Origin of the sequence: Brevibacillus centrosporus (assembly GCF_003710815.1) — a bacterium.
Classification (GTDB): Bacteria; Bacillota; Bacilli; order Brevibacillales; family Brevibacillaceae; genus Brevibacillus; species Brevibacillus centrosporus.
This window is the reverse complement of sequence record NZ_RHHP01000001.1, coordinates 574,490-632,160: the sequence shown is the minus strand read 5'-3', so window position 1 is coordinate 632,160 and position 57,671 is coordinate 574,490. Positions and strand designations below refer to the sequence as shown.

General features: G+C 50.8%; 58 protein-coding genes and 1 other annotated feature (2 of these 59 running past the window's edge). Of the genes, 46 read left to right on the top strand and 12 right to left on the bottom strand.

Translation table 11 applies throughout. From position 1 onward, the window contains the following. A protein-coding gene (gene bshC / locus EDM55_RS03165) for a bacillithiol biosynthesis cysteine-adding enzyme BshC (protein ID WP_092267747.1) crosses the window boundary here: on the top strand, positions 1-218 show its end. It extends 1,405 nt beyond the left edge of the window; 218 of the gene's 1,623 nt are visible here — the last part of the coding sequence; its start codon lies off the left edge, out of view; the stop codon is at positions 216-218. Positions 219-406: 188 nt separating this feature from the next. Next, positions 407-1,465 (top strand): S-layer homology domain-containing protein, encoded by a 1,059-nt coding sequence (locus tag EDM55_RS03160; protein ID WP_122959561.1) that lies wholly within the window; start codon positions 407-409, stop codon positions 1,463-1,465. Positions 1,466-1,512: 47 nt separating this feature from the next. On the opposite strand, the gene EDM55_RS03155 is transcribed toward EDM55_RS03160, so the two are convergent. The 3 genes from EDM55_RS03155 to EDM55_RS03145 all read right to left on the bottom strand — a co-directional run bounded on the left by EDM55_RS03155 (position 1,513) and on the right by EDM55_RS03145 (position 4,867). Beyond that, complete coding sequence (locus EDM55_RS03155; RefSeq protein WP_122959560.1) at positions 1,513-2,724, bottom strand: CynX/NimT family MFS transporter; 1,212 nt, start codon at positions 2,722-2,724, stop codon at positions 1,513-1,515. Beyond that, positions 2,721-3,422 carry a FadR/GntR family transcriptional regulator gene (locus tag EDM55_RS03150; protein WP_092267750.1) on the bottom strand — a complete coding sequence of 234 codons (702 nt, stop codon included), beginning with the start codon at positions 3,420-3,422 and terminating at the stop codon, positions 2,721-2,723. Before EDM55_RS03150 ends, EDM55_RS03155 begins: the two co-directional genes overlap by 4 nt. 164 nt (positions 3,423-3,586) lie before the next feature. Then, positions 3,587-4,867 carry an APC family permease gene (locus EDM55_RS03145; protein ID WP_122959559.1) on the bottom strand — a complete coding sequence of 427 codons (1,281 nt, stop codon included), beginning with the start codon at positions 4,865-4,867 and terminating at the stop codon, positions 3,587-3,589. 127 nt (positions 4,868-4,994) lie between these two features. Here EDM55_RS03145 and EDM55_RS03140 point away from each other — a divergent pair, with 127 nt between their 5' ends. The 34 genes from EDM55_RS03140 to EDM55_RS02975 all read left to right on the top strand — a co-directional run bounded on the left by EDM55_RS03140 (position 4,995) and on the right by EDM55_RS02975 (position 41,707). Continuing rightward, positions 4,995-5,909 (top strand): LysR family transcriptional regulator, encoded by a 915-nt coding sequence (locus EDM55_RS03140; protein ID WP_092267752.1) that lies wholly within the window; start codon positions 4,995-4,997, stop codon positions 5,907-5,909. A gap of 138 nt (positions 5,910-6,047) precedes the next feature. Beyond that, entirely contained in the window at positions 6,048-7,307 is a 1,260-nt protein-coding gene (locus EDM55_RS03135) for an adenosylhomocysteinase (protein WP_092267753.1), read from the top strand. Positions 7,308-7,455: 148 nt separating this feature from the next. After that, on the top strand, positions 7,456-7,887 hold the full coding sequence (gene mraZ / locus EDM55_RS03130) for a division/cell wall cluster transcriptional repressor MraZ (RefSeq protein ID WP_092267754.1): 432 nt from the start codon (positions 7,456-7,458) through the stop codon (positions 7,885-7,887). Between the two features lie 17 nt (positions 7,888-7,904). Continuing rightward, positions 7,905-8,849, top strand: coding sequence for a 16S rRNA (cytosine(1402)-N(4))-methyltransferase RsmH (gene rsmH / locus EDM55_RS03125; RefSeq protein WP_092267755.1), 945 nt, complete (start codon positions 7,905-7,907; stop codon positions 8,847-8,849). Between the two features lie 42 nt (positions 8,850-8,891). Further along, positions 8,892-9,311: a cell division protein FtsL gene (locus EDM55_RS03120; RefSeq protein ID WP_092267756.1), complete on the top strand. Its 420-nt coding sequence runs from the start codon at positions 8,892-8,894 to the stop codon at positions 9,309-9,311. Between the two features lie 189 nt (positions 9,312-9,500). Next, entirely contained in the window at positions 9,501-11,939 is a 2,439-nt protein-coding gene (locus tag EDM55_RS03115; RefSeq protein ID WP_122959558.1) for a penicillin-binding protein, read from the top strand. A gap of 62 nt (positions 11,940-12,001) precedes the next feature. Further along, complete coding sequence (locus EDM55_RS03110) at positions 12,002-13,921, top strand: stage V sporulation protein D (RefSeq protein ID WP_092267758.1); 1,920 nt, start codon at positions 12,002-12,004, stop codon at positions 13,919-13,921. Positions 13,922-14,048: 127 nt separating this feature from the next. Next, the gene (locus EDM55_RS03105) at positions 14,049-15,527 is read left to right on the top strand and encodes a UDP-N-acetylmuramoyl-L-alanyl-D-glutamate--2,6-diaminopimelate ligase (RefSeq protein ID WP_092267759.1); all 1,479 of its coding nucleotides are present in this window, start codon (positions 14,049-14,051) and stop codon (positions 15,525-15,527) included. A gap of 41 nt (positions 15,528-15,568) precedes the next feature. Continuing rightward, positions 15,569-16,540 carry a phospho-N-acetylmuramoyl-pentapeptide-transferase gene (gene mraY, locus EDM55_RS03100; protein ID WP_122921818.1) on the top strand — a complete coding sequence of 324 codons (972 nt, stop codon included), beginning with the start codon at positions 15,569-15,571 and terminating at the stop codon, positions 16,538-16,540. Beyond that, positions 16,537-17,886 (top strand): UDP-N-acetylmuramoyl-L-alanine--D-glutamate ligase, encoded by a 1,350-nt coding sequence (gene murD / locus EDM55_RS03095; protein WP_092267761.1) that lies wholly within the window; start codon positions 16,537-16,539, stop codon positions 17,884-17,886. The genes mraY and murD overlap by 4 nt, the downstream gene beginning before the upstream one ends. Before the next feature lie 79 nt (positions 17,887-17,965). Then, complete coding sequence (gene spoVE, locus EDM55_RS03090; protein ID WP_092267762.1) at positions 17,966-19,060, top strand: stage V sporulation protein E; 1,095 nt, start codon at positions 17,966-17,968, stop codon at positions 19,058-19,060. A 12-nt stretch (positions 19,061-19,072) separates the two neighbouring features. Then, positions 19,073-20,176 (top strand): undecaprenyldiphospho-muramoylpentapeptide beta-N-acetylglucosaminyltransferase, encoded by a 1,104-nt coding sequence (gene murG / locus EDM55_RS03085; RefSeq protein ID WP_092267763.1) that lies wholly within the window; start codon positions 19,073-19,075, stop codon positions 20,174-20,176. 103 nt (positions 20,177-20,279) lie between these two features. Further along, complete coding sequence (gene murB, locus EDM55_RS03080; RefSeq protein ID WP_122959557.1) at positions 20,280-21,185, top strand: UDP-N-acetylmuramate dehydrogenase; 906 nt, start codon at positions 20,280-20,282, stop codon at positions 21,183-21,185. A gap of 15 nt (positions 21,186-21,200) precedes the next feature. After that, on the top strand, positions 21,201-22,457 hold the full coding sequence (gene murA / locus EDM55_RS03075) for a UDP-N-acetylglucosamine 1-carboxyvinyltransferase (protein WP_092267765.1): 1,257 nt from the start codon (positions 21,201-21,203) through the stop codon (positions 22,455-22,457). Positions 22,458-22,604: 147 nt separating this feature from the next. Beyond that, positions 22,605-23,390 (top strand): cell division protein FtsQ/DivIB, encoded by a 786-nt coding sequence (locus EDM55_RS03070; protein ID WP_092267766.1) that lies wholly within the window; start codon positions 22,605-22,607, stop codon positions 23,388-23,390. A 31-nt stretch (positions 23,391-23,421) separates the two neighbouring features. Continuing rightward, positions 23,422-24,132, top strand: a complete 711-nt coding sequence (locus EDM55_RS03065) for a DUF881 domain-containing protein (RefSeq protein ID WP_092267767.1) — start codon at positions 23,422-23,424, stop codon at positions 24,130-24,132. Positions 24,133-24,151: 19 nt separating this feature from the next. Further along, positions 24,152-24,898 (top strand): DUF881 domain-containing protein, encoded by a 747-nt coding sequence (locus EDM55_RS03060; RefSeq protein ID WP_092267768.1) that lies wholly within the window; start codon positions 24,152-24,154, stop codon positions 24,896-24,898. Positions 24,899-24,900: 2 nt separating this feature from the next. Beyond that, the gene (locus EDM55_RS03055) at positions 24,901-25,248 is read left to right on the top strand and encodes a small basic family protein (protein ID WP_092267769.1); all 348 of its coding nucleotides are present in this window, start codon (positions 24,901-24,903) and stop codon (positions 25,246-25,248) included. A 139-nt stretch (positions 25,249-25,387) separates the two neighbouring features. Continuing rightward, complete coding sequence (ftsA, locus tag EDM55_RS03050) at positions 25,388-26,638, top strand: cell division protein FtsA (protein WP_122959556.1); 1,251 nt, start codon at positions 25,388-25,390, stop codon at positions 26,636-26,638. A gap of 156 nt (positions 26,639-26,794) precedes the next feature. Continuing rightward, a complete protein-coding gene (gene ftsZ, locus EDM55_RS03045; protein ID WP_092267771.1) occupies positions 26,795-27,940 on the top strand; it encodes a cell division protein FtsZ in 1,146 nt (381 codons plus the stop codon). A 321-nt stretch (positions 27,941-28,261) separates the two neighbouring features. Beyond that, a complete protein-coding gene (spoIIGA, locus tag EDM55_RS03040; RefSeq protein ID WP_122921809.1) occupies positions 28,262-29,224 on the top strand; it encodes a sigma-E processing peptidase SpoIIGA in 963 nt (320 codons plus the stop codon). Between the two features lie 2 nt (positions 29,225-29,226). After that, a complete protein-coding gene (gene sigE, locus EDM55_RS03035) occupies positions 29,227-29,949 on the top strand; it encodes an RNA polymerase sporulation sigma factor SigE (RefSeq protein WP_092267773.1) in 723 nt (240 codons plus the stop codon). 146 nt (positions 29,950-30,095) lie between these two features. Beyond that, a complete protein-coding gene (gene sigG, locus EDM55_RS03030) occupies positions 30,096-30,875 on the top strand; it encodes an RNA polymerase sporulation sigma factor SigG (RefSeq protein ID WP_092267774.1) in 780 nt (259 codons plus the stop codon). A gap of 155 nt (positions 30,876-31,030) precedes the next feature. Then, positions 31,031-31,315: a YlmC/YmxH family sporulation protein gene (locus EDM55_RS03025; RefSeq protein WP_092267775.1), complete on the top strand. Its 285-nt coding sequence runs from the start codon at positions 31,031-31,033 to the stop codon at positions 31,313-31,315. 92 nt (positions 31,316-31,407) lie between these two features. Next, positions 31,408-32,256, top strand: coding sequence for a peptidoglycan editing factor PgeF (pgeF, locus tag EDM55_RS03020; protein WP_092267776.1), 849 nt, complete (start codon positions 31,408-31,410; stop codon positions 32,254-32,256). Then, a complete protein-coding gene (locus EDM55_RS03015; RefSeq protein WP_092267777.1) occupies positions 32,253-32,948 on the top strand; it encodes a YggS family pyridoxal phosphate-dependent enzyme in 696 nt (231 codons plus the stop codon). Before pgeF ends, EDM55_RS03015 begins: the two co-directional genes overlap by 4 nt. Positions 32,949-33,003: 55 nt before the next feature. Then, positions 33,004-33,423 carry a cell division protein SepF gene (locus EDM55_RS03010; protein ID WP_092267778.1) on the top strand — a complete coding sequence of 140 codons (420 nt, stop codon included), beginning with the start codon at positions 33,004-33,006 and terminating at the stop codon, positions 33,421-33,423. Between the two features lie 29 nt (positions 33,424-33,452). Further along, on the top strand, positions 33,453-33,719 hold the full coding sequence (locus EDM55_RS03005; RefSeq protein ID WP_092267779.1) for a YggT family protein: 267 nt from the start codon (positions 33,453-33,455) through the stop codon (positions 33,717-33,719). A gap of 26 nt (positions 33,720-33,745) precedes the next feature. Further along, positions 33,746-34,519: a YlmH family RNA-binding protein gene (locus EDM55_RS03000; RefSeq protein WP_122959555.1), complete on the top strand. Its 774-nt coding sequence runs from the start codon at positions 33,746-33,748 to the stop codon at positions 34,517-34,519. Between the two features lie 99 nt (positions 34,520-34,618). Beyond that, complete coding sequence (locus EDM55_RS02995) at positions 34,619-35,104, top strand: DivIVA domain-containing protein (protein ID WP_055746731.1); 486 nt, start codon at positions 34,619-34,621, stop codon at positions 35,102-35,104. 56 nt (positions 35,105-35,160) lie between these two features. After that, positions 35,161-35,409: a binding site (T-box leader), on the top strand. A gap of 48 nt (positions 35,410-35,457) precedes the next feature. Beyond that, positions 35,458-38,241, top strand: a complete 2,784-nt coding sequence (gene ileS / locus EDM55_RS02990; protein ID WP_092267781.1) for an isoleucine--tRNA ligase — start codon at positions 35,458-35,460, stop codon at positions 38,239-38,241. Between the two features lie 154 nt (positions 38,242-38,395). Further along, complete coding sequence (locus tag EDM55_RS02985) at positions 38,396-39,169, top strand: TraR/DksA C4-type zinc finger protein (RefSeq protein ID WP_122959554.1); 774 nt, start codon at positions 38,396-38,398, stop codon at positions 39,167-39,169. Positions 39,170-39,184: 15 nt separating this feature from the next. After that, positions 39,185-40,303: a mandelate racemase/muconate lactonizing enzyme family protein gene (locus tag EDM55_RS02980; protein WP_122959553.1), complete on the top strand. Its 1,119-nt coding sequence runs from the start codon at positions 39,185-39,187 to the stop codon at positions 40,301-40,303. Between the two features lie 15 nt (positions 40,304-40,318). Further along, positions 40,319-41,707, top strand: coding sequence for an MFS transporter (locus EDM55_RS02975; RefSeq protein ID WP_122959552.1), 1,389 nt, complete (start codon positions 40,319-40,321; stop codon positions 41,705-41,707). Between the two features lie 76 nt (positions 41,708-41,783). On the opposite strand, the gene EDM55_RS02970 is transcribed toward EDM55_RS02975, so the two are convergent. Beyond that, the gene (locus EDM55_RS02970; protein WP_092267785.1) at positions 41,784-42,257 is read right to left on the bottom strand and encodes an NUDIX domain-containing protein; all 474 of its coding nucleotides are present in this window, start codon (positions 42,255-42,257) and stop codon (positions 41,784-41,786) included. Between the two features lie 28 nt (positions 42,258-42,285). Beyond that, positions 42,286-43,203, bottom strand: a complete 918-nt coding sequence (locus EDM55_RS02965) for an NAD(P)/FAD-dependent oxidoreductase (protein ID WP_092267786.1) — start codon at positions 43,201-43,203, stop codon at positions 42,286-42,288. 221 nt (positions 43,204-43,424) lie between these two features. Between EDM55_RS02965 and EDM55_RS02960 the strand changes: the two genes are divergently transcribed. Further along, complete coding sequence (locus EDM55_RS02960) at positions 43,425-44,822, top strand: LCP family protein (protein ID WP_174769273.1); 1,398 nt, start codon at positions 43,425-43,427, stop codon at positions 44,820-44,822. A gap of 95 nt (positions 44,823-44,917) precedes the next feature. Continuing rightward, positions 44,918-45,532, top strand: a complete 615-nt coding sequence (locus EDM55_RS02955; protein ID WP_092267787.1) for an Hsp20/alpha crystallin family protein — start codon at positions 44,918-44,920, stop codon at positions 45,530-45,532. 113 nt (positions 45,533-45,645) lie between these two features. Here EDM55_RS02955 and EDM55_RS02950 read toward each other — a convergent pair whose 3' ends face one another. From EDM55_RS02950 to EDM55_RS02925, 6 genes are all read right to left on the bottom strand, one after another. Then, on the bottom strand, positions 45,646-45,861 hold the full coding sequence (locus EDM55_RS02950) for a spore germination protein (protein WP_092267788.1): 216 nt from the start codon (positions 45,859-45,861) through the stop codon (positions 45,646-45,648). 35 nt (positions 45,862-45,896) lie between these two features. Continuing rightward, the gene (locus tag EDM55_RS02945; protein ID WP_122921798.1) at positions 45,897-46,271 is read right to left on the bottom strand and encodes a spore germination protein GerPE; all 375 of its coding nucleotides are present in this window, start codon (positions 46,269-46,271) and stop codon (positions 45,897-45,899) included. Positions 46,272-46,363: 92 nt separating this feature from the next. Further along, positions 46,364-46,552, bottom strand: a complete 189-nt coding sequence (locus EDM55_RS02940) for a spore germination protein GerPD (RefSeq protein WP_092267790.1) — start codon at positions 46,550-46,552, stop codon at positions 46,364-46,366. Further along, a complete protein-coding gene (gene gerPC / locus EDM55_RS02935) occupies positions 46,542-47,183 on the bottom strand; it encodes a spore germination protein GerPC (RefSeq protein ID WP_246070871.1) in 642 nt (213 codons plus the stop codon). Before gerPC ends, EDM55_RS02940 begins: the two co-directional genes overlap by 11 nt. 32 nt (positions 47,184-47,215) lie before the next feature. After that, complete coding sequence (locus tag EDM55_RS02930; protein WP_092267791.1) at positions 47,216-47,458, bottom strand: spore germination protein GerPB; 243 nt, start codon at positions 47,456-47,458, stop codon at positions 47,216-47,218. Continuing rightward, positions 47,455-47,706, bottom strand: a complete 252-nt coding sequence (locus EDM55_RS02925) for a spore germination protein (protein WP_092267792.1) — start codon at positions 47,704-47,706, stop codon at positions 47,455-47,457. The genes EDM55_RS02930 and EDM55_RS02925 overlap by 4 nt, the downstream gene beginning before the upstream one ends. 160 nt (positions 47,707-47,866) lie before the next feature. On the opposite strand from EDM55_RS02925, the gene EDM55_RS02920 reads away from it, so the two are divergent. Then, entirely contained in the window at positions 47,867-48,055 is a 189-nt protein-coding gene (locus tag EDM55_RS02920; protein WP_373863281.1) for a spore germination protein GerPD, read from the top strand. Here the strand turns inward: EDM55_RS02920 and shc are convergent. Next, positions 48,046-49,956, bottom strand: a complete 1,911-nt coding sequence (gene shc, locus EDM55_RS02915; protein ID WP_174769274.1) for a squalene--hopene cyclase — start codon at positions 49,954-49,956, stop codon at positions 48,046-48,048. The genes EDM55_RS02920 and shc overlap by 10 nt on opposite strands. A 50-nt stretch (positions 49,957-50,006) precedes the next feature. Between shc and EDM55_RS02910 the strand changes: the two genes are divergently transcribed. The 7 genes from EDM55_RS02910 to EDM55_RS02880 form a co-directional block, all read left to right on the top strand. Then, entirely contained in the window at positions 50,007-51,149 is a 1,143-nt protein-coding gene (locus EDM55_RS02910; RefSeq protein ID WP_246070872.1) for a DUF2515 family protein, read from the top strand. Positions 51,150-51,273: 124 nt separating this feature from the next. Beyond that, entirely contained in the window at positions 51,274-53,424 is a 2,151-nt protein-coding gene (locus EDM55_RS02905; RefSeq protein WP_122959551.1) for a DNA topoisomerase III, read from the top strand. Between the two features lie 151 nt (positions 53,425-53,575). Next, positions 53,576-54,241: a PspA/IM30 family protein gene (locus tag EDM55_RS02900; protein ID WP_122959550.1), complete on the top strand. Its 666-nt coding sequence runs from the start codon at positions 53,576-53,578 to the stop codon at positions 54,239-54,241. A 95-nt stretch (positions 54,242-54,336) separates the two neighbouring features. Further along, positions 54,337-54,741 (top strand): DUF350 domain-containing protein, encoded by a 405-nt coding sequence (locus EDM55_RS02895; protein WP_092267795.1) that lies wholly within the window; start codon positions 54,337-54,339, stop codon positions 54,739-54,741. A gap of 24 nt (positions 54,742-54,765) precedes the next feature. Then, on the top strand, positions 54,766-55,272 hold the full coding sequence (locus EDM55_RS02890) for a DUF4178 domain-containing protein (RefSeq protein ID WP_092267796.1): 507 nt from the start codon (positions 54,766-54,768) through the stop codon (positions 55,270-55,272). 12 nt (positions 55,273-55,284) lie between these two features. Then, positions 55,285-56,079 (top strand): DUF4247 domain-containing protein, encoded by a 795-nt coding sequence (locus EDM55_RS02885; protein WP_092267797.1) that lies wholly within the window; start codon positions 55,285-55,287, stop codon positions 56,077-56,079. A gap of 148 nt (positions 56,080-56,227) precedes the next feature. Next, positions 56,228-57,671 carry the 5' portion of a long-chain-fatty-acid--CoA ligase gene (locus EDM55_RS02880; RefSeq protein ID WP_092267798.1) on the top strand. 149 nt of this gene lie beyond the right edge of the window, so the window shows 1,444 of its 1,593 coding nt (coding positions 1-1,444); it begins with the start codon at positions 56,228-56,230; the stop codon falls past the right edge of the window.

The window sequence follows — 57,671 nt, the reverse complement described above, 5'->3', positions numbered from 1 at the left end:
TTTTGGAGGAGCGGCTCGTGCGTTCCTTGCAGCAGCGAGATGATGTTGCCTATAGACGTATTGCGCGGATCGAGGCATCTCTGTTACCTGAGGGGGGCTTGCAGGAGAGGAAGCTGTCTTTCTTCCCATTTGCCAACAAATATGGTTTGAGCCTTGTGGATCGTCTAGTGGAAGCGCCTTTTGCTCACGACGGAACTCATCAAATCTTTTACGTGTAACAGGAAAAGCGAAATTTATGTCGAAAGCCAAATGATCGGGAAAACAGCCGGTTGTTTGGCTTTTTGTCTGTTTCCTCCATCCGTTGTACAAGCTGGAAATCTTTACTTGCCTATATGACGAAACATTTCCGACAAATTTTGCGTCAAACGAGTAAGTCATGGCTTCTGTAGAAAGGTGGTTACGAAGGATGCAGAACTTTCTGCGACAAATGGGGAAAAAGGCGACGGCGATGACGCTGTTGCTGTCCTTTGCCGTAACAGGCGTTGCCACCTGTGGTGTCGGCGTCGAGAAGGCTTTCGCTCGTGAAGATGTGGTCACTCGAGCAGGCATGTTTACGGATAGTACAGGGCACTGGGCGGCCAAGGATATAGAAGCAGCTGCAAAAAACGGATGGATACAAGGCTTCCCGGATGGAACCTTTCAACCGGAGCAAACGGTCACACAAGAGCAATTTCTCTCTCTGATCGAGCGGGTTCTCCCTAGTTTCACCGGACACGAACCGGATGCCTTCATACGCGATACGTATCTGAAGCAGGCAGAGGGACGTTGGTCTGAAAAAACATACACCCATCTGGCAGCAGCGGGAATATTGCCGACAGGTAAGCCAACGGACCCGATGAATCGTCTGGAAGCGACGCGAATCTTGCTCGCGGCATTGGGGCATCAGTCAGAAGGGGAAAAGTATCGAGGGACCAAAGCGAAGTTTTTCTCGGATCTTTCAACGGATGACGAAGCGCAAGTGATGATTGCCTATCCTGCCTACAAGATGGGAATTATGGCGGGCTATCCGGACGGAACCTTTCGCCCAGCTGAAAAAATCAGCCGAGCGCAGGCAGTCGTATTAGTAAACCGCTTGGAGCGTCAAATCCATGAGCTTTATCCAGGCACGGTTACAGATGTGGAAAAGCAAGGGATAACGAAAGCTGTTTCGGCTTTTGTCGGGATAGTAATGGATCAGGAACAGATTCGTCGCTACGATGATCTCGTCTCTTACGTCAAGAAGAATAAGCTGCCGGTTACCGAGTCATTTTTGCGGGAGCATTTTTCGTTTATGCAATACGAAGTCTACGACTACATTCGTTTTCCGCGCTTTAACGAGTTGACCTACTATGCGAAAATCGGGTTGGGCAAATATCGGATGACCGTACAGTATTACTCTGGGGAACTGGGAGGCAGCGTAGACAAGACGTTCTACCTGTCCTCGATGGATGGCAAAACATTTCGTTTGATCGGAAAAGACGAATAGAGCATAGAAAAGGCGCGCCGGTATGTGGCACGCTTTTTTATTTTGCATCAAACTGTTTTGTTACGTCCGGCACCTATGCCGAAAAAGAGCAGCACAAAACTTACAAAGACCAGCGTCCACAACGGATAGGTCCAGGAGTGGGTCAAATCAAACAAAAAGCCAATGAACATGGGGCCGATAGCCGAAAGCAGATACCCGACGGACTGAGCCATCCCCGACAATTTTGCCGCCTCCTGTACGCTGGACGAGCGTATGACAATCATCGTGAGAGCGAGGCTGATGAGTGCCCCTTGTGCGATTCCGAGCAGGATCAGACTGGTGAACAAGATAAACAGGTTTCCGTCAACCAGCAGTCCTGCAAAGCCGAACAAAGATAAGATGCTGACGATGACAGCCATCAGACGCTGATCTTTGATGCGCCCGGCGAGAACAGGAGTCAAAAAGCTCGCAGGCAAGCTGACGACCTGCACCAGAGACAGCAGCCAGCCAGCCGTACCAGGCTCCATGCCGTGATGCGCTAAAATAGCAGGCAGCCAAGAGATGGTGCTGTAGAAGAGAAACGACTGCAAGCCCATGAACAAAGTCACATGCCAAGCGAGCGTGGAGCTCCACACCTTGCGAGGAGCAGAGGGTGTCTGCTTGGCTGAAAAGGAAACGTCTTTTGCCCGAACCTGCGGCAACCAGCAGAGGAAGGCCACTACTGCGATAACTGTCCAAAAGGCGAGCGAGCCCTTCCAGCCAAGCTGTGCGCCATGAGCCAAGGGGATGCTGACCCCGGAAGCTAAAGCCGCCATCGTAGACATGGACGTCGTATACACACTGGTCATTAATCCTGCCTTTGAAGGAAAACGCTGTTTCACCAGACTCGGCAGAAGGACGTTAAATACCGCAATGGCTGCTCCGATCAAGGCAGTTCCTGCGAACAGAGAAAAGATAAAGCCAGTAGAACGAAGCGGGATCCCGATCAGAAGGACCAGCAGTCCAAACAAGAGCGTTCTCTCTACTCCGAAGCGTTGGCCGATCGAAGGAACGATCGGAGAGAAGAGTCCAAAAGCGAGTAAAGGAACGGTGGTCAGCATGCCGGATATTCCATTGGATAGCCCGAGCTCGCTGCGAATGTCTCCGACCAGTGGACCTACTGAGGTCAAGGGAGACCGCATCGTGAAAGACAGTAAAATGATACCCGCCACGATCAGGAAAGGGTTGGGCGTGACAGGCTGCGCCTTTTCCTCTGTTGCGGCAAGTGCTTGGTTGCTCATAGCGGCAAATCTCCTTCCTGAATGAAAGAAGCCAAGGCAGCTTTGCTGGCTTCGATCACATTGCGTACAGCTGCTTCAGCCGCATCTGGGTCTTGAATGGAGATGGCTTCCACCAATTCCGCATGCGTTTTGAACTGGGTTTGTATATGGCCGGTTAGATCCACGGTGCTATTGACGGATAGGTGAAGCGACTCTGCCATATGCTTGTACAGATCGATCATCACACTGTTTTTCGTAGCTTCCGCGATGGCGATGTGAAAAGCGACGTCAGCACGTACATAGGCGTCAACATCCTGAAATACATGGTAGGCTTGCTCAAGCTTCTCGCGTATGTTCGCCAAATCACTGGTGGAGCGGCGCATGGCTGCCAGTCGGGCGATTTCTCGCTCAAGGCCATACCGGACCTCCAAAATTTCAAACACGGCCGAGCGCTGCAGTCTGCGCTGCATCGCTGCTCCAAACACACTGGAGGAGCGTACGTAAGTGCCATCCCCTTGACGGGCTTCCAGCATTCCTGTATGAATGAGTGCTTGAACCGCTTCTCGCAGCGTATTTCGGCTGACACCAAGCTGCTCTACAAGCTCAGGTTCTGGTGGGATGCGCTCCCCAACCTTCCAGTCCCCGGCTTCTACGCGCTTGGCCAATTGCTCGACGATCTGCTTGACCAACGAGGAGCGAACCGTTTTTTGTAAAGACATTCTCCATACCTCCAAACATCCGATGATTGGTCGTGTGCGTATTGTAGCAGATGTTTTTTCGTCCTGGCAAGGGGAAAAGCTCCCAGCGGAGTTGGATGTGCAACTGCTTCCTACAAAAAACAGGCAGGACCCTTTCCCCTTAATGGGGGGTCACTGCCTGTTTTCTATGATTCTAGTGTCATCCTTTTTTTGCGGCGTTCCCAGAAAAGAGAGACAGCGACGATCGCAATCGGATACAGAGCGGACCATCCGAGGAACGGATACAGGCCAACTGTAAACAGGAGCGATACCCAGGAAGCGATCCGTCCAATACGGCTCTCGCGTAAAAGTCGTACACCCGCCAGACAACCACCGATATAGGTAGCGATAAAGGAGGCGTTCGGCAGTTCGATGAGGCGACTCAGATCAATCCATCCAAAATAGAGTACAGAGAGTACGATGGCAAAGCAGAGGGCCAGAAAAGCAAGGCCGCCAACCGGAGTGCCATACTTGGGATGCAAAGCGCCAAACCATTTCGGTGCAACCTGTTCCTTGGCAAGCGAATAGGCGATTCTGGATGCAGCTCCTACATAGGCGTTTGCTGCCGCGATACAGATGAACAAAGCCGTAATCGCAACGATCCAGCCGCCAACCGGTCCGAGCGATAGCTGGATCATAATACTCAGGGAGGCAGCAGATAGGCCATCGCCATAGCTATGTGTGGCAACTGTCATGAAAGCGACGGCAAAGTACAGCAAAGCTACGAGTCCTGCGCTCCAAAGAACGCCTCGGATCGCGTTTTTAGCAGGATCTACAAACTCCTCGGATAAATGAGTCACAGCCTCCCAGCCAATGAAGCACCAGAACAGCAAGCCGGCTGCCTGGATGACGCTGACCCAACCGCTCGGCGCAAACGGCACGAAGTTGGCGGCAGAGGCGTGCGGCAAGGAGGCGACGACGGCAAGAATCAAGATCGTAATAATCAAAGATACGACAATCGTCTGTACGCGGGCTGCGACGTTCATGCCGAGTACATTCATGGCCAGAACGGAGACGAGGATTAGTACGGCGGCTGCATACAGCTGTCCGTCACCCCAGTTTAACAGGACAGCGAGATAATTGGCCCCGGTTACACTGAGTATCGGAGCGCCCATTGGAACCGACAGGAGGAAAAACCAGCCGACCATATTGCCGAAGCGGTCCCCATAAGCTTTTCGTACAAAAGTAGACACACCGCCTGCACTTGGATATTTCGCGGAAAGAAGACCCATTGTGATCGCCATCGGAACCACTAGGATGGACATGACTAGCCAAGCCAGGATGGAGGCTGGGCCCGCTTTTTCAGCAGCTAAGCCGGGTATGAGCAAAATCCCTGAACCGATGACGGCACCCACATACAACGCCACGATTTGTGGCAGGCCCAAAGTTTTTGCCAGTCCAGACGCATTGGAGGACGTTTTCCCCATGATGAAATCCCTCACTCTTCACGATCAAAGATTTTTATGGTCGTAGTGTAGCATAGACTTTGGAATCGGAGTTATCTATAATATTAGATAGAGTAAATCGGAAAAACCGATCGAATGGGGGAGAGGAATGGATACGCGCTATTTGCAGACGTTCCGAGAGGTAGCCAAGTGCCAGAGCTTTACTCGTGCCGCAGAGGTATTGGGCTACGCGCAGTCGAGCGTTACCATGCAGATTCAGAACCTGGAAAACGAGTTTGGGATCACGCTGTTCGAGCGATGGGGGAGAAAAATCAGGCTCACCCACGCAGGAGAGGCGCTGCTCGCCTATAGTGATCAGGTCATGGCCATTCTGGATGAAGCCCGGGGAAATCTGTCTGAGCAGGCACAAATAGCCGGGACGCTCAGTATAGGTACAGTAGAGTCACTCGCTGCTTTTTTCCTGCCCCCTTATTTGCAAAAATTTCGTCAGGAGCATTCGCGGATGCGACTCCTTTTGCACCCAGGCATCTGCCACGATTTGCGTCAGGGTGTAAAGGAAGGCAAGTACGATTTCGTCGTTGTTTTGGATTGGCTGCAGGAGCATCCCGAGCTGAACAATGTAAATCTCGGCGAGGAAAAGCTTGTTGTGATTGCGGCTCCAGGACACCGCCTCAGCGAAAAGAAGCAGATTGAAGCAAAGGATTTCGCTGGAGAAAACTGGATTTTCACCGAAGCAGGCTGCAGCTATCGCTCGATCATGGAAGCTGTCCTGAGGGATGCGGAGGCGCCCATCGACATGACGATGGAGTTTGGCAGTCTGGAGGCGATCAAGCAATGCGTCGCTTACGATTTGGGCATCGCGCTGGTTCCCTATATTGCAGTAGCAGAGGAAGCGGAAAAAGGCACGCTCATCATTCTGCCTTTCTCTCATCCCGAGGTGCGTGTATACCGTCAGCTTGTTTATCATAAAAAGAAGTGGATGTCCCAGCCTATGCGTCATTTTCTGGAGTTACTTGCGAACGCTGAGGAGTCGCAGGAGCCGAAGTCAGCGAAAATGGGTTGATCAGGAAAAACAGATGATGATTGCATGTACTTGCGTATGATATGATTAGGGCTGAGTTGGTATCATTGTACTTTTCATACTACCGAGGCCATAGCTCAGGTAGAGGTTTTCTTAATGATGAAGGAGGTCCATCCGTACATGAACATGGTTTCTGAAAGCATTGTAAAGGACATGGCGTTGGCTCACAATGGCCATCTGAAAATTGACTGGGTAAAAGAGCATATGCCCGTACTGAACCGCATCCGGGAGCGCTTTGAAAAAGAGCAGCCGTTTGCCGGTCTGAAAGTAGCGATCTCCCTTCACCTGGAAGCAAAGACAGCTTACCTCGCAAAAGTCGTGCAAGCTGGCGGCGCTGAGGTAACCATCACAGGCTCCAATCCTTTGTCTACACAAGATGACGTGTGCGCTGCTCTCGTGGAAGACGGCATTCGCGTTTTTGCCAAATACAATCCAGATCCAGCAGAATACAAAGAGCACCTGATCAAAACATTGGAAACACGCCCTGACCTGATCATCGATGACGGTGGCGATCTGGTAACCATCCTCCACAGCGAGCGTCGCGACCTGCTCTCCCAAGTGCGTGGTGGCGCAGAAGAAACGACAACAGGTATTCTTCGCCTGAAAGCATTGGAAAAAGAAGGCAAGCTGGAATTCCCAATGGTTGCCGTTAACGACGCATTCTGCAAATACTTGTTTGACAACCGCTACGGTACAGGCCAATCCGTTTGGGATGGGATCAACCGCACAACAAACCTCGTTGTAGCTGGAAAAACCGTTGTTGTAGTTGGTTACGGCTGGTGCGGAAAAGGTGTGGCGATGCGTGCAAAAGGTCTGGGTGCGAAAGTCATCGTAACCGAGATCGACGCGATCAAAGCAGTAGAAGCCTACATGGATGGCTTCGAAGTGATGCCGATGAGCGAAGCAGCAAAATACGGCGATTATTTCGTGACTGTTACGGGAAACCGCGATGTCATCCGCAAAGAACACTTCGAAGTGATGAAAGATGGCGCGATCCTCTCCAATGCAGGGCACTTTGATGTCGAAGTAAACAAAGTGGAGCTGGATGCTTTGTCGACTTCCCGCCGCATCGTTCGCAAGGATATCGAAGAATTTGTCATGGCAGATGGTCGAAAAGTGTATCTGCTCGCAGAAGGTCGTCTGGTAAACCTGGCAGCAGGTGACGGTCACCCCGCCGAAATCATGGATATGACTTTCGCGCTGCAAGCTGTTTCCCTGGCTTACGTAAACGAGCAGTACAAAGCGATCGGCAAACAAGTACTGAATGTACCTTATGAGCTGGACGCGATGGTCGCTCAATACAAATTGGAAGCACTCGGAATCGGTATCGACAAATTGACCGACGAGCAAAAATCCTATTTGGATAGCTGGGTCGAATAGACTGCGAAAACCGTCCTTTCCCGGCAAAAAAATAAACGAAAAAATCCTGCTTACAAATGCAGGATTTTTTTTTATAATAACAAGTAGGCAAAGTGGGGAAAAGTGGGGGAAAGTGGAGCCACTCGGTAGGAAAGTGGGGGACTAGGGCGTGTTCATGGGGGAATACCAGCATAGCATTGACGAAAAAGGCCGCCTGACCATCCCAGCCAAGTTCCGAGAAGGGCTAGGTACTACCTTCGTGATTACCCGCGGACTGGACCAGTGTTTATTTGCCTACCCGATGGAAGAATGGAAGCAGCTCGAGGAGCGACTGAAAACACTGCCCTTTACCAAAGCAGATGCGCGTGCTTTTACACGTTTCTTCTTTTCCGGTGCGACCGAATGCGAGTGGGACAAGCAGGGAAGGGTAAACATACCACAGAATCTGCGTGAACATGCTGGCATGCAAAAGGAATGTGTCGTGATCGGTGTATCCAATCGTGTAGAGGTATGGAGCAAGGAGCGCTGGGAGGATTACTTTGCCCAGTCCGAAAGCTCTTTTGGTGATATTGCCGAAAAGCTGGTTGACTTTCAATTGTAGCAGCAAGAAGAACGGGAGTGACGATCTTGTCGTTTCATCATGTAACCGTATTACGGGACGAAGCTGTCGCCGGACTGAACATTCGGCCAGGCGGTATTTATGTGGATTGTACGTTAGGGGGAGCAGGGCACAGCAGCCTGATCGCATCCCAACTGACAGAGGGTGGACGTCTGATTGCCATCGATCAGGACGATTGGGCACTGGATAACGCCAGGGAGCGTTTGTCTGCCTATATGGATCGAGTGACGCTGGTGAAGAGCAATTTTCGCCATATCAAGGATATAGTGAGCGATTTGGGCTTGGATGGAGTGGACGGTGTCCTGTTTGATCTGGGTGTCTCATCTCCACAGCTGGATGAGGGCGAGCGCGGCTTCAGCTACAATGCCGATGCACCGCTGGACATGCGGATGGATCAGCAGGCAGCGCTGACCGCCTACGACATCATCAACGAGTGGGAAGAAGAGGAGATTGCCAAGGTCATCTGGGAGTATGGAGAAGAGAAATTTTCCCGGCGAATTGCCCGGCAAATCGTTCAATACCGCGCCAAACAGCCAGTTCAGACAACCGGTGAGCTCGTGGAGTTGATCAAGGAAGGGATCCCGGCAGCGGCTCGCCGCACAGGACCTCATCCGGCGAAACGCACGTTCCAGGCCATCCGGATCGCTGTAAATGACGAATTGAATGCCTTTAAAGAAGCAGTAGCTGACGCCATCAGTGTTCTTCGCCCAGAAGGCAGGGTGAGTGTCATCACGTTCCACTCCTTGGAGGATCGCATTTGCAAGCAAGTCTATCAGGAGCTGTCAAAAGGATGTACTTGCCCGCCATCCTTTCCGATTTGTGCATGCGGGAACAAAGCGACGGTCAAAGTCATTACTCGAAAGCCGATCCTGCCTTCTGCAGAAGAGCTGGAAGCGAATCCTCGTGCGCGCTCCGCAAAGCTGCGTGTTGCAGAAAAGCTGTAAGCGACTACCACTAACATCTACGGGAAAAGGAGAGAATGAGCAATGAGCTACTACCGCGGTAACCTGGCTGTGGAGCTAGAAAGACAGTCGCGCACAGTAACCAAAACCAAACGAACCATTCGCATTAAGCCAACGATACCGACAGGAGAAAAGCTGTTGTATCTCCTTTTTATCTCGATCACTGTGATCGGGCTGGGGCTGGTCGGTGTACGGTACTCGCAGATTTCGCAATACAATTACGACATTCAAAGCACCAAAAAAGAGAATCGTCTCCTGTCGGAAAAAAATGCCGCTGTCAAACTTCAAATTGAACAGCTGAGCAACCGCGACCGCATCCAAAATGAAGCGGAAAGACAGGGCATGGTGTTTAATCCAGAAGCGGTGCATGTGATCGGCCAGTCAAAAAGCCAAGCGAAAGTACAGGCCAGCTCTCTTCCCGCAGCACAAACAGAGCAAAGGTAATCATAATGTTACTGTCGTTCATCGCAGTAACATTTTTTCTTAAGGATGATTGCTCAGCCGGTACGACTGTTTTCTTCAGGGATGAATAGATAGAGCCGATAAAAGTAGAGGGACGGGAACAAAGCTTGATGAATGGCAGGAAGTCGCCTATGGCAAGCGACGATCATAGTTTTGATGGAGTGAGGTAACGTGGAAGGAAAACGACGCGTAAATTGGCGGATATTAATGCTCGCTCTCTGCATGATCCTGGTATTCTCCGGTTTGAGTTTTCGTATTTGGTGGATCCAGACAGTAGATGCAGCGAAAATTATGGACTATGCGAGTGGTCAATGGGATTGGGAGAAGACCCTAAAGCCGAAGCGGGGCGCCATTATGGACCGGAATGGCGAAATCCTTGCCTACGAAGGGAAAGCCTACACGGTAAACGCCCGATTAAAGCCGCAGAACGAGAAGGACCAGGACTTCGTCAAGGATCCGTACTATACGGCACAGACTTTGGCCAAAATTTTGAATGCTCCGGTAGATCAGCTGTTAAAGCCGTTGACAAAGCCGAATTCCAAGGTCGTTTTGCTGGGGCGCTGGGGTAGCAAGATTACCGAAGAACAGAAAAAGATGATACAGAACGCGCAGTTCCCGAAGCTGCCCAGTGGTGAACAGGTAGAAACGAATCAGCTGCCAGGCATTTATTTGACAGAAACCACACGCCGGTTTTATCCGAACAACAGCTTTGCTGCCCATGTGCTCGGTTATCTTGATTTCGATGATCAGCCTAAAATGGGGATCGAGCTGCAGATGGATGAAGCGCTCCGCGGAGAAAAGGGCGAGATGGAGGTCATGACGGACGGAGCGGGTTACCAGCTTCCGGATGGTGAACGAAAGTACAAGCCTGCCAAAGACGGTGATAACGTCTACCTGACCATCGATCGCCAAATCCAGGATTACGTCGAGCAGGCACTGGACAAGGCAGAACGCGATTTCAAGCCAAAGGGACTCACTGTGGTGGTTTCCGACCCGCAGACCGGTGAAATTTTGGCGATGGGCAACCGCTCTCAGTTCAATCCAAACACGTATTATAACGGAATTACGAACTATACGAATCACGCGGTCACCACGATGTTTGAGCCGGGCTCGACTTTCAAGATTATTACCCTTGCGGCGGCGATCGAGGAAGGCTTGTTTAATCCAAACGATACCTATCAATCAGGTACATATACGATCAAAGGGCAAATTCCTATCCGTGACCATAACAACGGACAAGGGTGGGGGCGCATTAGTTACCTGGAAGGGGTACAGCGCTCCAGTAACGTGGTGTTTGTCATACTCGGCTATGAAAAGCTGAAGCTGGAAAAGCTGAAGGACTACTTTGCCAAGTTCGGGATTGGTTCCATGACGGGAATCGAGCTTCCTTATGAGAAGAAGGGGAACTTGATCAACCTCGAAAAGCCGCAGTCTCCGCGTGACTGGGCCGTTACGACCTTTGGACAAGGGGTAACCGTTACAGCGATTCAGCAGATTGCAGCAGTCGGTGCGATAGCCAATGGCGGAGAGCTGTTAAAACCGCATATTGTAAAAGAGCTGCGTGATCCGCACACAGGTGCAGTATTAAAACGATCGGAGCGCGAGGTAGTGCGCCGCGTCGTGAGTGCAGCGACAGCCAAGCAAACGCGAGATATTTTGGAGACAGTCGTCGAAGGGGATGCCGGGACAGGGAAAGCCTATCAGATTGAAGGCTACCATGTTGCAGGTAAAACCGGTACCGCTCAAAAATACGATCCGAATACAGGGAAGATCATGGAGGGGCATTACATCGCTTCCTTTATCGGATTTGCACCAAAAGACAATCCACGCCTGCTCGTTTACGTTGTGGTCGATGATCCGACTACAGACGAATATTATTCTTCATGGGGAAGACTGATCATTGCCCCGATTTTCAAATCCATCATGGAACGGAGCCTGCAGTACTTGCAGCAGCAACCTGATATTCAGGCAGCTAAAACGGCTTCGTCGAAAACGGGGAAATCAGAAACAGCTCCAGCCGCCCAGCCGCCTGTTCAGGAAGTGACGCTGCCGAAGTTTGTTGGGATGTCCAATACAGCCGCTCAGCTAAGAGCCAAGCAGGATCAGCTGACGGTCTCCGTGATCGGGACAGGTACCAAGGTAGTCGAGCAATATCCGGCGCCTTATGAGAAAGTGGTAACAGGGAGTCAGGTCGTTCTCGTCACCGATCGGGTCAAAGGCTCCAAAATGCCGGATTTCACGGGCAAATCCCTTAGAGATGTCATGGAATTCGGTTCATTGGTTAACATACCGGTAAAGGCGACCGGGGCAGGCTTCGTTGCCTCGCAGAGCATACCTCCGGGCACGGTTCTAGGTGGAACGGAGATGATTCAGGTCACTTTGCGTTCAGAGTCAGAACCGCCACCTGCGAATCCAAATACGCAAACCGGTGCGCCTGAAGGACAGGGAGTCGAAGACCAGTCTGGTACTGCAACCACGCCACCCGTCAACACGCAAGCAGGGACTGAGAGGGGCGCGACTGGAGGCACTCCACCGCCGTCCCATTCACAGGACTCTGCGAATAGCGATACGGGACAAACGGTAACCCCAGATACGAGTACAAGTCCATAGTTCTAAGTCGTCCCCCCGACGAATAGGGTAAATCAGACAACCTATTCGAGGGGGGACTCGCTTTGCGGGTATCCAATGCTACTGTACGCCGTCGCATTTTTGTTGCTTTGATCATCGGCATCGTGATGTATTGTGCGCTCATCACCCGATTAGGGTACGTACAATTGATAGAAGGACCAAAGCTGGCCCAAATGGCTGACGACCTGTTGGATCGTGAAATCAAGTTCAAACCAAATCGAGGGAAAATCTTGGATCGCGATGGTAACGAGCTGGTTACCAATGTGAGTGTACCGACTGTCGTGGCTGTTCCGGCACAGCTGAAGGATTCTCGTGAGACCGCCAAACAGCTCGCTGTCATTTTGGGGCAGCCGGAAGAGGCCGTTTTTCAAGCGATTACGAAAAAAGGGATGAGCAACGACCAAATCCCCGGTGGCAAAAAGCTGTCCCCGGATAAAGCCAAGAAGATTCAGGAGCTGAACCTGCCAGGGATTTATTTGGCGGGAGACACCAAGCGTTTTTATCCGAATGGAACCATGGCGGCACACATCCTCGGCTTTACAGGAATCGATAATCAGGGGCTGACAGGGCTGGAGAGAATCTATGATCCCTTTTTGAAAGGGACAGAAGGACATATCTCGTTTCCCTCTGATGCAAAAGGACGCGTAATGCCCGGGGGATCGGAGGAATACGTGGCACCGGTAGACGGGATGGACATGTACCTGACTCTCGATAGCAGTATTCAGTCGTTTATTGAACGGGAGCTTGATCAGGCTGTGGTAGCCTACCAGCCAGATGATGTCCTGGCGATTGCGATGAATCCGAAGACCGGGGAAATTCTAGGGATGGGCAGCAGACCCACCTTCCAGCCGGATCAGTACAGAGATTACCCGTCAGAAGTATACAACCGCAACCTGCCGATCTGGAAAACCTACGAGCCAGGATCGACCTTCAAGATCGTGACTCTGGCGGCAGCCCTCAATGAAGGGGTAGTCAATTTGAACGAGGGTTTCTATGATCCTGGCTACATTACGGTCGCAGGGAAGCGTCTGCGCTGCTGGAAGCGGCAAGGCCATGGCCAGGAGACCATGCTTGAAGTCGTGGAAAACTCCTGCAACCCCGGATTTGTGACAATGGGACAAAGGTTGCAAAAGGAAAGACTTTTTGACTACATCAAGAAGTTCGGGTTTGGGCAAAGGACAGGGGTTGACCTGATTGGAGAAGAAAATGGACTGCTCTTTAACCTCAATCGGGTAGGGCCAGTTGAACTGGGGACGACCTCTTTTGGGCAGGGTGTTTCCGTGACGCCTATCCAGCAAATGGCGGCTGTCTCTGCCACTATCAATGGCGGGAAGCTGATGAAGCCCTACGTCGCCAAGGAATGGCGGGATAGCGTAACGCACGATGTCATTGGCAGGACCCTGCCGACAGAGGTCAGACAGGTGATCACACCGGAGACATCCGCAAAAGTCCGCTATGCTCTGGAGAGTGTCGTTGCACAAGGGACAGGAAACAAGGCGTACATCGAAGGATACAGAGTAGGCGGTAAGACGGGGACGGCGCAAAAGGTTAAGGACGGTCGGTACATGGATGGCGAGTACATCGTATCCTTTATCGGCTTCGCCCCAGCTGACGACCCGCAGATTGTAGTATACTTTGCCGTCGACAATCCCAAAGCGCTTGCATTCGGTGGTTTGATCGCCGCTCCAAGCGTCAAGAGTATTATTGAATCCTCGCTGCAGCATATGGGAGTCCCGAAACGCAAAGATGGGATATCCAAAGAAATCAACAAGGCCTTGGGGGAGCGGGAACCAATCGAAGTTCCCAATATGGTCGGGCAAACCATGCAAGATGTCGTTACGACTTATGAGACGCTGCCACTGGTCGTCTCGGGCAAAGGAAAGTATGTCATCCAGCAATCTCCGGCACCCGGTGTAAAAATTAATGAGGGCGGAAAAATTCGTATCTATCTTGGTGACAAATGAACCAATTAGCTATAAAATGAGATTTCGAAGGCGGAGGGAGCGAGCTTTTTTCGAGCTCTCTACCTCTCGCCTTTGTAAAAATCGCCAAATTTTTGTCTATAATGTTGGAGAATGGGGTGCCTGTTTCATGTTTCTACGGGATCTGCTCATGCCGCTGCTGCCAGCTACGCTCGCAGGGGATGACAGTATGGAGATTACAGGTTTGACAGCAGACTCACGCCAGGTTCAGCCGGGCTATTTGTTTGTTTGTCTGACTGGATATACCGTGGATGGACATTCGTATGCGGCCCAAGCGGTTCAAAAAGGAGCCGTTGCCGTGCTATCCGAAAAAGATTTGGACGTGCCAGCGACTATTGTCAAAGTGCCGGATACACGGCGGGCAATGGCTATGCTGGCTGACCGTTTTTACGGCTCTCCCACGCGTGAGCTGAAGCTGATCGGTGTGACCGGGACGAACGGAAAGACGACGACGACACATTTGATCGACAAGATTTTACGCGACCAAAGCAAAGAGACCGGTTTGATCGGCACGATTCACATGCGGATCGGAGAGGTCACGGAAGAAGTGAAGAACACCACGCCAGATGCGCTGGACCTGCAGAAGAGCTTCCGCCGTATGCGGGATGTGAACACAGAGTACGCGATCATCGAGGTTTCTTCCCATGCTCTGGAGATGGGACGCGTCCGCGGCTGCAACGTGCATACCGCAGTCTTTACCAATTTGACGCAGGATCACCTGGATTACCACAAGACGATGGAAAACTATCGTTACGCAAAATCCCTGCTGTTTTCTCAATTGGGCAATAGCTATGACCCCGATCGATTGAAAACGGCTGTTTTGAATGCAGACGATGAGGCATCCGAGCTTTACGCTACTGTGACGCCGGCTCGTGTCATCACGTACGGAATCGATCGAGCGGCGGATGTTCATGCGACCGACATCGAAATCACCAGCAAAGGGACCTCCTTCACCGTGCAGACCTTCGCCGGGAGCGTGAGGATGGATCTGAAGCTGATGGGGAAATTCAATGTGTACAACGCTCTGGCTGCAACGGCAGTTGGACTGGCAGAAGGCGTTTCGCTCGAGGCTATCAAAGACAGCCTGGAAGCCGTTGCTGGCGTAAATGGGCGCTTTGAATCGGTGGATGCGGGACAGCCGTTTGCGGTTTTGGTCGATTATTCGCATACCCCAGACAGTCTGGAGAACGCACTGATTACCGTAAAGGAATTTGCCAAGCAGCAAATCTTTTGCATTGTCGGCTGCGGCGGGGACCGCGATCGCACCAAACGCCCGATTATGGCGCAAATTGCAACAAAGTATGCGGATCACACCGTCTTAACGTCTGATAACCCTCGCTCAGAGGAGCCGCAAGCGATCATCGACGACATGCTGGCCGGGCTAAGTGGAGTAGCCCAAGACCGCTACACGGCCGTAGCTGATCGGCGTGAAGCGATTCACTATGCTGTTTCACAGGCGAAGCCGGGCGACGTCATCCTGATTGCAGGAAAAGGACACGAAACGTATCAAATCATCAAAGATCAAGTACTGCCGTTTGACGACCGTGAAGTTGCGCGGGAAGCGATCGCCACGTACACCCAAGAATAGAGACAGATGCATTCGAAGCATCAGAGAAAGGAGGCTCGGGCATGTTCGCTGACAACGTACTTATCGTCACGATCGTCGCCGCGTTTCTCATCGCCGTACTCATCGGTCCACTGTTTATCCCGGTCCTTCGCCGCCTCAAATTCGGGCAGGCGATTCGGGAAGAAGGTCCTGATTCTCATCAAAAGAAGGCTGGAACCCCTACGATGGGCGGAACCATTATTCTTTTGGCACTCATTTTTACCGTGTTAAAGTTTGCCAATGCAAAAATGGAAATTTACTTCCTCTTACTGGTGACGCTTGGATACGGACTAATTGGATTTTTGGACGACTTCATTAAGATTAAAAAGAAACGCAATCTGGGCCTGACGGCGAGACAAAAGTTCGCAGGTCAAATTTTGCTGGCAGTAGGCGCGTATATCCTGCTGATTCTCATGGGGCATGATACATCCTTGCATTTGCCAGGAACTCCATGGAAGCTTGAGCTTGGCTATTTCTACTTCCCGTTCCTTTTGTTCCTGTTGGTGGGCACGACCAATGCCGTCAACCTGACAGATGGTTTGGACGGTCTTTTGGCAGGTACCGGGGCGATTGCGTTTGGCGCGTATGCGATCATCGCATGGTTTGGCCAAGATTACGATACAGCCATTTTCAGTGCAGCTGTCGTCGGGGCCGTTCTTGGATTCCTGGTTTTCAATGCGCATCCGGCACGGGTATTCATGGGGGATACGGGCTCTCTGGGATTGGGCGGCGCTCTTGCGGGTATTGCCATTATGACCAAAACAGAGCTGCTGCTCGCTATCATCGGTGGTGTCTTTGTAGTAGAAACCCTGTCGGTTATCATGCAGGTTGTTTCTTTCAAAACAAGAGGAAAACGCATCTTTCGGATGAGTCCGCTTCACCACCATTTTGAATTGACGGGCTGGTCGGAGTGGCGTGTCGTAGTAACGTTTTGGCTGGTGGGCATGTTCTTTGCCGGCCTGGGTGTATACCTCGAGGTGGTGACAATCCGATGAATCGTTATCAAAATCAAAGCGTTGTCGTGATAGGAATGGCGAAAAGCGGTGTGGCAGTGGCAAAACTGCTCCACCGCTTTGGTGCGAATGTCGTCGTGAACGATAAGAAAGCACGTGAAGAGGCGACAGGAGCAGAAGAGCTGGAGGAGCTCGGGATACCCGTAATTTGCGGCTATCATCCGGATGATCTGATTCATCCCGGCATCTCGTTGGTCGTGAAAAATCCGGGAATTCCTTATGAGGCTCCTCCTGTAGCAAAAGCAATGGAATTGGGTATTCCGGTGATCACCGAAGTCGAGCTGGCTTCTCAGATCGCGAAAGCCCCCATCATCGGCATCACAGGCTCCAACGGGAAAACGACGACTACCACGCTGGTGGGTCTCATTCTCAAGGAAGCTGGGATCGAGGCGATGGTCGGTGGAAACATCGGGACGGTCCTGTGCGGACTGGCAGAGGTGGCAGAGCCGGATCAATGGCTGGTCGCCGAGCTGAGCAGCTTTCAGTTGATGGGGACGAGAGAGTTTCGCCCTCACATCGGCGTCCTGTTAAATCTGTACCCGGCGCATCTGGATTACCACCACACGATGGAAGAATACCTCGCTGCGAAATGCAAGCTGTTTGCGAATCAAACGGCAGACGATGCGGCGATCTTGCCCTTTGACCAGCCTGAGGTGCGGGGAAAATGTGGGGAGCTGTCTGCCCGTACGTACTTCTTCAGCAAAACGCAGGAGGTTCCTCGTGGAGCTTATGTCGATCAGGGGATGATCGTCTTTGTCGACGGTGAGGGTTCTCGGGAAGAAATCATTGCGGTGAAAGACATTACCGTGCCCCATGTGGACAATGCCTTGGCTGCCATTATCGTGACCAGACTGGCAGGTGCGGACAAGCAATCGATTGCCCAGGTTCTCTCTACTTTTCCAGGTGTCGAACACCGGATGGAGTTTGTCGCGACGAAGAATGGGGTAAAGTATTTTAACGATTCCAAGGCAACGAATCCGGAGGCGGCATCAAGGGCGCTGCAGGCGTGCAAGGAACCGATCGTGTGGATCTGCGGGGGACTGGACCGGGGAATCGATTTCCGAGAGCTGGTTCCTGTCATCACGGGCCGTGTCAAAGCGGTCGTTGCACTTGGGCAAACCGCACCTATTTTGCTCGAACGGGCGCGTGAAGCAGGGATTAAGGAAGGAATCCGTGTCGATACTGTGGAGGCAGCCGTTCTTGCTGCTTCCAAGTTTGCAGATGCGGGTGATGTGGTATTGCTCAGCCCGGCGTGTGCGAGCTGGGACATGTTTCCTTCATTTGAAGTGAGGGGCAGCATGTTTAAGGACGGCGTGCATAGACTGTAAACAAGCCTAGCATATCGTCCCATGCACATTTGAAAAACTACCGAAGAGCGGGACGCGTGAGAAAGGATGACCTGGCACTATGAGCAAGGTACGCTCTGCTCCCGACTTCGTAATTATTTTTGCAACACTTTTTTTATTAGGAATTGGCATTGTGATGGTGTATAGTGCAAGTGCCATCGTAGCCCAAAAAGCACCGTTTAACGACCCGTATTTCTTCGCCAAGCGCCAGCTGATTTTTGCCCTGCTGGGCATTACAGCGATGTACGTAACCATGAACGTTGATTACTGGGTGTGGAAGCAGTGGGCAAAGCCTGGCTTCTATGCGAGCATCGGCCTCTTGATCCTCGTGCTGATCGTGGGGATCGAGGTCAATGGATCGAAAAGCTGGCTTGGGTTTGGTGCGTTCGGCATTCAGCCTGGCGAGTTTGCCAAGCTGGGTGTGGTTGCGTTTTTGGCGAGATGGCTCTCTGACAACCAGAAGCAAATCGTTCTTTTCCGAAAAGGCCTTGTACCAGCTCTTGCTATCCCGCTGGTCTGCTTCGCCTTGATTATGCTGCAGCCCGATTTGGGAACAGGTACGGTTTTGATGGGAACGGCAGTCGTCATGATTTTTGCGTCTGGCGCGAGAATCAGTCATTTTGCTGCATTGGGGATGGTTGGGGTAGCAGGCTTCATCGGATTGATCCTGTCGGCACCTTACCGGATCAAACGGATCACTTCCTTTCTCGATCCATGGTCAGACCCATTAAATACAGGTTATCAGATCATCCAGTCGCTGTATGCGATCGGTCCCGGGGGACTTCTGGGACTGGGGCTCGGCCAAAGCCGACAAAAGCATCTGTATTTGCCGGAGCCCTACAATGATTTCATCTTCTCCATCGTGGCAGAAGAATTGGGTTTTATTGGCGGAACACTTATTTTGCTGCTGTTTCTCCTGCTGCTATGGAGGGGAATGCGGACAGCGATTACGGCACCAGATTTGTTCGGGAGCCTTTTGGCACTCGGAATCATCGGTATGATTGCCATTCAGGTCGTCATCAATATCGGCGTTGTGACAGGGATGTTTCCTGTAACGGGTATTACTCTGCCATTTTTAAGCTACGGGGGTTCTTCCCTTACGTTGATGCTGACAGGAGTGGGAGTCCTGTTGAACATTTCCCGTTTTTCTAGATAAGGATGTGATTGTATGCGCGTCGTCCTAACAGGCGGTGGCACAGGTGGACATATTTATCCGGCGCTTGCGGTGGCGAGGGAAGTTTCCCGCCAATATCCGCAGGCTGCCTTTTTGTATATCGGGAGTAAACACGGTTTGGAAGCGCAGCTGGTACCACGAACGGAGATTCCTTTTCAATCCGTTGAAATCAGTGGCTTGAAAAGAAAGCTCAGCTTCGACAATATAAAGACCATTTGGAAATTTATCCGGGCGGTTGCAGATGCCAAACGCATGCTGCGAGAATTCAAGCCGGATGTGGTCATTGGTACGGGTGGCTATGTATGTGGTCCTGTCGTCTATGCGGCAGCCAAGCTGGGAATTCCTACACTCATTCATGAACAAAACGTGGTCCCAGGACTTACGAATAAGTTTCTCTCGCGTTCCGTAAGCAAGATCGCGGTATCGTTTTCCGAGTCGCTGTCCTTTTTCCCGCAAGCCAAAACGGTACTGACAGGGAATCCGCGAGCGACAGAGGTCATGCATGGAAATGCGGAAGCAGGACGCAAATTCATTGGTGTAGACGCCAGCAAAAAGATCGTGCTGATCTTTGGCGGAAGCCGTGGGGCACGGGCGATCAACGAAGCGGTGCTCTCCATGGTAAATCAACTGTCCAAGTTTCCCGATACCCATTTTGTCTATGTAACGGGGGATATTCACTTCGAAAAAATCTCTGCATCCCTCGGGGAAATGGGAAATCTTCCTGGCAACCTTTCCGTGCTTCCATTCGTCCACAATATGCCGGATGTTTTGGCGGCGACGCATGTGCTCGTAGGACGCGCAGGCGCATCGACTTTGGCAGAAGTGACAGCCTTGGGCGTCCCTTCTATTCTCATTCCGTCCCCGTACGTGACCAATAACCACCAGGAAAAGAATGCGCGCGGATTGGAGCGTGCAGGTGCGGCAGAGGTCATTGTCGAACGGGATTTGACGGGAGAAAGCTTGCTGAAATCGTTGGCAGAGCTGTTGAACGATCAGCCAAAATGGGAGCAGATGCGCGAGTGCTCCTTGTCCCTGGGAATGCCAAAGGCAGCCACAGATATCGTTGCACAGCTGCGTGCATTGGCTAGCAAAAAATGATCAGATGGGCGATTGTCACGCCGATCTGGGCGATCGCATAGTATGGAGCAAACACGTGATAAGAACTAGGTCCGACCTAGCATGTGTATCAGGAGGTTCACAGATGAAACAAATCGCAGAAGAGCTATTGCAGGCAGGAATCGAAAAAGTGTGGACCAATGAACCTCTCGCCAATCATACGACTTGGCGGATCGGGGGTCCTGCTGACTTGTTAATCCAGCCGAAGGACAAAGACTCCTTGCAGGCAGCTTTCCAGATTATCCATCGACATGAAATTCCTTGGAGTGTAATCGGGCGCGGCTCCAACCTTCTGGTGAGGGACAGAGGTATACGCGGTGCCGTGCTCAAAGTGGCTGAGGGTTTGAGTCACTGCGAATTCAGGGGCGAAGAGGTGTGTGTGGGTGCCGGATATTCCATGATCCGCCTAGCGATGGAAACGGGTAAGATGGGTTTGACAGGGATGGAGTTTGTAGGAGGAATTCCTGGTACCGTAGGCGGTGCCGTCTACATGAATGCAGGTGCACACGGATCTGATCTTTCACGTATTCTTATTGATGCCGAAATCCTCTTTGAAAACGGTGAAAGAAAAGTGTTGACGAACGAAGAATTGAGCTTCAGCTATCGGACTTCTCTTTTGCAACAGAGAAAAGGGATTGTAGTAGAGGCGCGGTTTCGCTTGCACCCCGGTGATCGCAAAGAGATTGCGGCTACGCTGGCTGCGAACAAGGAGCGGCGTCGATTGACACAGCCTTTGCAAATGCCGTGTGCCGGAAGCGTGTTTCGCAATCCGCCAGGTGATCATGCAGGCCGGTTGATCGAGGCGGCCGGGCTGAAAGGCTACCAAATTGGAGGAGCTCAAGTTTCGGAAAAACACTCGAATTTCATCGTCAATTGTGGAGGGGCCACGGCTACCGACGTCCTCACCTTGATCGATTACATTCGGAGCACGATCCATAGCAAGTATGGGATTGATCTGCATCCGGAAGTCCTGGTGGTGGGCGAGGGGTAACACGGAGGTGAAAGTTTGGAGACTTTTGCGATCGAAGGCGGAAAACCTCTGTCCGGTTCGCTTCGGATCCAAGGTGCTAAGAATGCTGCTCTTCCCATACTTGCTGCGGCCATATTGGCGGAAGGGCAATTTTATATCTATGACGTCCCCTTTTTGAAAGATATCAAAGTGATGCTGGAAATCCTTGACTCGCTGGGGGCCAAAACGAAGTATCAGGATGGATGTGTGGATCTGGATACAACATCTGTCTGTGTTCCGCATATCCCCGACAACTTGATGAGCCAGATGCGATCCTCCATTTTTCTGGCAGGTCCTCTGCTAGCTAGGCTGGGTGAAGTTACGATTTCCAGACCGGGTGGCTGTGATATCGGGGAACGCAGGATTGACTTGCATTTATCCGGGTTAACGGCGCTGGGAGCCAAAATGGAAGAATCCGAGGGCTATATTACGTTTCGCGCGAAGCAATTACGCGGGACCAATATCTTTCTCTCCTTTCCCAGTGTGGGTGCGACCGAAAATATCATGATGGCGGCAGTGTTGGCGAAGGGCACGACACGCATCTGCAATGCAGCGAGAGAACCGGAAATCATTGATTTGCAAAACTTTTTGAATGCGATGGGCGCGCGAATCCGGGGAGCGGGTACGGATACGATCGAAATTACCGGTGTACCGAAATTACGCTCGGTCAGCTATCGCATTATTCCAGACCGGATCGTGACGGGGACATTCCTGCTTGCGGTCGGGGTGGCGCAGGGGCATGTGGAATTGACGAATACCCTGCCGGAGCATCTCACAGCATTGATTGAAGTGGCCCGTAGCTGCGGTGTTGAAATCAAGACCCGCCATGATATAATGGAAATCAAAAGTACATCGCGCCCGCGCGCCTATGACCGGATTATCACCTCGCCTTTTCCGGGATTTCCGACCGATTTACAGGCGCAGTTGATGGTGTTTTTGTCACAGGCTAGAGGTACGAGTGTTATCAAAGAGACGATCTTTGAGGCAAGATTCAAACATGTGAATGAATTGGCGCGGATGGGCGCCTCCATATACGTGGATCTGGGATCGGCGATTATCCGCGGCGTGAATAAGCTGACGGCGACCAGCGTGGAAGCGACAGATCTTCGAGCAGGTGCAGCGCTGGTACTCGCTGGGCTTGCTGCAGAAGGAACGACAACCGTAAACCAGATTCACCATATCGACAGGGGCTATGAGCGGTTAGAGCAACAGCTGAAGCAGCTGGGTGCGAACATATCGCGAGTGTCGGTATAACCGAAGGAGCGAAGCGGCATAGTGCTATGCCGCTTTCCCTGTTTTGTATCATTACATATATTCCAATCTGATCCAATTATTTCTATTGTGATCCAACTATTCCGGCAGGCGAAAAGTCCTGCACATGGATGGAGAAAGGATAGGGTCATGGCGGTATACGAGGAACGCATTCCGCAAGTCAAGCAGCAACGCCCCAAGCGAAGGGGAAACCGCAAACTGGTCTTTCTGCTCGTGCTGTTTTTTCTCATTGTACTCATCATCGTATTCATTCGCTCACCATACAGCAAAGTGCAGGAAATTCAGGTGTTCGGCAACGACATCTATCCCGCGGAACAGATTATCAATCAATCTGGCTTGAAGAAGGATATGCAGTTTCTGAATGTATGGGAGGGCAGTGTACAAAAAAACTTGCAGCCGCTCGAGGGCATTAAGGAAGTCACTGTCAGCCGATCGTTCCCGGGTGTCATCGCCCTGCATGTAACTGAGCAGAAAAGGGTAGCATTTTGGAGCGGACAAGACGGCACGCGCTATCCTTTGCTGGAAAATGGTATGGTGCTAAAGAAGGTCAACTTTGCCAATCGCGTAGTGGACAGGCCTCTGATCAGCTCATGGGCATCACCGGAGCTGCTGCCCAATCTTGCAAAATCTTTGTCCAAGCTAAACCCGTCCGTTTTGGGCGAGATCTCGGACATCACGCTGACACCAACGGTTTATGACAAGCAGCGGGTAACACTGTTTATGCGGGATGGCAACGAAGTGCGCAGCGTTGTGTACAAATTGGACAAGATGCTGAACTGGTACCCGTCGATCGTCAAGGAGCTACCGAAGGATACAAAAGGCGTTCTATCCCTCTTTGAACAGCCGTGGTTTGTGCCTTATGGAGCAGCGAACGAAGCGGTTCCACTTCAAAATACAACCGAACAGTCTCAATAGCCGCAGTAAAGGATAAAGGGGAAGGAAAACCATGAGTCGACGTCGCAAATTTCATCTCTATTTAACCGTCGTGACGTGCTGTACCGGGTTTCTGGTGGCAACCTCGATCGAGACCACGAAGCTGACGCGCAAAGAGCGCTACAACGACCAGCTGTTCCAACAGGAGACGCAGCTCAATGACCGGATCTTATCGGAAAAAGAGCAAAACAGACATTTGGAAGACCAACTGATCGATCTGCAGCGCCAGGTAGGAAAAGTGGAGGAGGCCATGGCAGAGCGCAAATCGGAAGCGGCGGATGCCTTGAGTCAACTGGAAGCGGCACGTATGCTGGCCGGTGTAGTGGCAGTAGAAGGTCCGGGCCTGGTCATCACGATGCAGGACAGCCAAAATGCGGCAAGCAATGCAGATATCGCCAACTACATCGTCCATGAGCAGGATGTCCGGCTGGTTGTAAACGAGCTGCGTGCAGCTGGAGCGGAAGCAATCAGCATTAACGGACAGCGTTTGGTCAGCAACTCATCCATTCGCTGTGTGGGGCCTACGATCATTGTAAACGGAATCAAGTCGGCTGCTCCTTTCGTCGTAACCGCCATCGGAGATCCGTCGATCATGGAGAGTGCATTGAATCTGCCAGGCGGCGTGTTACATTCCCTGCAGGATTTTGTCCAGATCGATGTTGCAAAGAAAGACCGCGTTCAGTTGCCTGCTTTTGTAGGTGACGCGAAAACCAAACACTCCTAGGTGAAGGATGCGTTTACCTATGTTACAAAAAAGCCGTAAAATCACGTTTATTCTTGCCATTATTAGTGCTATCATAGGTGTGATGTTGACAGTGCAGCTCAGAAGCAGTCTGCATCCCGTTCACAAAGAGTCGCGCAGTATTGCTGAGCTGCGTACGACCCTGCAAAAGGAACTGGAAAAGCATAAAAACCTTCTGGCTGACATCTCCAAGTACAATCAGCTGTACTACCAGTACGAAACCTCGTTAAGCGAAGATGAAAGTATCTCCGTCATGAAAGAGGAACTGGCTCGGAACCGCAGAATGGCAGGGATGGTTGCCGTAGAGGGAGAAGGTGTCGTACTGAAAGTAGTCGATGCCCAAATACCGGAGGAACCGATCCTGGATGAAAACATGACAGCACCTGTCGTTGGCGAGTACACGATCGATGACGAAGATTTACGGTGGCTGGTCAATATTTTGTTCGCCAACGGTGCACAGGCCATTTCCATCAACGGTCATCGGCTGATTTCCACGACTGCCATACGCAATGTCGGGGACACCATCCAGATCGATACGCGCACGATTCAGCCCCCATACGAGCTGAAAGCCTTGGGAGACCCGGAAGTTCTTCTGTCCGCCCTGAAGCTGGAGGGAGTCGAAGAAAATTTCCAGCTCGCAAACAAGAAAGTGCTCGCGGAAAAAATGGACAAGCTTATGATTTCTGCCAATAATGAAACCCGCACCATCCAATATATGAAACCTGTAAAAGAAAAAGGAGATTCGTAACCATGTGGCTCCCGCTTATCGGACTGATTGTCGGTCTCGCTGTCGGCTTCTTGCTGGATTGGCGTGTGCCCCAGGAATATAGCAGCTATCTTTCCATTGCCTTATTGGCCGGATTGGATACAATCTTTGGTGGGATTCGTTCGTTTCTGGAGCGTACATTTAATGTTCGGATCTTCTTGTCTGGATTCTTTTTCAATACGCTTTTCGCGGCCGGTCTCGCTTTTATCGGCGGATTTTTGGGGATTGACCTTTATTTGGCAGCGATCGTCGCATTTGGCGTACGCTTGTTCAATAATCTAGCAGTAATTAGGAGGATTGTTCTATCCCGTTGGATAAATCAACAGGACTAGATCAAAAGATGGGAAGATGGTCATATTTTTACAAAAATTAAAGATGAAAAAAAGGGAATGGTTGTCCTGTGTGGAATAATTTATGCAGGTGTTCTCACTTTAGCAAAATAAAAGTCGTAGCAGGGGAGGTGTCACAGGTTTGGTAAGCAACGAACTCATCGTCAGCCTAGATATTGGAACATCCAAAGTACGCGTAATGATCGGCGAAATCAACAATGGTTCCATCAACATCATCGGCGTCGGCCAATCGCACTCAGAGGGCATTAAAAAGGGCGTGATTGTCGACATCGACCAAACCGTGCATGCCATCCGGGAAGCGGTAGACCATGCAGAGCGCATGGTTGGCGTTTCGATCGAAGAAGTGTATGTCGGTATCACTGGGAATCATATTGAGCTGCATGAAACACAAGGGGTTGTCGCTGTATCCAGCGAAGACCGTGAGATACGAGAAGAAGACATCCAACGCGTTATTCAAGCAGCAAAGGTTGTTGCCATCCCGCCGGACCGGGAAATTATTGAGGTCGTTCCCAAAGAGTATATTGTCGATGGACAGGGTAGTATAAAAGACCCACGAGGAATGATTGGTGTACGGTTGGAAATGGAAGGAACCATTGTGACCGGTTTGAAAACGGTTGTACATAACATTGTTCGTTGCGCCCAAAGGACGAATCTGCGAGTTGCTGGAATTTTCTTGCAACCGCTTGCGGCCAGTACTGTCGCTCTTTCCAAGGATGACAAAAACATGGGTGTCGTTTTAGTCGACATCGGTGCGGGTTCTACCACGATCGGTGTATTTGAGCAAGGAAAATTGGCAGCTACCACCGTAATCGGCATCGGTGGCGACCACATCACCAGCGACATCTCGCTGGGACTTCGCACCCATACAGACGTTGCAGATCGCGTGAAAACGAAAAACGGCTGTGCATTGATCGACGAAGCATCGGAAGACGTGAAGTTCAAAGTAAACAGGATTGGCAGCGACGTTGAGAAGCAGTTTACGCAAGTCGATTTGGCAAACATTATTGAGCCGCGGGCTGCTGAGATTTTCCAATTAGTTGAGGATGCTGTCTACAAATTGGGCTTCCGTGACGAAATTGCAGGTGGGTATGTACTGACAGGTGGCACTGTAGCGATGCCAGGCATGCTGGAGCTGGCAAAGGAAGAGCTTGATGCGCCTGTACGTATTGCCATACCGGATTATATTGGAGTTCGGGATCCTGCCTACACCACTGGCGTAGGTTTGATTCAATATGCCTTGCAGTTGATGGAGCGCCGTAGCATCCGTGCGACCCCCTCTTTCAAAGGCACCCAGAAGCAAACCGTGTCTAAGCCGAAAGATGGCAACGGTCTGATGGAAAAAGTGAAAAACTGGTTCAGTGAATTTATTTAATAACGGCTGCTGCTGGTTACCTTGACGATGGCGAATATTGGAATGTTTCGTTTTACGAAAAAAGTGGTAAAAATCAACGGAATGTTACAATGTTTGTCCAGGGCCTTTTAAGCAGACACGGAGCTTTCTTATGTTGAATTGGGGAGGACTAGCAATATGCTGGAATTTGATATGGATTTGGAATCCTTTGCGCGAATTAAGGTCATTGGTTGTGGAGGCGGAGGCAGCAACGCCGTAAACCGCATGATCGCAGGCGGTGTGAGAGGGGTAGAATTCATTACCCTGAATACGGATGCACAAGCACTCCAACTATCTAGTGCTGACATTAAACTGCAAATCGGTGAAAAGCTGACACGTGGTCTCGGTGCAGGGGCTAACCCGGAAATCGGGAAAAAAGCTGCAGAAGAGAGCCGCGATCTGATTGAAAATGCACTGCGTGGAGCAGACATGGTATTCGTAACAGCCGGTATGGGTGGAGGTACGGGTACTGGTGCTGCGCCAGTGGTAGCAGAGATCGCAAAGGAATTGGGTGCTCTGACAGTTGGTGTCGTTACTCGTCCATTTTCGTTTGAGGGTCGCAAGCGTTCCCAGCACGGTGAAGCGGGTATTGCGGCCTTGAAAGAGAAAGTGGATACACTAATCGTCATTCCAAATGATCGCTTGCTGGAAATCGTCGATAAAAACACGCCAATGCTAGAAGCATTCCGTGAAGCAGACAACATCCTGCGTCAAGGTGTACAAGGGATCTCTGACCTGATTGCTGTTCCAGGTCTGATCAACCTCGACTTCGCTGACGTCAAAACCATTATGACAGAGCGTGGCTCTGCCCTGATGGGGATCGGGGTAGGGAGCGGTGAAAACAGAGCGGCAGAAGCGGCGCGTCGTGCCATTTCCAGCCCTCTCTTGGAAACGTCGATTGATGGTGCTCGCGGTGTTCTGATGAACATCACTGGCGGTACCAACCTGAGCCTGTATGAGGTCAACGAAGCGGCGGACATCGTTTCCTCTGCAGCTGACCCTGATGTAAACATGATCTTTGGTGCTGTTATCAACGAAGATCTGAAAAATGAACTCGTTGTTACAGTGATCGCGACAGGCTTTGAACATTCGCAAAGACCCGAAATACCTCGCCGCCCACAGCAGCAGGTAAATCCGGCAAGTAACCGTCCAACCCCTGTATCGAACACGAACACGGCTCGTCCGAAAGAAGAAGAAGATGACAAGTCCTTCTTCTCGATGAGCAATCTGGACAATCTGGATATTCCAGCGTTCCTGCGCAACCGCCGCCGCAATAAAAAGTAGGATCAAATCCGCATAGAGAAGACCTTGTTCCCATGAAAGGAACGAGGTCTTTTTTTGTACAGGACGAATTCATAAGATTCTTAGCAGTATAAGTGCAACTAAGGCTCCGCCACAAAGTTTGGCGGAGCCAAGTTTTTAAGTTTGGTTACATCTGTCTATATTTAAAAATAGTAGAGTCAAACTGAAAAAAATCTTCTACAAAATATCCAAAAATACATCGTCAAGAATTGACAGATTTTACATACACATTGATATATACTGCATTTACTGGCAAGTGAAAGACGCACAGAGAGCGCGACGTGTCGGGGGGTGAGAGAGCAGATGGTTGTGTATCTTGATATCATTCTACTCCTGAACATGGCTATTGATACCTTGTTGCTATGGTTCACCGCTTATTTTCGAAAAGAACGCGTAGTTTGGTGGAGAATACTCGTGGCTTCCTTGTTTGGCTGTACATACCTTGCCTTCTTTTTCTTCCCGGCGTTTTCTTCGATGTATCAGTGGTCGATCAAGCTTCTCTTTTCCATTCTCATGCTCTGGATTGCCTTCGGTAATAGAAGGCTGCTGACCTTCACCCAGAACTTGATCATTTTTTACTTTGTCGCCTTTGTTTTTGGCGGAGGTGTTTTTGGCCTCCAATACTTTCTCGCCCCGCGAAACGAAATAGTGAACGGCCTGATCGTGACACACAACGATGGCTTCGGCGTCGGTTTCAAGCCCACATTGCTGATCCTCCTTGCTGGGTTTGCCATGATGTACTTCATCGGGAGGAAGAGCTATCGGGCGATACAAGAGCCGCGCAAGCTAAATGCCTTTCTCGTCGATGTCGTCGTGACGCTGGCGGGAGAAAAGGTGATCTGTCGAGGTCTCGTAGATACGGGCAACCAGCTGCACGAGCCGATCACTCGTATACCTGTCATGATCATGGAAAGTCGTATGCTGGCACATCTGCTTCCGCCGCCGCTTCTCCGACAAACCGATGATAACGGTGGAGTGTGGGAGAAGCTGGACGGATCCTGGGAGGATCTTCCTGTAGAGTGGCAGTCGCGAGTCAGACTGATTCCGTATCGCAGCGTCTCGCGAGGAATGGACTTTTTACTGGCGGTGAAACCAGACCATGTCATCGTTTTGCAAGGCAGTACCCGTTATGAGACCCACAAGGTGCTGATCGGCCTCAACCCTATTCCGTTGGCCGCAGACGGGCATTATCAGGCCATCGTGCATCCCGCAATGATGGAGACCTATTCTCAAGAATCGACCTTTATTCTCGAACAGGAGGGCTAATCATGTACGTAAAACTTCGCCTGCAACTACAATTGACCTGGTATCGTTTTTTGCTATGGATTGGAGCACGCGCTGAAGAAGTCTATTACATCGGCGGGAGTGAAGCCTTGCCTCCACCATTGACCAGGGAAGAAGAGGAGATCTTGCTAGGACGTCTTCCTTCAGGGGATCCAGCTGTGCGGGGAATGCTGATCGAGAGAAACCTGCGTCTGGTTGTCTACATCGCACGCAAGTTTGAAAACACAGGAATCAATATCGAGGACTTGGTCAGCATCGGTACGATTGGTTTGATTAAAGCGGTGAATACCTTTGATCCAGACAAAAATATCAAGCTGGCGACGTATGCATCACGCTGTATCGAAAACGAAATTTTGATGTATTTGCGCCGGAATAATAAAATCCGTTCCGAGGTGTCGTTTGACGAGCCACTCAACATCGATTGGGATGGCAATGAGCTTTTGCTCTCCGATGTATTGGGGACTGAGAATGACACGATTTATAAAAACATCGAGGACCAGGTCGACCGCAAGCTCCTGAAAAAGGCACTCGATAAGCTATCCGAGCGCGAACGAATTATTATGGAGCTGCGCTTTGGGCTAGCAGGGGAAGAAGAGAAGACGCAGAAGGATGTCGCGGATCTATTGGGGATCTCGCAGTCTTATATTTCCCGGTTGGAAAAGCGAATTATAAAACGGTTGCGAAAAGAATTCAACAAGATGGTCTAACGCATATTTTCCCAGTCGAGGGAGATACTGTTCCTAAACCGAAACAGAGGTAGCTTTTGCTACTGTCTGATCGGCTACGCGTCAGTACGCGGCCTTTCAAGACAACCGGGTTAGGGACTTTTTTCTTGCTTCGAGGAGGGAAAGACGTGACGCGCAATAAGGTAGAGATATGCGGGGTAGATACCTCCAAGCTTCCTGTGCTGACCAACAAAGAGATGAGAGAGCTGTTCGAGCGCCTACAGAGCGGCGAGTTGGCAGCCCGTGAAAAGCTGGTCAATGGCAATCTGCGGCTGGTTCTAAGTGTCATCCAGCGCTTCAACAACCGCGGAGAGTACGTTGACGATCTGTTCCAGGTAGGCTGCATCGGATTGATGAAGGCCATTGACAACTTTGATCTTGGGCAAAACGTGAAGTTTTCTACGTACGCTGTGCCGATGATCATTGGGGAGATCCGGCGCTATTTGCGGGACAACAATCCGATTCGCGTGTCCAGATCCTTGCGCGATATTGCTTACAAGGCACTGCAGGTACGCGACAATCTGACCAACAAACATTCGCGGGAGCCCACCATCACAGAAATCTCTCAGGAATTAAACGTAGCGAAGGAAGATGTCGTGTTCGCTCTCGATGCGATTCAGGATCCTGTTTCCTTGTTCGAACCGATTTATCAGGACGGTGGGGACCCGATCTACGTCATGGATCAAATCAGCGACGAAAAGAACAAGGACGTGACGTGGGTAGAAGAGATCGCTTTGCGGGAAGGCATGCAGCGTTTGGGTGACAGGGAAAAGATGATTTTGTCGATGCGCTTCTACGAGGGAAAAACCCAGATGGAAGTGGCCGAGGAAATCGGGATCTCGCAAGCGCAGGTGTCTCGACTGGAGAAAGCAGCAATCGCCCATATGCAAAAACACGTGCAATCGTAATGCCAATCTTATATAGGAAACCCGGAGGCGCATGTCGTCTGCTCGGGTTTTTTTTCATTTGCACACCGAATCGACAGGATTTCAGAAGAGAGAGGACATATTCCCGTCTCCACTCATATACTACAAGTAACGGAATCAAAAGTGGGTGAGGGAGAATGGTAAAAATCTCTGACTTCCAGACCAAAGAAGTAGTCAATATTTTGGACGGGAAGCGGCTTGGGCAAATTTCCGATCTGGAAATTGACTTGCGCCATGGACGGGTAGAGGCCATTGTCGTACCGGGACCGGGTAAATTTCTAGGCTTTTTTTCATCGGGGAACGATTTCGTGATACCATGGCGAAATATTGTCAAAATCGGTAAAGATGTTGTACTCGTGCGGGTAGAAGAAACGCTCCGAGTAGATACGAGAACCTCAGGTGGAGAGGATTTCAGGGAATAAAGGGAAGCGTGTATAGGCATGACTTTGACTCCGCCAAGCCTTGGCGGAGTCAAGTTTTATGGTATGATAAGCCATATGAGGAAGGTGACAGCATGAGAGAACCGTTTGTCATGGCTGGAGAAAAGCCGTTGTTGCATCTACAGGAATGGGAAAAACGCTTTCCCGGTTTAGTGGCGGGGTTTACGATTCGCACGGGCGGGGTAAGTGAACAACCGTATGGATCTTTTAATATGGGTTTACATGTAGGAGATGAGTCTGCCCATGTGGTAGCAAACCGGCAGATGCTCGCCGAACAGCTTGAGCTTCCTTTCGAGACCTGGACCTGCGCGGATCAAGTACATGGAAATCGTGTTTGCGAAGTAACGGCCGCAGGAGCAGGCAGAGAGAGTCTCGACAATGTGATCCAGGCTACGGATGGACTGTACACGGAAAAGACAGAGGTGCTGTTGGCTTCCTTCTATGCGGATTGCGTGCCGTTGTTTTTCCTTGACCCTGCATCTGGAGCGATTGGGCTGGCTCACGCAGGCTGGAAGGGAACGGTTGGACGTATTGCCGAGGAAATGGTGAAGGCGCTGGAAAAACAGTATCAGACCAAACGTGAGGACCTGCTGGTTGCGATCGGACCATCCATTGGCGGCTGCTGCTATGAGGTGGATGAAAGAATCATGGAGCGTGTCCGTGAAAGCACGTCGCAGTGGGAAGGATCAGTCTCACCGTCTGAAAACGGACGCTATATGCTTGATTTGCGCAAGCTGAATACGGAAATCCTGCTGGAGGCCGGCGTTTCCTCTACGAATATCGCAGCAACGGATTGGTGTACAAGCTGCCGTACTGATCTGTTTTTCTCACACCGCAAGGAAGCGCCAGTAGCGGGAACGACAGGGCGGATGGCCTCGTTTATCGGCTGGAAAAGCATGAAGGGAGAAGGGAGTACGTCATGAGTATGGATATGGAATTGCTAAAACAACGCATGCAGTCAATCGAAGAAAGAATTCAAGCTGCGTGTGAAAGAGCGAACCGGAAGAGGGAAGAAGTGAAGATCATCGCGGTCACCAAATACGTCGATGCCGAAGCTATCCGTGAGTTGCTTGATGCGGGAATCGAGCATATCGGGGAAAATCGCGTTCAGGATGGGGTACCGAAGTACGAGCAGTATGGGGATCGTGGCACCTGGCATTTCATCGGTCATTTGCAAACGAACAAAGCGAAAGAAGTCGTAGGACGTTTTCCGTATATCCACTCTTTGGATCGTCTATCCTTGGCAGAAGAGCTGAATAAACGCGGAGAAGCGTTGAATCAAGTCGTATTTTGCTTTTTACAGCTGAATATTTCGGGTGAAGAGACAAAATTTGGGCTTAGTCCCAATGATGTATTGGCTTTTTTACGCGAAACCAGTAATATGAGACATATAAAGATCATTGGATTAATGACCATGGCGCCTGTTGTCGAAAATACGGAAGACGCACGACCTGTTTTCCGTGGTCTCTATGAGTGGAAAGATCGCATCAATGAATGGGCATTCCCTCACGCACACGTGGAAGAGCTATCCATGGGCATGTCAAGTGATTTTGAAGTGGCAATTGAAGAAGGGGCTACATATATTCGACTGGGTTCCGTACTGGTCAAGCCATAAATCGGAAACCAGCCTTGCGATTTGGGTAACAGCGCAGAGAGGAGGAGTAAAGGGCATGGGTGTAATGAACAAGCTGATGGGGTTCCTGGGATTGGAAAACGAAGAGTACGTCGAAGAAACAATCGAAGAAGAACAGGAGGAACACGATTCTTCCAATAAGCGGCAACTTGCCAGCAGAGCGAACAACGTGGTTCCTTTTCAAGCACGGGAAAAGGAGGGCATTCGTTTGATCCTCTGTGAGCCTCGTCACTACAGTGATGCACAAGACATCGCAGATAATCTTCGGCATCGCAGACCTGTCGTGGTGAATTTGCACCGCGTGGAAAAGGATCAAGCGAAACGGATTATTGACTTTTTAAGTGGAACGGTCTACGCGCTGAACGGCGATATTCAAAAAGTGGGAGATACCATTTTTGTTTGCACGCCTGACCATGTAGACATCCAGGGTACAATTTCCAGCGTAATGGAAGAATAGGAACCAACGACGATAAAAAGGGTGAGGGAATGGGTTACCTTCTGACGATTTTGGATTTTGCTTTCACGGTTTATCAATACATGATTATTGCGTACATCCTGATGTCCTGGGTACCGCAAATGCGCGAGACAGGAATCGGACAGCTTCTGGAGCGATTGGTTGAACCCTATTTGGCTCCATTCCGTCGCTTTATTCCTTCACTGGGATTCATCGACATTTCGCCGATTGTGGCTTTGATCGCCTTGCGATTTGCTTCATACGGACTGTTCTCGATCCTGACAAAACTTGCATACTAACTAAAATAGCTTAGGCGAGTGAATGTATGAGTATATTTGATCACTTTGGAAAAGAAGAACGTCCCTTTGTAGAACGGGCGCTGGAAATGCTGACGCTGGTAGAGCGGAAGCAGGCCATGCGCCTTACTGATTTTCTGGATCCAAGGCAAGTACAAATCTTTCAAAGCCTCTCCTCGCAGGTACAGGATGTCTCTGTGACACCTCATGGCGGCTATGAGGATGCAGAGAGGGTGCGGGTAATCATCCACCCGGATTACATGCCCGTGGAGATGGAAGACTATCGTCTGACCTTGCTGCGAATTGTTGCGGATCAGCGCTTTCACGTCTTTGAGCATCGCGATGTGATGGGTGCGCTGCTCAATGCGGGAATGAAGCGGGAAAAGTTCGGGGACATGCTGACAGATGCAGAAGGCAGCTACGCGATTGTCGCGGAAGAGGTAGCTGACTACGTTTGCGCACAGGTGACACAGATTCACAGGACCTCTGTGCAGTTTGAACGAGTCTCCTGGGAGGACTTCACACCGCCTGCGCCGCGGTTTACCGAGAAAACAATCACGGTTCCATCCCCGCGACTGGATGCGATCATTGGGGAAGTACACCATTTGTCCCGAGCGAAAGCATTGGTTCCCATCCGGGGTGGAAAAGTAAAAGTGAATTGGAAAGTCCTCGAGGACCCATCCTATGCGTTGAAGGCGGGCGATATGGTCTCTATGGCAGGATTTGGGCGATTTAAAATACTGGAAGTAGCTGGCCCGACACGCAGCGGCAGGATTCGCATGATTGTGGGACTGGTCACATAAGCTGTAGGAGACCACAAAAATTTGCAAAATACGGCAGGATATACAGCTGATCCTGTCGAAATGAATGGCTATGATTATCGGGAAAAGTGGGGGGTTCATGTGCCTTTAACGCCGTTGGATATACACAATAAAGAATTCAGTACTGGCTTTCGCGGATACAACATTGACGAAGTAAATGAATTTTTGGATCAGGTCATTAAGGATTTTGAACTCCTGATTAAAGAAAAGAAAGAAATGGAAGAACGCATCGCTATTCTCAACGAGCGTGTGGATCATTATAAGAGCTTGGAAGAAAACTTGAGCAAATCGATTCTGGTGGCCCAAGAAACAGCGGAAGACGTCAAGTCGAATGCTCGTAAGGAAGCACAGTTGATCCTGAAGGAAGCGGAGAAAAATGCGGACAGGATCGTAAATGAAGCCTTGGCGAAGTCTAGAAAAATCGCAATCGAAATCGAAGAATTGAAAAAACGTGCGTCTGTTTACCGCATGCGTTTTCGCACTTTGCTGGAAGCACAGCTGGAAATGCTGGAAAACGGAGCATGGGATGATATCGAGCAAGCTGATTCAGCGGTTGCTGTTGAATAAAACATTGACGTTCTGTTGATGATGGTACTATAATGAAAAACAACTTTGTCATAGTGATAGCGACGATGATCGGGACGAGTATGTGAGCATTGCACTGCCTAGCGAGTCAGGGATAGGTGAGAGCCTGACGAGATGCACCCACAGAAAATCACCCGGGAGTTCAATAGCCGAAATCTTGCCAGGGAAATGACAGGCAGGGGAGTAAGTGCGCGCGTCATTCCCGTTACGAATGATACAAGTGGAACGATTTTTATTACGATCGTTCAATCTGGGTGGTACCACGGGAGCCTTCTCTCGTCCCTTTTTTGGGGATGAGTGAAGGCTTTTTATATTTTTAAGGAGTGAATGTAGCCATGGATTTCAGCAAAACCTTATCGCTGCCAAAAACGGACTTCCCGATGCGAGGCAACTTGCCAAACCGGGAGCCGCAAATGCAGTCTGCCTGGGAAGAGATGGATATTTACAAACTTGTACAGGAACGTACCGCTGGACGTCCTTCTTTTGTTTTGCATGATGGCCCTCCATATGCAAACGGGGATATCCATATTGGACATGCGCTCAATAAAATCCTTAAAGACTTTATCGTTCGCTACAAATCGATGGCGGGCTTTTATGCACCGTATATTCCAGGCTGGGATACACATGGACTCCCAATCGAGCAGGCTATTGTCAATGCACAAGGTCTGGATCGCCGCAGCATTGAAGTAAACGACTTCCGCAAACGCTGTGAAGAGTATGCTTGGTCTTACATCAACAAGCAGCGCGATCAGTTCAAACGTCTGGGAATTCGCGGCGATTGGGAAAATCCTTATGTAACGCTGCTGCCTGAATACGAAGCAAACCAAATCCGCGTGTTTGGGGAAATGGCGAAAAAAGGCTACATTTACAAAGGTCTGCGCTGTGTGTACTGGTCTCCTTCTTCCGAGACCGCTTTGGCAGATGCAGAGATTGAATACAAAGACAAACGCTCTCCTTCCATCTACGTCAGCTTCCAGGTAGTGGATGGCAAAGGTCATCTGGATTCAGATACAGGCGTTGTCATCTGGACGACTACACCTTGGACCATTCCGGCAAACCTGGCGATCACGCTGCACCCTGAGCTGGAGTACAGCGTAGTGAAAGCAGATGGCCGCAAATTCCTGGTGGCGAGCGGGCTGATTGAAAACGCGAGCAAGGAAATCGGGTGGGAGAGTGTGGAAGTGCTCTCCACCCACAAAGGCCAAGACCTCGAAGGTGTCGTGACACAGCATCCGATCTATGACCGTACGTCCCCACTCATCTTGGGCGAGCACGTAACGCTCGATGCGGGTACCGGTTGCGTTCATACCGCTCCAGGACACGGGGAAGACGACTTTAACGTCGGTCAAAAATACAACCTCGGCGTGCTTTGCCCGGTTGACCATGAAGGAAAAATGACCAGCGAAGCTCCGGGCTTTGAAGGTCTCTTCTACGAAGATGCGAACAAAGTGATCACCGAAAAGCTGAAAGAAAACAATGCTCTGCTCAAGCTCAGCTTCTTTACTCACTCTTATCCGCATGACTGGCGCACGAAAAAGCCGGTGATCTACCGTGCGACTGAGCAATGGTTCGCGTCCATCGACGGTTTCCGCGAGCAAATGCTGGAAGCGATCAAGCAAGTGAAGTGGATTCCGCATTGGGGTGAAACCCGCCTGGCTAACATGATCGCTGATCGTGGAGACTGGTGCATCTCCCGTCAACGCGTATGGGGAGTTCCTATCCCGATCTTCTATTGCAAATCCTGCAACGAGCCGATCATCAACGATACGACGATCAATCATATTGCAGACCTGTTCCGCAAAGAAGGCTCTTCCGTTTGGTTTGCTCGTGAAGCCAATGAGCTCGTACCAGAAGGTCTGTCTTGCACAAAATGCGATTGCAAAGACTTCCGCAAAGAAACAGACATCATGGACGTGTGGTTCGACTCCGGTTCCAGCCACGTATCTGTCCTGAAAGAGCGCGGCATTAGCTGGCCTGCTGATCTGTATCTGGAAGGCTCCGACCAATACCGGGGATGGTTCAACTCTTCGCTTTCCACGAGTGTTGCGGTATTTGGCACTGCACCGTATAAAGGCGTGCTGAGCCACGGATTTACCCTGGATGGAGAAGGACGCAAAATGTCCAAGTCCCTGGGGAACACCATCGTTCCACAAGAAGTCATCAACAGTCTGGGTGCCGATATTTTGCGCCTGTGGGTCGCATCTGTAGACTATCAAGCTGACCAACGTATTTCCGATGCGATTTTGAGCCAGATCGCAGAGGTTTACCGTAAAATCCGCAACACCTTCCGCTTCCTGCTCGGAAACCTGGATGGATTTGATCCGGCAAAAGACCGCGTTGCTTATGAGCAGCTGGGTGAACTGGATCGCTATGTTCTGGCAAAAGCAGCGAAAATGGTCAAACGCGTACGCAAAGCCTATGACGAGTACCAGTTCCATACGGTATTCCATTCCGTTCGCAATTTCTGCGTAATCGATCTGTCCGCTTTCTATCTGGACATTTGTAAAGATCGTCTCTACGTAGAAGCGCCGGATAGCCTCAAACGCCGCGCTGCGCAAACAGTGATGTACGATTGCCTGTTGAATCTGGTGAAGCTGGTAGCACCACTGCTGCCGCATACAGCAGATGAGGTATGGGGCTTTGTCCCAGGCGTGGATGAGAAAAGTGTGCAGCTGACAGACATGCCAGAAGCGGATGAAAAGCATTTGAGCTTCTCTGCTGACGACGAAAGCAAATGGGACGCTTTCCTTAACGTCCGAGATGAAGTGCTGAAAGCAATGGAAGAAGCGCGTCGCAACAAAGTGTTTGGGAACTCTGTCGATGCAAAGCTCGCCCTCTACCCACAAACAGAGGAAGTGGCGAAAACCTTGGCGGCGATGGACGATCTGGCAGATCTGTTCATCGTGGCAGATGTGGAACTGCACCCACAAGGAACTGCAGCACCAGCTGAAGCAGCACAGCTGGAAGGCATTGCCGCTGTGGTATCTGCAGCAAGTGGTGTCAAATGCGAGCGCTGCCGCGTCGTGAAGCTTGATGTGGGTGTAAACCCATCCCTGCCAACGATCTGCGGACGCTGCGCGGGCATTGTGGAGGAGCACTACGCACACGTTGGAGAATAAGTGATACGAAAAGCTTCGACCTGTCATTCCTTGTAGGGAATGGCAGGTTTTTTTATTTCGGCAAGGTCTTTAGTCAACTTATGGGGATAGTCGTGAAATCGGTTAATTCCGTGCAAGCCAAGACATACTACCACGTGAGGAAACCAAACCAAAGGTGGTGTCTGGCGTGGACCAAGACAAGCTGACACTTTTTCGAGTTAAGCTGCTGGAGCAGAAAAAAGAGCTGGAAGATCGCGTGCAGGACCATTACGGCATGAGAGAACCGATGACGACTTCTTTGCAGGAGTTTGCCATGTACGATAACCATCCCGCTGATATTGGCAGTGAACTGTTCGAGCGGGAAAAGGATTTGGCGTTGGATAGCCTGGACAGGGAGACACTGAAGGAAATTGATCAGGCGCTGACACGAATGGATGAAGGGACATACGGGACTTGTACCGTTTGTGGAGCGGCTATTTCTGAGGAGCGTCTCGAGGCACTGCCGCAGGCACAGACCTGCAAGGAACACGCACCAGCGCCTACGATCAACGAATCTCGTCCTATAGAAGAGGAGTTTTTGATGCCTCCTTTTGGGCGCACCTCGCTTGACGAAAAGGAAGGGCAAAACGGCTTTGATGGGGAAGATGCGTGGCAAATTGTAGAGGCATGGGGTACTTCGAGCACTCCATTTTCATACGTGGATAACGACAAGACCGATTACAAGGAAATGTACATCGAAAGTGATGAGCCAGATGGTTTTGTAGAAGATGTAGAGGAAATCGGGTACACCGACATCGATGGCTATCACGGTCAGGACAGCGTTCACTTTATGCGGAGCGGCACCTACGAGGAGTATATGCGAAAAGGCGAGGGGAAAGGGAATTACCTGAACTACGACGACTACGAAGATGAGCGGGCAGAGAGGGAAGGCAGAAACGATTTGATGTAGCCAGGAGGACCACAAATGCAAATCGAGCGTGTAGAGACGTACCCGCTGCTCTATAAGCTTCCACAAGCGTATGGCGACGCAAATGGTTACAAACGGTACCGCACATGCTTTCTAATTCGCGTGATTACCAAATCGGGAATAGACGGTTGGGGGGAAATTATCGATTGGCTCCCTACGCTTCAGTCAGGCTTCCGAGAGCGAATCATTCCCTATTTGCTCGGTAAGATGGCAACAGATCGACTCGCGCTGACAGATGTCATCAGCAAATGGCATCAGCGCTCGGCAGCGGGAGTGAGCATGGCTTTGACGGAAATCGTTGCGAAGCGCGCGGGGTTGTCTGTCTGTGATTTGTGGGGCGGCAAATTTCATCAGCAAATACCGGTTTACGCTTCTTTTCAATCCTACTGGGAAGCCAGTGACTGGAGGGAGCGCTCGATTGAAAAGGTCATGCAGGAGGTTGCAGCTGGGCATAAACAGGTGAAAGTAAAAATCGGAGGACGCTCGTTGCAAGAGGATTTTGCCCATATCAGGCGTCTCATGCAAACATTGCCAGAGGATGTTCTTGTCGCCTTGGACGCTAACCAAAGCTACGACACGTCTTATGCACGTAAGTGGGAGAGGGTATTCTCCGAGTTTCCCAATTGGCTGTGGCTAGAGGAGCCGATGCCGCTGGACCGCGCGCAGGAGTATGGAATGCTGCGGGCAGCTATCCAGGTACCCATTGCGGGCGGAGAGAATCTGGTTCAGTGCGCTCAGTTTTTACCGCTGTACCAATCTGGGGCGTTGGATATTGCGCAGCCTGATTTGCTGCACACAGAGGGGATCGAAGCTTACCGGACACACTTGCAGCTGGCAAGGCAGTATGGTTATCGGGTATCCCCTCATTCTTTTGATGGCAGCCTGGCTCGGCTGTATACCTTATTTGCTCAGGCTTGTCTTCCGGCATGGTCAAAAATGGATGCCGATCCCATCGAGCCCGTTGAGTGGGATGCGATGGAGAATCCGTTCACACAGTTGTTTCCGTTAGCTCCGGTGCAAGGCAAGGTCACCATCCCGGAAGGAGTCGGAATTGGAGTTTTGCCGGACTGGGAGCTTATTAACGCGATGCGCTGGGATGGCAGCGTTTATGCGTAGAAGAAGGAGTCTCTTATGGCGCAAAATGCAAAAAACTTGATTGGCTTAACGGGTATCCCTCTGGTCATGGTGTTGGGAAATTCCATGCTTATTCCTGTATTGCCAACCATGAAAGCCAAAATGGATCTCACCTCCTTGCAGACGAGCTTGCTCATTACTGCCTTTTCCATAGCAGCTGGCATTGTCATCCCATTTGCCGGGTATCTTTCAGACCGATTCGGCAGGAAAATCGTGATCATCCTCTCCCTTGTCGTGTATGGTGCGGGAGGGCTTTTGGCAGGACTTGCCGCATTATGGTGGGATGATCCGTACTCGCTCATCATGGTAGGGCGAGTTTTGCAGGGGATCGGTGCGGCGGGTACCGCACCCATAGCCATGGCGCTGGCAGGGGATTTGTTTAATGGTGCGTCGGAGAGCAGGGCTTTGGGGCTCATGGAAACGTCAAACGGCCTTGGCAAGGTACTAAGCCCGATTTTTGGCTCACTGCTTGCCCTGATCTCCTGGTACATGGTGTTTCTGGCCTTTCCGATTATCTGCGGCGTCGTGCTGTTGTTGTTTTTATTCCTGACGAAAGAAAAGAAGCAAGAAAAACAGCCCATACCGGTGAAACAATACCTTCACTCTATCGGGCAGGTTTTTAAGCAGCATGGGAAATGGCTGATTCCCGCCTTCTTTATCGGGAGCATTTGCTTATTCACTCTGTTTGGCGTGCTGTTCTACTTGTCAGACCTGTTGGAGGAAAAATACAAGATTGATGGCGTGATCAAGGGTGGCTTTCTAGCCATTCCACTGCTGGTCATGAGTATCGCTGCATATGTGACGGGCCTGATCATTAAAAAGAAGCTTGGGCTCATGCGGTGGTTTGTCATCGTGGGGATGTTCCTGCTCTCCGCTTCTTACGTTCTTGCCAGCTTTGTAAAAGGGGCATATCCGCTGATCGGTATCCTAGTAATTGGCAGCGCTGGTACGGGGCTCATTTTGCCCTGCTTAAACAGTATGATTGTCGGAGCGGTGCAAAAAGCGGAGCGGGGGATGATCACTTCTTTGTACAGTGGTGTCCGCTTCATCGGGGTTGCGATCGGCCCCCCCATCTTCACGTGGCTTTTGGACATTTCACGGACGGTCATGTTTTGGTCGATTGCGGGACTATCCCTCGTTTTTGGAGTCGTGGCGATCTTCTTGCTAAAGCCCAAACAGGCACAGCAGCAAACACAGGCTGGCGGCGAACAGGATCAGAAAGCTGCCGAGACTAAAGGATGGAGACAGGTATCTGAGCTGCTCGGGATCGAGCCGGCTACACCCGATGAAAAGAGAAAGGAAACAGCAGTGGAAAAGTACGGGTTTGACCCGGATGAGCTTCTAAAACGAATTTTGTCAGGGCAGAAAGAAAAAGAAAAAAATTAACAGGCATCTCCCAATCAGTCTCACCCCGTGAAAGGGAAGGGGCCGATTCGGGCAGTGCCTGTTGTTTTACGTTTCGTCAGAATTGAGCAAATCGATGAGTCAATGCGCGAGCCAGAGCAAGCGGATAGACGTCATCGTAAAGCAGGCGGCTAAATTGCGGATCGCCTTTAACATCGGTAGGGAAGTGTGAAAAAATCACGGTTTCGGCTACATCACTACCGGAGGGGAGGCTGGCGTATTCCAGGACACGGGCTATGTAAATATCTTTTCGCATCGAATGGTCGATCGTGTACTGTCCGATTCGTTCTATTCCATCCAAGACGGCTCCCGTTTCCTCGTACACTTCCCGTACAGCAGCTGCCAGACTGTTCTCCCCGGGCTCTACTTTACCGCCGGGCAATTCGATCCCGCGAGTTCGATGGCGGGTGAACAGAAGCTTCCCTTGCCAAAACGGAAAAATAAGAACATGCCGTGCCTCGTGGTTGCTGTATTCCTCGTGTTCAAAAGTCAACTCGACTGGCAAGCCGAAGTCATCTAGAAAAGCGTGCATGACGAGATCTCCTTTGCTAATCTGTGCTTCATGGCTGTTGGATTTGCAGCGAAATGTGTTTGACGGCTTTCATCGCTTGACCGACAGCAAGAGAAAGGCTAGCGTAGGGTGCGCCATTGCTGACGTCACCTAGCGCGTATATCCACTCAGATGCAGATGTACGCTGAAATTCGTCTGTTTTCAGGTAAGCATCTCCGAAGGTAGCCAGTGGAGAAAATACGCTGCTGTTTCCGTGTACACCAATTCGCGGAAGGATCCAGTCCACGACAATTTCAGCTGGCTGGCTATTGCTAGCAGATCGAAGCCTCAGTGCGATTCGATCCTGCCTGGCCTCGTAGGACTCTATTTCCGTTTCCCAGAAAACGCGAAGGTTTGGCAGCTTCTCCAGCCGAGCAATCCACTCGGAGCGGGCCCGCAAATGATCACTCCGGACGAGAAGATCTACATGCCGGGCAAATCTGCTAATATTGGAGGCACTCTCGAGAGCGCGGTCTCCGCCGCCGATGACAGCAACATCCTGAGCCGACAGCATGTCTGCCTGAGCCGTTGTGGAGAAAGAAGTCGTCAGCACTTTCTTGCAGCCTGAAAGAGCAGGAATCTCATTGGGACTTGCACCCGTTGCGGCAATGAAAAAGTCTACGCGATAGTCCGATTTCGTCGTTTTCACCATGCGAGTTGAAACATCAATGGAAATGATGGCTTCTTCCAGTCGCGGCTGCACGGCATCAATAGCGGGATGTCTCAATAGATCATCCAGCAGAGCTGAACCATTGGCGTAAACGCGGGGAGGAAGGTCCACGATTTCGTTGCGGATTTGCAGCAGTTGTCCGCCGAGATGATCTGCTTTTTCCACCAGAAGACAGGATAATCCTAATCGTTGGCACCAAATAGCCGCGGACAGTCCTCCGATGCCGCCGCCTGCGATCAGCACCTGTACGTGTTCCACTCTTTTGTCCCCCCGATTTTTTCTTGCGTACCAAATATACCTAGTTTTAGACTACCTGTTTCGTATCCAGAGTGCAAGAATGTTCCGAGCTGCAACGTGGGAGCAGGTTCCTTCGTCATACAAAATGCCGGGAGGATGTGGTAAAATGGGACAAGAATTGCCAAAATCTTGGGAAACTTATCCGCGATTGTGCAAAATTCGACGAAAAGGGAGTGACCAACGTGCCCGCAAAAATGGAAAAACCTCAGACTCCTTCCAACCAGGCAAGCAAGAAAAAACGGCGTGGACGGCGAAGCAAAAAAATGTATGTGCTTCTGCTTTGCTGCCTGTTCTTTTGTCTGGTAGCTGCCGGAGCTGGCTATGCTCTCAGTCAGTGGAACAAGACGTTGGAGGTCGTCACGGAGGATCCGTATCAGCTCCCTGATCAGCCAAAAATAGAGCAGCCCTACGAAGAAAAGGAATCGCTTTCCTTTGTGATCGTTGGCCTGGATACTCGGCAAAATATCGGGATGCTCAACACCGACGTACTGGTAGTGGCCGTCGCCAATCCCGTAACCAAAAAACTTACGATGGTTTCCCTGCCACGGGACACTCGTGTAGAAATCCCGGGCTATCCTGGGTATCACAAAATAAACGAAGTCTTTGCTTTGGGAGAAGAAATCAAAAAGCGCGCAGAAAGCAAAGGGCAGACAGTTACGGAAAATGGGATGACCTTGCTAAAGAAAACCTTGGAAAGCATGCTTGGAGTAAACGTAGGCCACTATGTCCAGCTTGACTTTGAGGGCTTTACAGCTGTAATCGACAAGCTAGGCGGTGTTAAGGTCGATGTCGACAAAGACCTGGTTTATGAGCTTCCGCAAGAAGGCGTTTATCGGAGCCTGAAAAAAGGAACACAGGTATTGAATGGAGAGCAGGCGCTTGGTTTTGTACGTCATCGCTTGGATAAGCGGGGTTCTGCCTACAATTCCAGTGACTTTGACCGGAACAGACGACAACAGCAGGTGATCAAGGCTGTTGCAGACAAAGTGGCTTCCGTCGATGGTATTTCGAGCCTGACCGCTGTCTTGGAAACGGTAGGCAAGCATATTCGGACCGATTTGTCCAAGGATCAAATCAATGGATTGGCGATGGATTTTGGCACCATCTCCTCTGAAAGAATGACGTCACTGGATAATGGTGCGGTTTGGATTTCTCCGTACACCCTTTGGCCAAAGGAGAATATGGAGGCGATTCGCACAACCCTCCAGGCAGAGATGGCATCGGAGAAAAAGGGTGATTTGGTAAAATTAAGTGATGCGGCCGTCGCAGAGGTGGCACAGGCCGAAATCAAGAATCAGCCAAAACCGGCATCGAAGCCAGCGGCAACAGTACAGACTGCTTCTCCTGCGACCCCTGCTAAAGAGCCGGACAAAAAGCCAAATTCAACGAAGCCGACAACGCCTGCAAACAGCGATGTCGATCCGACGAATCCGGTTCCAGATGGGACGTCAGATGGACCAGGAAACGGCCAGAAAGGCACAGAAGAGCAGCCGTACTCCCCTGACATGCCACCGCCTGATATTTTAGCTCCGCCTGCCCCCGTTGAAAGCGGAGAAGGAGCGTCTCAAGGCGGGGTGTAGCACCTTCCTTAGGCAATCGTACATATACTGCAGGAGTGACCGATCGCTTCATTGGATTTCCTGACCTGCTGATGGGAAGGAGGGGTGTGCGCGTCATGAAAAACCTGCAGGAGACCATGAAACAATTGCAAAGAACATCTGAAAGTCTGTCCAAACTAAGCATGAACCAGGAGAATCCTTGGCAGGCATTAAGCCAGATGAATCAGCTATTGGACACGAACTTTTGGGAAAACCTCGTAAACCTGACGGGGCAGTCCACTGCTCAGGCGACTACGCAGGTGAGCGAGGCAGTCCCCACCATTTCGAAAACGAGGAAAAAGCAAAAAGAGAAGCAGAGGGAAAAGGAACAGCCGCCTGTGATCATGTATCAGAGCGATCACGATGCTTTTCCGGTTACCGATATTTATCAAACGGAGCAGCTCGTGATTGTCTGCTGCGAATTGCCCGGATTTGCCCGAGACAGCTTGGAGGTCACGCTCACGGAGCAGCGGACATTGGAGATAAAAGGGACGATCAAGCGACATCCGCAAGCACAGTTCTGCATTCAGCAGGAAAGGGTATACGGCACCTTCAACCGTCAAATCGAGCTGCCGGTTTCGGTCAGTGCAAAAGGGATGAAGGCACACTATCAGGATGGCTTATTGGAGCTGTATTTGCCAAGGGATGGCTCACCTCATGACAGAAAAGCGACGTTTCGGGCGAATGTATAATCTGTACCAGGCTGCCAGTTTCCCTTGGCAGCCTTTTTTCTACTATCTGCAGCTATTGTAGGCTCGTACACAATCAGACAAAAACAGTGCTAATGCTAGCCATTAACACTGCTTTAAATATTCCCGACGAGAGGTTGGTCCACCACGCTGGGATCGAGCGTGTTTGTAGAGCTGGCCCCGTTTACAGTGTTGACGAGGTTGCCGGTATTGCCGCCGCCAGAACCGGAAAACGTCTTGGTCGCACTCTTAGGAGATATGTTGAGGGTGTCTCCAAAGTTGACGGTTCCCGAGTTACTGTTGATATTGACTGCACCGATGATGGAAGGCAACGATATCTCCTCCTTTCACGTTCGCCACCCTCTACCTAGCGCTTGTTCCGTACCAAATGCCGTATATTTTTAACGCGCGTTTCCATTTCTACACATTCGCTCGAACCGATGTGAATAACCGCGGATGCGGCGGCGAAGCTGACATTCACTTTATCTACCCGGATCGAAGGATTTTCATGAAAGGTCATAGTCGTAATGGGTTCGCAATCGCTAGGTAAAGGAAATGGCTCACAGAAAGCGACATAGTCCCGAAACAGAAACTCGTTTTCAAAAAAGATGACTTTATCCCGCTGTACGGCAAGGATGTACGATTGGGCATCCACCTTTTGGGAATCGCCGATCTGCAGGACGGAGGACGAGTCGATGGAAATGTTGGTTAAGGAATGGACATGGCTCGTTCTGCTGTTCATGATCCACATTCTCCTTTTTCCTGAAGCCATAGGATAAGAGAGGAGGCGGGCTGTCATCCCCATGCAGTCTTCGGATTTTCGCTTGGCTATTCTTATGGCGTCGGTTCTGGCGTCTCCTCTGGCTGTGTCACGCCTACAATGTAGCTCTCCGGCGGGGTCTCATTGATGGTTTTCAGGACAATAGAGTTGCAGTCACCGATAAACAAAGAGGCTGCAGAGGCAAGGTTGACAATATTTACAGCTCCGACGCGGATTTCGCCATTGATCACTTTATAGATCATGACCGCCGTCAATCCCTCCACGCGGCAAATTTTTAATAAAGGACTCACAAGTACGTTCGATATCGCGCTTGACCTTTTGAATCGTTCGTTGGCAGACAGCGTCGATATGCTCGGGCTCCCAGCCTTCCGCTTCGGACTGCTTCAAATAGTAGCGAATGCGGGGATCAATCTGTTTTTTGATGTCATCCATGATAAAGGCGCGATACGTGTCATCGAGGGGAAAACCGGCTTCTTCCTCGATACGTTCGAGTACCTGGTACGCGTCATGCCCCAGAAAATCGTATATTTCCTGCTGGACGTGATGAAAAGCGGGAGTGTCCGCTGTTCCGGTAGTGGGTCGTTCTTCCGGCGTTTGGCCAGGAATGGACAGTTCCCCCATGCCAGCATCGGCACCTTTTGGATTCAAACCGATATTTAAAGTGCCTTCCAGACGTTCGACCTTTAGCAGATCAAATTTGTATTCATTTCTTATGACGGGAGGAACCTGTCTTTCCTTCAGCTCGTCAATGTCCTGGTTCAGTTTTTCAATCAGCTTTTTCATCGCTTCCATATGCTTGTTTTGTGCTTGCAAATATTCGTGAAGCTGCTGAAAGTACTGCATCATTTCTGGACCCATATACATACCGATCATCCTTACCTATCTTCTGACAAATGTAACGAAACTCACCTGGGCTCCACTAAGGGGATGAGCGGGACAAACATATCGGGACGGGGGCGTTCACGTTCCATTTCTTCCCCCGGCTCCATGGTTGCTTCCGGTGCTCGCTCCGTAAAACCGCCTGAGTTGTATAGTTGTGATAAAGGTTTAATGACACCAGCACTCCCGATTTGAAAGACGGACGAGTTGGTAAGACCATCGATTTTCAGAGTGTGGATCGTAATGTTTTGATGGACAATAAAATTCATGGGCAATCCCGTCCCTTGGGCGCTGGCTCACGCAAATCTTGGACAAATGCAGGCCAATCATCGTTATTCGTATCATTCACATAAACGACACTGCGAGGAATTCTCACGTTCAATGTCGTTCCGGAATTAAAAGAACCTCCACCAGCAAAGGTTTTGGCATAGCTTACAGGAGAAATTTTGCGGACATCCCCGACGTTGAAGACACCACTGATACTGTTGACATTGATGACTCCCACGATTGCAGGCACAAGTACCTCACCCCTCTGGAGAAATCCTTTTTGTATTGTATGTGAATGTCTAGTGGGTGTTCATATCTGTTTTTGCCACCTCTTGATGGGCGTAGGCATAAGCTGAATGAGGCACACCGCTGAACGTGCTCATTCCCTATGAAGAAGAGGAGATAAAGAGATGGAACTGAAGATGACCGTCCATAACAAAAAAATAGAGGTCGGGGAGTTTGACTGCGATGGCGTTTCCCAATCCTCCATCGTCCTGATTGGGGATACGGAGGAAATCATCAGCTCAACGGTATTTGATACACCTGCAGACTCCTTGATCATCAGCAAGCAGCTGCCCATTCGCAAACATTACGAATAAGGTTGATTTGTCCCGTATTTGTCACGGTAATGACTGAGTGCCAACAGCGGCCAAATCCACCGGTAGCTGTGGTAAGCAAAATAAATGCCCCCAGGTCTTCCTCCGCCGGTCGGATAGGCAGTCGTCCAATCATGGCGATCCTTGGATTGAAGGAGAAACTGAATGCCTCGCTCCACAGCAGGCGGAGGCTTGGGAAAAACAGAGATGAGGGCATCTACGGCCCAGGCGGTTTGGGAGGGGGTGCTCACACCTAGGGCCACATACGACTTTTTCTCGTCACTCTTGCAAGACTCTCCCCATCCGCCGTCGTCATTTTGCTGTCGAATCAGCCAGTTCACGGCTTTTTGCACGGCCTCGCTGTCTGCAGGCACACCTACTGCCATCATGCCGGTTAGTGCTGCCCACGTCCCGTACAGAAAAGCGATTCCCCATCTGCCGTACCAGGAGCCATCGGGTCGCTGCTCGCTCAGGAGCCAGTGAACTGCCTTTTGCACCTGCGGATGGTTCATGCGAATCCCCGCATAATTGCCGAGAAACTCCAGTGTGCGGCCCGTCAGATCCGCGGAGGAGGGGTCAGTGCTCACTGTATCTGAGCCCTCGATAGGCAACTGCGAAATGACAGCTGAGTTCGTATTCTTTTCAAATGCAGGCCATCCACCGTCGTCGTTTTGCATGGTCATGAGCCAATCCAGGCCTCGTTTCCAGGCAGCAGCTGTGGCTTGGTCTGCTTTTGCTTGCGCGAAAATGGCGCGCAGGGCAGCTGTCGTGTCGTCGATATCGGGATTCATCGTATTCTGATCTGAAAAGCCCCAGCCTCCAGGAGAAGCGTGCGGGTTGCGAATTTTCCAGTCGCCATAAGTTGTCTGCTGCTTTCCTAGCAGGTACTTAAGGGAGCGTTGGAGGGATGGGTGGGAGGACTCAATCCCGGACTGCTGCAGGGCATAAGTGAGCAGTGCCGTATCCCAGACTGCTGAGGTAGCGAGCTGGAGATGAGCGTCTTCACTCGTGCGGTAAACCGCAGCCAGCAAACCCTGCATGGCGTGCGTGATCTTGGGATGCTGAAGAGGGTAGCCCTGTGCCAGCAAGGCAAAAATCATCAAAAAAGTAGAAGTCGAATACGTGTACAAAGTTCCGTCCGGTTCGATCCGCTCCAGGATGTACGTTTCCAGACGGCGCAAAGAGACCTCGCGGAGCACACTCGGGAGAAATGGCAGCGTACGTACAAAGCTGTGAATAGACGCGAGGAAGCCTTGCGCATCCTTGGCGAACTGCTCTATGCGGCGATGAGGATAAATACCAGGCGAGATGGCAGGACCGACGTACAGGTCGGATAAATCCGGAGTAGCTGGATTGTGGAAGACGTATTTCCGATCGGCAAAGATCATCATCGGTGCCAGATGGACGCGAGCGTAGCCTACAAAATCGTAGAAGCTCAGGGGAGAGGTGGGCGGGAGCAAGGTCAGTTCGACGGGCACCATAAAATGCTGAGGCCACTGATACTGACCTGTCAAGGCTGCCGATATTTTCGTCAGCATATTGGCTTCGTTCAGCCCTCCGTTGGCGCGGATGAAGGACTTGGCCATTTCCATACGGGGATCTGTTTTTTTCAAATAGCCGGAAAACAGCAGGGCGAAGTACGAGTCGATCGTGGCAGAGAGATTTCCATCGGCTTCATCCGTGTACAGCTTCCACGCTCCGTTCGGCTGCTGTTTGCCTGCGATCCGGTTGGCCAGTCCCAGCATCAACTCTTCATCATGAATCCCTAAAGTGCGCAATAGGATGATCATGTGAGTGTCCGTCAGTGTACCGCTTTCCAGACAAAATCGCCAAGAACCGTCTTGTGCTTGCTTTTGAAGCAAGATCGTTTGCATGCGCTGGATTTCTGCAGATACTTCACGCAACTGTTTCACCTCCAGATGCTTGGGGACATGAGGAGAGAGGAGGGACTGCTTTGAACTGGTCTTGGATGGTCGATCCACCTCTTTTGTCCCTTGCCAAAGAAATCAAACAGGTCATCGCCAGAAAAAAGGACATGTCAAAAGCCGCTGACCTGTCCGCCAGTGAAAAACAGCTAGTGAGGGACATATGGGAGCAGACAAACGTGCGAAACGTGGACAATGTCGAAAGAACCCGCGCGTACCTGGACTATTACCAGAAGCATAGCGAGATTCACTGGGCGCTCTTGGCTCATCTGGTTTCCAGAAACGCAGGCTGGAGCATGACGGATTTAAGCGGGGAGCTGCTCCCGCGTTTGCTTTCGGTCAGAGAACAGAGAGACTATTTTTTCTTTCTCGAGCGCGGAAACTGGCTGATTTTTCGAGACGTTTACCCTCAGTTGTTACTGTATGAAGAAAGTGTGCGCAGACAGACCAACCTTTTTCACCTCTTACCGCAATTCCAGGTCTCTGTGTTTACCCAAGCTCTCTGGAATCACTTCTGGAAAGCAGGAGACTGTGAGCTTCTGGCAGCTGGTCTGATCGTAAACGAGCAGCAGCATTTAGAGGTGCAGGTCATGCAGAACGAGTCTTACAAAATAACGGTTCTCGACACGCTGCCCTTTACCTTTCAGGAGCTGCTTTCTCTCAACCAAATACTGTTTCCGTGCCAAGGAGACAAAAGGCCGCTGCGATTGGTTGGAGAAAGTGTGTCGCATTTCGCGTCATTGCTTGAACGCATATCGCTGGGCAAGCGATTGTATGTCCTTTTGTTTCGTGAAGAAAAGAATCTCGCGTCTGTTCTTGCTTGGGCGTCCAGGCAGCCTCACACAGGATCGAGAAAAGACTTCTGGCCGCATCTGTTTCACGATATAAAGGAGGGACTTCCAGGCAAGCCGCATCAGAGAAGGGTGGAAAACTGCCAGCTGAGGAGCAAAATGAGCCCGCTCTACTCTCCCCAGCTACAGCAGGCATGGAAGCAGGTTGAACACGCTGAGCCAAAGGAGAAGGACTGGTACCAAAGCCGTGATGTCCTCTCTTTGCTGCGATTGCCGTCTCAGCCAGAAGAAGAGCAGGTATCCATGAGCGAAGTCTACTGCCGCACGCTGGAAAAAATAGAGCTTGCGGTCATCGCACGGGGAAAAATCTTTGGCACATAAGCAAGGATAAGGAAATGATTTCCTCTTCTTTCGGCGAGTGTTGTAGTAAAATAGGAAAGGGAACGAATGTTTTGTGACCACCGCAATCACAGAAATACTTGCAACAGTAGGGAGTAGGAAGTTTATGAAAGTCGTCATTGCAGAAAAACCGGACCAGGCGATGAAGCTCGCCAGTCCGTTTCCACATAGAAAACAACAGGGCTATCTCGAAGTGCATCCAAACCGGCTTTTTCCGAAAGGCGCCTTTTTCACTTGGGCAGTCGGACACATCTGTGAGCTGGTTCCACCGGAGGCGTACAATCCGGCTTGGAAAAAATGGTCGATCCAAACGCTTCCGCTCATCCCGGAATCCTTTCGCCATCAGGTGATGGGCTCCAAAGCCAAGCAGTTCGGGATCATCAAGCAGCTGCTCAGGCGCTCCGAAGTAAAAGGCATCATTCACGCGGGCGATGCCGGGCGTGAGGGAGAGCTGATCATTCGGACGATCGTGGAGCAGAGCGGTGTCCATAAACCGATGAAACGCCTGTGGATCTCATCTTTGACGGAAAAGGCAGTGACGGCGGGATTTGAATCGCTGCTCGATGAGACAGAGACCCGCAATCTGTATTACGAAGCCTACAGCCGCTCCTGTGCGGATTGGCTCGTCGGGATGAATGCTTCACGAGTCTACACCATTTTGTTGAAGCAAAAAGGGATCAGCGATGTGTTCTCAGCGGGCCGCGTACAGACTCCCACCTTGGCATTGGTTGTCAAGCGAGAGAAGGAAATCGCCTCCTTTAAGCCAGAGCCGTTCTGGGAGGTAAAGGCCACCTTTGAAGTGGACAAGAAGCGCTATGATGGGGTCTGGCACAACGAGGGGGAATCGCGCATCAACGATCCGGCATTGGCTGAGCGGATCGCTGCTTTTTGCAAGGACAAGCCTGCTCAGGTGCATGAGGTTGAGACCGAGCGAAAGGAATTTTTGCCGCCTTATTTATTCAATCTCTCCTCGCTGCAGGCAACTGCGAACAAGCTGTTTAAATACTCGCCGCAAAAGACTCTCGAGATCGCGCAAAAGCTGTACGTGAAAGGCATGCTGTCGTATCCTCGCTCGGACTCCGCTTTCGTCACAGCAGAGGAAGCCAAGACGTTTCCGGAAATCTTGTCCAAGCTGTCCAAGCAGCCGGATTACCAGGCTAGCTTTCCGACACCAAAGACATCAATCGCGCAGGATCGTCGCTACGTCAACCAGAAAAAGGTCACGGACCACTATGCCATCATCCCGACAGAGCAGGTGCCGAATATTTCCAGGCTGCCGGATGACGAGCGGAAAATATACGACCTCGTCGCCCGTCGCCTCATCGCTGCTCACTATGAAAGCGCCTTGTTTGACTACACAACGCTGACGACTTTGGTCGATGGACGAGCCGTTTTTATCAGCAAAGGGAAGGTGCAGATCCGCGCTGGCTGGCGGGAAGTACTCTTTGATGAGGATAAAGAAGACAAAGAGTCGATCCTGCCACCTCTGGCAAAAGGTGATACGGGAAAGGTATGCAAGGTCGAAGCAAAGGAAAGCAAGACCCAGCCGCCCAAGCGCTACACGGAAGGCCAGTTGATTACGCTGATGAAAACAGCCGGCAAGCATCTGGACAATCAGGAGCTGGAAAAAGTCCTGATGAAGACAGAGGGACTCGGTACGGAAGCTACGCGTGCAGGGATCATCAACATGCTCAAAGAACGCAAATACATCGAGGTGCGCAAAAACCAAGTGTTTGCCACCCAAAAAGGCACGCTTCTCATCGATGTCATTGGCGACAAGATTTTGGCTTCACCGGAGATGACGGCTCGCTGGGAACAAAGACTTGGCCAGATCGGTCAAGGGGAGGCGTCCGCGCAAGCTTTCATGGAGCAGGTCCGCAAGCTGTCCCACAAAATCGTTGAGGATGCCGTGGAGCAGTCTCGCGAGTGGAAGCTGGAGAGCTACGACGTATCCTCGATGCCCAAGCAAGCCTCCAAGTTTACCCTGGGCTCGAAAGTGGCTACCTGCAAAGCGTGCGGCGGCGATCTCGTCGACAAAGGCGATTTTTACGGCTGTGCCAATTACAAGAAGAGCCAATGCAGTGTGACCGTCTCCAAAACGATCATGGGTAAGAAAATCTCTGCCGCCATGATCAAAAAAGTGATGGAAACCGGCAAGAGTAATTTGATCAAGGGCTTTCAGAAGGGCAAAGACAAATTTGATGCCTATCTGATCTGGGATGAGCAGGAGAAAAAGGCAAAGGTCCACCGGGAATGACAGCAGGTGGGTCTGTTGCCAAAGTATTTTTCTATTTTGAGCGTGCAATCTTGAAACTTACTTGAATAACTATCGTAGATACATGTATAGAGAAGTTCGGCTACCGACAATAGCCGTACTATCCAGTGAAGGTACTGAAGGAGGAAATACCATGTCCATTTTTAAAAGACTGCGTGATTTGACGATGTCCAATCTGTATGCCCTCATCGAAAAGGCAGAAGATCCCATTAAAATGACCGACCAATATCTGCGTGATATGCAGGAAGACCTGGAAGAGGCAGAAAAAGCGGTCGCAGCCCAAATTGCTCTGGAAAAGAAATTCAAGGTGCTGTATGAAGAGCAGGAAGCTTTGGTGAAAAAGCGCGACGAACAGGCGCACATCGCCGCTCAGGCGAAGAATATCGAGCTGGCACGCCGAGCGCTGGAAGAGAAAAAAACAACTGAGCAAAAAATGAACGAATACAAGGATGCTTACGAGAAAAACAAGGCAGCAGCTGATGCGTTGCGCGACAAGCTGGCTGAGATGAAGAAACAGGTGACTGAGCTTAAAAACAAACGCGAGACGCTGGTTGCTCGCGTGAATGCAGCAAAAGCCCAAAAGACCATCAACCAGGCGATGGCAGGCTTCGATTCCAACTCTGCGATGTCAGGCCTCAAACGCATGGAAGACAAAGCGCTGCAGCTCGAGGCAGAGGCAGAGGCCAGTGGAGAAATCTACAAAAAAGGCAAATCCTTGGATGAGGAAATTGCGGAGCTGAACAAGGATCAGCAGGTCGAGGACGAACTCGCAGCGTTGATGAAAAAATACGAGGGGTAAGCCGCTCTTAGCGGTTCCCCCTTTTTTTCTCCAAGGTTGGCTCGAAAAAGACGACGATTGAAGAAACGGATTGTTTATGTGGGGGGAATGACACGGTGACGTGGGTAGAAGTATTAGCCATGCTGGTATGGACGGGCGCAGGAGCGATCTTGCTGTTTGTGCTGATGTGGGTCGATTCCTTGTTTACAAAGTACAAGGATATGACCGAGATGAAAAACGGAAATATCGCAGTGACGACCCGCTTTGTGATGAAGCTGTTTGCGCAAGGATATATCTTGTCTCAATCGATTCTCAACTCCAATGACTTGTGGACCGCCTTGCTGGCATCTGTGGTATCATTCATCATTTTGTTCCTTTTGGAGAGGATCGTGGAAATCGTGTTTCGCATCGGGGCAGGATTCGATCTGGAGGAAGGGGTCAAGCAAGGAAAAGTGGCACATGCACTGCTCGCAGGGGCCTTCCATATCGTGGGTGCCCTGATCCTGGCAGCATGCCTGTAATTTCAGGCAGGAGGGAGTACGACCATGAGTTTGTTCAAACGGATTCAAAATATATTCGCCAAGCCTGAGCCGCCCGTGCAGGAAAAAAGCATCCTGACAGTGGGGCCGTCAGATGTGGTCGAAGTATCGCTCGTGACCTACCAGGTGACGGGAAAAGCGCAAAATCACAGTCGCAAGGCAACGATGCTCACCCTGCAAGACGGAAACACCATTCGCTACCTGTATATCGAAGAGCGGGAGCGCACTATTTTCCACCTCTACAGTGTCATTGATGGCCGCCTGGAATCGGTAGAGGAAGTGCCGAGTACCATTGAAATGGACGACATCAGCTATCACTTGGAGGAGCAGTATACGGGCAGGATCAATGTCGTAGGGAAAACGCCGTTCCAGGCTTCCGGAGAGCAGTACATCTGGCAATTTCAATCAGATGGACGTCAACTGCTGCGGATTGAATGGCAGGACGGCAGGTTTATGCTGTACGAGGGAGAGCCCGTTCTTCCAGCGGACGTGCAGGTCTTACGCGGGACGTAAGGAGGTGTGGGAATGCCACAAAAATGGATGAAATCAATCAAGCTCATGCTGCTTCCCGCCTTGTTCCTGCTTACGCTTGCCGGGTGTGGAAGTCCGTCCGTAGGAGACACGTACCCGCTTGAATCGGTATCCTCCAAGGACCAGGGACAAACTTCGCGCGTCTATCGTGCAGAAAACAAGTCGGTACCGGTAGTGGCGAAAGAGCTTGCCGATCAAAATACGCCGGATGAAATATCCAAAGAAGACTCGCAGCACATGTTCCTCATTTACCCGAATGAAGTCTATCACCTTCAGCAGGATGCAGCGAAGCCATCCGATACGCTGATTGAGATTGATACGAAGGAATACGTGCGCAACAACTACGATTCTTCTTTCTTGCAGGGCTACATTTTAGCCAGCGTCCTCGATGATCTGTTCGATGGGCACAAAAAGAGCTATAAGGGCAGCTATCGAGGCTATTCGAGCAAGGATATCTACAAGCCATCTGGAACGTATCACGTACCAACAGCCGAAGAGAAAAAAGCAGCTCCACCAGTCACGACTTCTGGCAAAGGAAGCATCATCAAGCGGGGAAGCACCGCGAAAAATTCAGATTCCTCGGTTGGGTCTGACGGAAATATCCTCAAGAAGCAAGTCGAGCCGTCGAAAAGCAGTTCAGGTAAAATTATCCGAAACTCCAGCAGCTCTTCATCGAGCTCCAGCAGCTCCGTCGCACCTAAGCGCTCTTCTATCTTTTCTTCCCCGAAGAGCAATTCACCCCCGCGTACGAAAACGGGTGGATTTGGACGGATCACGAAACGGAGATAGAAACAGAGAAGACACGTTACAGGCGAGTGAATCCGTGACGTGTCTTTTTATGGAATATATTATCTGTTAATTCAGAAAAGTGAATTGACTTTTATCCAGATGGCTTGCTAGTCTATGGGTAAAGTACCAAATGAAGGGATCGATACTTATGCATGTTGCTTTGCGGATGGATGATACCTTGCGCCGTGCCGCCCTGCTTTACCCGGAGGTAGAATCGGTCATAGAAGGCGAGCGCAGCTGGACGTATCGGCAATTTCAGGAGGAAGTGCATCAGCTTGCCCGTGTCATGACACGGATGGGCGTGGAGAAGGGGGATCGCGTAGCGGTTCTATCTCCCAATACAGCGGCGATGCTGCAGCTGTTTTATGCTTGCTTTCAACTCGGGGCGGTTGTCGTTCCCTTAAATACCAGACTGCTGCCACACGACTATTTGTACATCATCGAGCATGCAGAGGCGAAGCTGTTTTTTGCAGACGATGAGCTTATTCCGCTGGTGGAGCCGATTGTTGAGTCGCTAACGACCGTGACTTCCTTCGTAGTCATGCCTGTAGATGGACGACCAGCCACACGTGATGGGTGGGAGTCTTATTCAGACCTGCTCGCCGCAGAGAGCACAGAGCCGTGCATAAACGAAATCGCAGAAACCGATCTCGCCACGATCCTCTACACCAGTGGCACGACTGGCAAGCCAAAAGGGGTCATGCACTCGCACCGGACGCTGTACTTCAATATGCAGAATACGATGTTCCATCTAGGGGCAAATGATAGTGATGTTCTTTTGCATACGCTGCCGATCTTTCATGTGAACGGGTGGGGAACTCCCTTTTCGTTTACCGCAGTAGGGGCCAAGCACGTCATGCTGCGCAAGATTGATCCGCCGCTGATCCACTCCCTGATGAAAAAAGAAGGAGTGACGGTGGCCTGCATGGCTCCGACCGTCCTGAACATGCTGATCAATGAACCACGCTTTGTGGAAGACAAAACCACTGGACCGATGCGAGTAGTCATCGCTGGCTCAGCTCCGCCTACAGCTTTTGTACGTACGGTTGAACAGCAGCTGGGTTGGGAGTTTTTGCAGGTCTACGGAATGACAGAATGTGCTCCTCTGATCACCGTATCTCCGATCAAGCATCACTTGCTCCAAGAGAGCGAGGAAAAGCGTTTCCGCATGAAAGCAAAGGCCGGGATTCCCATGCATAATGTAGAGATTCGTGTCGTGGACGATGAGGATCGGGATGTGCCCAAAGACGGAGAGAGTATCGGGGAGGTTATCGCACGAGGGAACATGGTCATGGAGGGCTATTGGAAGCAGTCCGAGGCAACGGCCGCCGCGATCGTGAACGGCTGGTACCATACGGGTGACATGGCGACGGTTGACGCAGAAGGCTACATCGATATCGTCGACCGTAAAAAGGATATTATCATCAGTGGAGGGGAGAACATTTCCTCCATCGAGGTGGAAGGTTTGCTGTACGAGCATCCGGGAATATTGGAAGCGGCGGTTATTTCTGTGCCACATGAAAAATGGGGGGAAGTCCCGTACGCTATCGTTGTCCTTAGGCCAGGGACCATTCTCGATGGCGACGAGTTGG

What these genes read in the sequence shown, in the direction of transcription:
- EDM55_RS03015 (WP_092267777.1), top strand. Translation starts at nt 32,253, where the DNA reads ATGAGTATGGATATGGAATTGCTAAAACAACGCATGCAGTCAATCGAA.
- EDM55_RS03160 (WP_122959561.1), top strand. Translation starts at nt 407, where the DNA reads ATGCAGAACTTTCTGCGACAAATGGGGAAAAAGGCGACGGCGATGACG.
- EDM55_RS02920 (WP_373863281.1), top strand. Translation starts at nt 47,867, where the DNA reads ATGGAACTGAAGATGACCGTCCATAACAAAAAAATAGAGGTCGGGGAG.
- EDM55_RS02975 (WP_122959552.1), top strand. Translation starts at nt 40,319, where the DNA reads ATGGCGCAAAATGCAAAAAACTTGATTGGCTTAACGGGTATCCCTCTG.
- EDM55_RS02885 (WP_092267797.1), top strand. Translation starts at nt 55,285, where the DNA reads ATGCCACAAAAATGGATGAAATCAATCAAGCTCATGCTGCTTCCCGCC.
- murD (WP_092267761.1), top strand. Translation starts at nt 16,537, where the DNA reads ATGAATCGTTATCAAAATCAAAGCGTTGTCGTGATAGGAATGGCGAAA.
- EDM55_RS03000 (WP_122959555.1), top strand. Translation starts at nt 33,746, where the DNA reads ATGAGTATATTTGATCACTTTGGAAAAGAAGAACGTCCCTTTGTAGAA.
- EDM55_RS03155 (WP_122959560.1), bottom strand. Translation starts at nt 2,724, where the DNA reads ATGAGCAACCAAGCACTTGCCGCAACAGAGGAAAAGGCGCAGCCTGTC.
- EDM55_RS03150 (WP_092267750.1), bottom strand. Translation starts at nt 3,422, where the DNA reads ATGTCTTTACAAAAAACGGTTCGCTCCTCGTTGGTCAAGCAGATCGTC.
- EDM55_RS03120 (WP_092267756.1), top strand. Translation starts at nt 8,892, where the DNA reads ATGAGCTACTACCGCGGTAACCTGGCTGTGGAGCTAGAAAGACAGTCG.
- murG (WP_092267763.1), top strand. Translation starts at nt 19,073, where the DNA reads ATGCGCGTCGTCCTAACAGGCGGTGGCACAGGTGGACATATTTATCCG.
- spoIIGA (WP_122921809.1), top strand. Translation starts at nt 28,262, where the DNA reads ATGGTTGTGTATCTTGATATCATTCTACTCCTGAACATGGCTATTGAT.
- EDM55_RS02900 (WP_122959550.1), top strand. Translation starts at nt 53,576, where the DNA reads ATGTCCATTTTTAAAAGACTGCGTGATTTGACGATGTCCAATCTGTAT.
- spoVE (WP_092267762.1), top strand. Translation starts at nt 17,966, where the DNA reads ATGAGCAAGGTACGCTCTGCTCCCGACTTCGTAATTATTTTTGCAACA.
- ftsZ (WP_092267771.1), top strand. Translation starts at nt 26,795, where the DNA reads ATGCTGGAATTTGATATGGATTTGGAATCCTTTGCGCGAATTAAGGTC.
- EDM55_RS02945 (WP_122921798.1), bottom strand. Translation starts at nt 46,271, where the DNA reads ATGAACAGCAGAACGAGCCATGTCCATTCCTTAACCAACATTTCCATC.
- EDM55_RS03135 (WP_092267753.1), top strand. Translation starts at nt 6,048, where the DNA reads ATGAACATGGTTTCTGAAAGCATTGTAAAGGACATGGCGTTGGCTCAC.
- EDM55_RS03140 (WP_092267752.1), top strand. Translation starts at nt 4,995, where the DNA reads ATGGATACGCGCTATTTGCAGACGTTCCGAGAGGTAGCCAAGTGCCAG.
- mraY (WP_122921818.1), top strand. Translation starts at nt 15,569, where the DNA reads ATGTTCGCTGACAACGTACTTATCGTCACGATCGTCGCCGCGTTTCTC.
- EDM55_RS02930 (WP_092267791.1), bottom strand. Translation starts at nt 47,458, where the DNA reads ATGAATTTTATTGTCCATCAAAACATTACGATCCACACTCTGAAAATC.
- EDM55_RS03065 (WP_092267767.1), top strand. Translation starts at nt 23,422, where the DNA reads ATGAGTCGACGTCGCAAATTTCATCTCTATTTAACCGTCGTGACGTGC.
- pgeF (WP_092267776.1), top strand. Translation starts at nt 31,408, where the DNA reads ATGAGAGAACCGTTTGTCATGGCTGGAGAAAAGCCGTTGTTGCATCTA.
- ileS (WP_092267781.1), top strand. Translation starts at nt 35,458, where the DNA reads ATGGATTTCAGCAAAACCTTATCGCTGCCAAAAACGGACTTCCCGATG.
- EDM55_RS03060 (WP_092267768.1), top strand. Translation starts at nt 24,152, where the DNA reads ATGTTACAAAAAAGCCGTAAAATCACGTTTATTCTTGCCATTATTAGT.
- EDM55_RS02890 (WP_092267796.1), top strand. Translation starts at nt 54,766, where the DNA reads ATGAGTTTGTTCAAACGGATTCAAAATATATTCGCCAAGCCTGAGCCG.
- gerPC (WP_246070871.1), bottom strand. Translation starts at nt 47,183, where the DNA reads ATGATCGGTATGTATATGGGTCCAGAAATGATGCAGTACTTTCAGCAG.
- sigE (WP_092267773.1), top strand. Translation starts at nt 29,227, where the DNA reads ATGTACGTAAAACTTCGCCTGCAACTACAATTGACCTGGTATCGTTTT.
- EDM55_RS02955 (WP_092267787.1), top strand. Translation starts at nt 44,918, where the DNA reads ATGAAAAACCTGCAGGAGACCATGAAACAATTGCAAAGAACATCTGAA.
- EDM55_RS03055 (WP_092267769.1), top strand. Translation starts at nt 24,901, where the DNA reads ATGTGGCTCCCGCTTATCGGACTGATTGTCGGTCTCGCTGTCGGCTTC.
- EDM55_RS02940 (WP_092267790.1), bottom strand. Translation starts at nt 46,552, where the DNA reads ATGATCTATAAAGTGATCAATGGCGAAATCCGCGTCGGAGCTGTAAAT.
- murB (WP_122959557.1), top strand. Translation starts at nt 20,280, where the DNA reads ATGAAACAAATCGCAGAAGAGCTATTGCAGGCAGGAATCGAAAAAGTG.
- EDM55_RS03105 (WP_092267759.1), top strand. Translation starts at nt 14,049, where the DNA reads ATGTTTCTACGGGATCTGCTCATGCCGCTGCTGCCAGCTACGCTCGCA.
- EDM55_RS03070 (WP_092267766.1), top strand. Translation starts at nt 22,605, where the DNA reads ATGGCGGTATACGAGGAACGCATTCCGCAAGTCAAGCAGCAACGCCCC.
- EDM55_RS02980 (WP_122959553.1), top strand. Translation starts at nt 39,185, where the DNA reads ATGCAAATCGAGCGTGTAGAGACGTACCCGCTGCTCTATAAGCTTCCA.
- EDM55_RS03145 (WP_122959559.1), bottom strand. Translation starts at nt 4,867, where the DNA reads ATGGGGAAAACGTCCTCCAATGCGTCTGGACTGGCAAAAACTTTGGGC.
- EDM55_RS03005 (WP_092267779.1), top strand. Translation starts at nt 33,453, where the DNA reads ATGGGTTACCTTCTGACGATTTTGGATTTTGCTTTCACGGTTTATCAA.
- EDM55_RS03025 (WP_092267775.1), top strand. Translation starts at nt 31,031, where the DNA reads ATGGTAAAAATCTCTGACTTCCAGACCAAAGAAGTAGTCAATATTTTG.
- EDM55_RS02970 (WP_092267785.1), bottom strand. Translation starts at nt 42,257, where the DNA reads ATGCACGCTTTTCTAGATGACTTCGGCTTGCCAGTCGAGTTGACTTTT.
- EDM55_RS03010 (WP_092267778.1), top strand. Translation starts at nt 33,004, where the DNA reads ATGGGTGTAATGAACAAGCTGATGGGGTTCCTGGGATTGGAAAACGAA.
- EDM55_RS02905 (WP_122959551.1), top strand. Translation starts at nt 51,274, where the DNA reads ATGAAAGTCGTCATTGCAGAAAAACCGGACCAGGCGATGAAGCTCGCC.